Raw genomic sequence first — 57,671 nt, 5'->3', positions numbered from 1 at the left:
GTGGGAGCGGTGTACTTCGGCTCGCGGGCGGGCATGGGCGTCGGCCGCGACCTGCGCGCGGCGATGTTCAACCACGTGACCGGGTTCTCCGCCGAGGACGCTGCACGCTTCGGGGCGCCGTCGCTGCTCACCCGCACCACCAACGACGTCCAGCAGATCCAACTGCTGGTGCAGCTGACCTGCACCATGCTGGTCACCGCGCCGATCATGTCGATCGGCGGAATCTTCATGGCGCTGCATCAGGACGCCGGGCTGTCCTGGTTGCTGTTGGTGAGCGTGCCGATCCTGGCCCTGGCCAACTACTGGATCGTGCGTCACCTGCTTCCGATCTTCCGCCGCATGCAGCGACTGGTCGACGGCATCAACCGGGTGATGCGCGACCAACTCACCGGCCTGCGGGTGATCCGCGCGTTCGCCCGAGAACCGTTCGAACGCAACCGGTTCGCCGAAGCCAACCACGCGCTGGCCGACACAGCGCTCGAAGCCGGACGGTGGCAGGCGCTGATGCTGCCCACCACGACATTGGTGATCAACGTCTCGAGCGTCGCGCTGATCTGGTTCGGTGGGCTGCGGATCGACGCCGGGCAGATGCAGGTGGGTTCACTGATCGCGTTCCTGGCCTACTTCATGCAGATACTGATGGCGGTCCTGCTGGCCACGTTCATTCTCGTCATCATCCCGCGGGCGTCGGTGTGTGCTGAGCGGATCTCCGAGGTGCTGTCGGTCGCACCGCACATCGTCAGCCCCGAAGATCCGGTGCGGCCGACCAGCATTCGGGGCGAAATCCGGTTGGAGGCCGCGACGTTCAGCTATCCCGGTGCTGAACGTCCTGTCCTGCAGGATATTTCGCTGACGGCACGACCGGGTACGACGACGGCAGTGGTCGGCTCCACCGGGTCGGGTAAGTCGACGCTGGTGTCGCTGATCTGCCGGATGTACGACGCGACGAGCGGTTCGGTGTATCTCGACGGCGTCGACGTGCGCGAGTACGACCCCGAGCAGCTGTGGTCGGTGCTCGGCCTGGTGCCGCAGCGCGGATACCTGTTCACGGGCACCGTCGCCGACAATCTTCGGTACGGCAAGTCGGATGCCACCGACGAGGAGATGTGGGCCGCGCTGCGAGTGGCCGCGGCCGACGACTTCGTGCGCGCGCACCCCGACGGCCTGGACATGAAGGTCGCGCAGGGAGGGGCGAATTTCTCGGGCGGACAGCGGCAGCGGCTGGCCATCGCCCGAGCGGTGATCCGCCGGCCCGCCGTCTATCTGTTCGACGACGCGTTCTCCGCACTCGACGTGCATACCGACGCCCGCGTGCGCTCGGCGCTGCGCGAAGCGTCGGCAGAAGCGACGGTCATCGTTGTTGCCCAGCGCATCTCGACCGTCATCCAGGCGGATCAGATCGTGGTGATCGACGACGGCCGGATCGTCGGCATCGGCACTCACGAAACCCTGCTGAGCGACTGCCCGCAGTACGCCGAGTTCGCCGACTCCCAGTCCCTCGCCATCGTCGGGGACACCCAGTGACCGGCCCGATGGGTCGGCCGATCCGTGGCGTGATGCAGGCCCCGACCCAACGCTCGCGCGATTTCAAGGGTTCGGCGATCCGCTTGGTCAAGCGGCTGACACCGCAGCGCGGCCTGACCGCGTGCGTGATACTCCTGGGCGTCGCGGGCATCGCGATCAGCGTCATCGGCCCGCGAATCCTGGGGCACGCCACCGATCTTCTGTTCATCGGCGTGGTCGGCCGGCAGCTGCCCGCGGGGATGACCAAGGAGCAGGCCATCGACGCCGCCCGCGCCCGCGGCGACAGCACGTTCGCCGATCTGCTGTCTGGGATGAACGTCGTCCCTGGGCAAGGTGTCGACTTCGAGGCCGTTGGGCGCACCCTGCTGCTCGCGTTGGGCCTGTATCTCGTCGCCGCGCTGATGGTGTGGTTGCAGGCCCTGCTCCTCAACGTCGCGGTGCAGCGCACCATGGCCACGCTGCGCTCCGACGTCGAGGACAAGCTGCACCGAATGCCGCTGTCGTATTTCGACTCTCGTCAACGCGGCGAGGTGCTCAGCAGGGTGACCAACGACGTCGACAACATCCAGGGCTCGTTGTCGATGACGATCAGCCAGCTGTTGACATCCGTGTTGACGGTGTTCTCGGTGCTGGTGATGATGCTGACCATCTCACCGCTTCTGACGCTGCTGACGGTGGTGACGGTGCCGCTGTCGCTGTGGGCGACCCGGGCCATCGCGCGCCGGTCGCAGCGCCTGTTCGTCGCGCAGTGGGCGAACACCGGCAGGCTCAATGCCCACATCGAGGAGACCTACAGCGGCTTCACGATCGTCAAGACCTTCGGTCACCGTGCCGCAGCACAGGAGCGGTTCGGCGAGTGCAACGACGACGTGTATCACGCCGCCTTCGGCGCCCAGTTCTTCTCCGGTCTGGTCGGGCCGGCCACCACGTTCATCGGCAACCTGAGCTATGTCGCGGTCGCAGTGGTGGGTGGGTTGCAGGTGGCCACGGGCCAGATCACGCTGGGCAGCATCCAGGCGTTTATCCAGTACGTCCGCCAGTTCAACCAGCCGCTGACGCAGGTCGCGGGCATGTACAACACGCTGCAGTCCGGTGTGGCCAGTGCGGAGCGGGTTTTCGACCTGCTCGACGCGGAAGAGGAGGCGCCCGAGCCCGCGGACCGGTTGCCGGTCGTACAGCCGGGGTCGGGCGGGCAGGCCGGTCGGGTGGAGTTCGAGGACGTCACGTTCGGTTACCACCCCGACACACCGGTGATCCGGAACCTGTCGCTGATCGCCGAACCCGGCAGCACGGTGGCGATCGTCGGGCCGACGGGGGCGGGTAAGACCACGCTGGTGAACCTGCTCATGCGGTTCTACGACGTCGACTCCGGCCGGATCCTGGTTGACGGCGTGGACATCTCGACGGTCGCCAGGGATTCGTTGCGGTCCCGCATCGGGATGGTGCTCCAGGACACCTGGCTGTTCGCGGGCACCATCTTCGAGAACATCGCCTATGGCAGACCTGATGCCTCCGAGGACGAGGTGATCGCGGCGGCCAAGGCGGCATACGTCGACCGGTTCGTGCACATGCTCCCCAACGGCTATCAGACCCACGTCAGCGACGACGGCGCCTCGATCAGCGCCGGCGAAAAACAGCTCATCACGATCGCGCGTGCGGTGCTGGCCCAGCCCAGCCTGCTGATCCTCGATGAGGCGACCAGCTCGGTGGACACCCGCACCGAGCTGCTGATACAGCAGGCGATGGCCGAGTTGCGCCGCGACCGAACGAGTTTCATCATCGCCCACCGGTTGTCGACCATCCGGGACGCCGACCGCATCGTGGTGATGGACGCGGGCGAGATCGTCGAACGCGGCACCCATGCCGAGTTGGTCGCTAAGCATGGCGCTTATTGGTCCATGACCCAGGCCTAAGCGTCGTACGCTCAAGGCGATGAGCGAAACGGTCTACACGTTCTGCCGAATCTGCCTGGCCTCCTGCGGGCTCGAGGTGACGGTCGAGGACAACCGCGTCACCAAGATCGCCGCCGACAAGCAGAATCCGCACAGCTGGCAGGACTTCTGCGCCAAGGGCCGCACCGCACACAGGCTCATCGAGCATCCGCGCCGCATCCTCAACCCGATGCGCCGCGTCGGCGATTCCTACGTCGAGGCCACCTGGGACGAGGCCATCGCCGACATCGCCGCCAGGATGAACGCCGCGATCGAGGCGGGCGGGCCCGACGCCGTCGGCGTCTACTACGGCAATCCGGCGGGTTTCTCCTCGTCCAACGTCATCTTCATGAACGGGTGGCTGGACGCGCTCGGGACGCAGAACCGCTACGCCGTGGGCTCGGTCGACCAGAACGCGATGCACGTCGTCGCGGAGGCGATGTACGGCTCGATCCTGATGGTGCCGGTGTCCGACGTCGACAACTGCGACTACTTCCTGCTGGTCGGCACGAACCCCGCTGTGAGCGCGTGGAATTGGCTCGAGAGTGTGCCCGGCGGGTGGCGACGCGCGTTGGCCCGCCAACAACAGGGCGCGACGATCGTGGTGGTCGACCCGCTGCGCACCGAATCCGCCGAGAAGGCCGACCTGCACCTCGCGGTGCGTCCTGGTCAGGACTGGGCGCTGCTGCTGGCGATGGTGAAGGTCATCCTCGACGAGCGTCTCGAACATCGGCAGGACTGCGCGGAACTGGCCACGGGAGTCGGCGATCTGCGTGCGCTGGTCGCCGACGTCGACCTCGACGAGCTCGCCGCGCGCTGCGACATTCCCCGCGACCAGATCGAGCGGGTTGCCCGCGACTTCGCCGCGGCGCGCGGAGCCATGGTGGTGACCCGCACCGGGGTGTCGTTGCATATGGCGGGCACCGTCGCCGAGTGGCTCGGGCATGTGCTCAACGTGATCACCGGCCGGATGGACCGCCCAGGTGGACGCCGCTTCGAACCCGGCTACGTCGACGCAATCCGGATGTCGGCGATGGTCAAGGCCAAGCCGCACTACAGCCGGCTGCTGGGCCGCGAAATGGTCGCCGGCGCACACGCACTCAGCGAGTTGCCCGACGAGATCACCACGCCGGGCCACGGTCAGATTCGAGCGCTGTTGATCAACTGCGGCAACCCCGTGATTTCCGGCCCGGACGGCGACAAGCTGGACCGCGCGCTGGCCGATCTGGACCTGTTGGTCGTGATCGACTTCGTCCAGCGGGAGAGCCACCGCCATGCACACTGGCTGCTGCCCGCCGCCCATTGGCTCGAGCGCAACGACCTGCTCGCGTTCACCAGCAACATGCACGACGAGCCGTATCTGCAGTACGGCGCCAAGGTCGTCGAGCCGCCGCCGGGTGTCCGGCAGGAGTGGCGCATCTTCGCCGACCTCGCGATCGCGATGGGCAGACCGCTGTTCGGCGCCAAGGGCCTCAACGGATTCATCAAGGCGACGCGCATCGCGGCGCGTGTGACGCGCAAGCCGGCCCTGGAGTTCGGACCGCACTGGATCGACCGCCTGGTCGTGGCGACCTCGCGGAAGGTCAACGGGCGCAAGATCAGATGGCGAGACGTCATATCCCACCCGCACGGCTGGGTGTTGGGTCCCCGCGAGTTCGGGCATTTCCGGGACGCGCTGAGAACCGACGACAAGAAGGTGCACGCGGCACCACCCGAGTTCGTCGCGCGGGCCCGTGAACTGCTCGCCGATCCGCTTCCGGCGGCCCCCGTCGGCTATCCGTTCCAGTTGGCCAATCGCAGGCACCGGCACTCGATGAACTCGTGGCTCAACGACTTACCCGGACTTCATCCCGCTGGTAAGGGCAACGACGTGATCATTCATCCGAAGGACGCGGCCGATCTCGGGGTGGGCGACGGCGACCTGGTCAGGGTCTTCTCACCGGTCGGCGAGGTCGAGTTGACGGCGGTGGTGAACGACCGTCCGCGTCAAGGGGTGATCATCATCGACCACGGTTGGGGCTCACGGGTTTTCGACCCGCGCGGGCAAGACGCGCCGGTCTCCTACGGTGCGAACCGCAACCTGTTGGTCGAAGGCGCTCCGGTGGACCCGCTGTCCCAGACGGCGGCGTTGAGTTCGCAATACGTTGGCGTGGAGCTGATTTCGTCGGGCGACGATCAAGCGGCGAGGCACGAGCCGCGTTGAGGAGGCCGACGCGACGAACTAGAGGTTCGGACCCTCGGCACGCAGATCGTCGACGTTGCGCATCGCCTCGCGCAACTTGCCCAGCCACTCCTCGGCGTGCTCACCGACCAGCCGCACCGACCACACCAGCGCATCCGAGCGGGACCGCGCCACACCCGCGTCGACCAGCGTGTCGAGCACCTGACGTTCGGGTTGGCGCAGTCGCGTCATCACCGGAACGGCCATGTTGGTGAACATGATTCGCTCATAGTTGTCGGCGTCAGGCGCCCCGATCTCGATGCCCCATGCGACCTTGCGCCCGTAGCGCGCCTCGGCCTCATCGGCGATGCGCATGCGTTCGGAGCGGGTCTCCTCACGGAACCGCGCGGCCCGTCCGGATGCGCGGGCCTCGCTCTCGTCGACTTCGGTTTCCGCGAGCCTTCCGATGACGGTGATCTCCTCGCGATCGACGACCACCGTCGGATCTCCGGCGAACCAACTCTCGGGAAGCCGACCGGCGAACCAGTCGGCGGCGTCGCCCGCACCGGGCTGCTGAGCCTGTTGCCAGCCGCCCTGGCGGCGCCGGCCGTGGATGTTGTGTCGCATGATTACATGCTTACACCGTTACAGCCATACCATCCCGTGGTTCGCTGAGAGCGAACGCTCCAGGTCAGAGGGGGGTCATCGACACCGACAAGACCCGATGACGTCGGTAACTAGCCGCGCTTGCGCAGCAGCAGCGCGCCGCCGCCCACGATCGCACCGATCAACAGCAGCACCGCCAGGGTCGGGCTCACCAACCACCACACCAGCCCGACCGCGAGGAGTGCAGGTGAGGCGACGAAGAGCGCCATGCCCGGATGCTGCTTGAGGACCGCGAACGCGCTCTGCGCCCGGACCCGGTCGATTTCCTTTGCCATGGCACAAGAATGCCAGTCGTCGAGTGGTTTCGGGCGGGATGGATCAGCGCGCAAAGTACCTCACCGCAGGAGGGCCGTCCGGTTAGTTTGTAGACCATGACAGCACCGAGCAACGGAAGCTGGCGACCCGATCCCGAAGGTCGCTATGAGTACCGCTGGTGGGACGGGCACAACTGGACCGACCAGGTGTCGCACCAAGGGCAGGTCGGCAGGGCACCGCTGACCTCGCTCGGGGGACCTCCCCCAGCACGCCAGGCTCCACCACAGCAGGCCGCCCCTGCGCAGGCGATGGCGGTCGGGCAGCTTGCAGGCGACGGCTTCGGAGGGATCAGCGGCGATCTGGTGGACGGCCGGTTCAGCGAAAAAGAAGCCAAGGCCATCGCCAATCAAAACACCAAAATGTTGCGGGTGCGCCTTGGGGAGCCGTTCATGGCGCGGCAGGGCTCGATGGTGGCGTACCAGGGCAACGTCGACTTCGCGTTCGAGGGCGGCGGCGCCTCGAAGTTCATCAAGAAGGCACTGACCGGTGAAGGGCTGCCGCTGATGCGCTGCCAGGGACAGGGCGACGTCTTCCTCGCCGAGCGGGGCTACGACGTGCATCTGCTGCAGCTGACCAACTCCGGCTTGTCGATCAGCGGCAAGAACCTGCTGGCGTTCTCCTCGAACCTGAACTGGAACATCGAACGCGTGCGGGGCGGCAGCATCGCGACCGGCGGCCTGTTCAACACCACGCTGCGCGGAACCGGGTGGGTGGCGCTGACGACCGACGGGCCCCCGGTGGTGCTCAATGCCGCCGAGGCGCCGACGTTCGCCGACACCAATGCGGTGGTGGCGTGGTCGGCGAATCTCCAGACTCAGCTCAAGACCAGCTTCAAGGCCGGCGCGCTCATCGGCCGCGGCTCCGGTGAGGCGATCCAGGTCGCGTTCCACGGGCAGGGCTTCGTGATCGTGCAGCCCTCGGAAGGCGCACCGCCGGTCGCCACCACATAGTCACAGCTCGAGCAGCACGGTCACCGGGCCATCGTTGACCAGCTGAACCTGCATGTGAGCGCCGAATATGCCGGTCGACACCGACGCACCAAGGTCACGCAGCGCATCGGCGAACGCGGTGACCAGCGGCTCTGCGGTCGCGCGCGGCGCGGCGGCGTTCCATGCCGGGCGCCGGCCCTTGACGGTGTTCGCGTACAGGGTGAACTGGCTGACCACCAAGATCGGGGCGCCGACATCCGAGGCTGACTTCTCGTCGTCGAGAATCCGGAGCTGCCAGACCTTTTCGGCCATCCGCCGAGCCTTGGCAGCGTCGTCGTCGTGCGTCACGCCGACCAAGGCGAGCAGACCCTGCCCCTTGGGCTCGATCGCCCCAACGACCTCGCCGTCCACCGTGACGGCTGCTGAAGTGACCCGTTGGGTGAGAACACGCATGGATGCCGATGCTGCCACGGTGGCCGCGCCGGGGCCGGGAAGCACACCTGAATGAATACCCCTAGGGGGTATCAGATACGCTGGTTCCATGGCTACCACCACTGTCACAGTCACCGGAATGACCTGCCAACACTGCGCCGCATCGGTGCGCGAGGAACTGGGGGAGATCCCGGGCGTCAAGGCGGTCGACGTGGATGTCACCAGCGGAGCGGTGACCATCGACAGCGACGCACCCGTCGAGGCCGACGCCATCAAGGCCGCCGTGGAAGAGGCCGGCTACCAGTTGGCGAGCTGATGAAGACCACCCCTCGGATCGCCGCGTTCATCGCCGCGCTCGCGGTGGTGTTCGCAGCCTCGGTGTGGGTCGGCCGTTCGTTCGGCCCCGAGGGTGATGCCGCTACCGCGCAGCACTCCACCGCACACGCAGATGCACAGCCCGCCGAGGCTCCCGGCGGCTTACAGATGACCGAGAGCGGCTACACGCTGGACGTGCCTCGACCGCTCCCGCCGGCGAGCCGAGACTCTCGTCTGGAGTTCAGGATCCTCGACCAGCAGGGTGCTCCCGTGACGCAGTTCGACGAATCACACGAGAAGCTGTTGCACCTGATCGTGGTCCGTAACGACCTGTCCGCTTTCCAGCACCTTCACCCTGTGCTCGACGACCGCGGCACGTGGCGGACTCCCGTGGATTTCAGCCGCGCGGGCGACTACCGCGTCTTCGCCGACTTCGTGCCTACTGGCGGTCCCGCGCTCACCCTCGGCGCCAACGTGCATGTCGCAGGCCCATACTCCCCCGTTCCACTGCCCGCGGCCGACACGTCAGCGACCGTCGACGACTACACCGTCACGCTCAGCGGAACCCCGAAAGCCGTTAAGGCATCGACTCTTACGCTGACGGTCCACCGCCACGGGATTCCGGTCGACAACCTGCAGCCGTACTTAGGGGCCTACGGCCACCTCGTCGCCCTGCGGGCCGCCGACCTCGCATACCTGCACGTGCATCCGATGGGCGGACCCGGCGACGCGGGTACACGCCCGGGACCGGCCATCGAGTTCCACACCACGTTCCCCAGCGCCGGGCAGTACCGCCTTTTCCTCGACTTCCAACACCGCGACGTCGTGCGCACAGCCGAATTCACCGTGTCGGTCGATACCTCCTCCGCGCAGCACGACGTCCCCACCCACGACCACGGCGAGGCCGGCCATGGCCACTGACACGATCGAACTGTCCATCGACGGTATGACCTGTGCGTCATGCGCGAACCGAATCGAGCGCAAGCTCAACAAGATCGACGGCGTGACGGCCACCGTCAACTTCGCCACCGAGAAGGCGCGTGTCCAGTACAGCGCAGACGTGACCCCGGAGGCGTTGGTGGCCACCGTCGAAGACGCCGGGTATCAAGCGCATCTGCCCACCGAACAGGCGACCGTCGTCGAAGAGGATCCGACCGCCATCCTGCGGCACCGGCTGCTGGTGTCACTCGCCTTGACGGTTCCGGTGATCGCGATGGCGATGATCCCCACTCTGCAGTTCACGAATTGGCAGTGGCTCTCGCTGACGCTGACAGCCCCGGTGGTGGTGTGGGGCGCATGGCCGTTCCACCGTGCGGCATGGGCGAACCTGCGCCACGGCAGCGCCACCATGGACACGCTGATCTCGATGGGCACGCTCGCCGCGCTGGGATGGTCGGTCTATGCGTTGTTCTGGGGCACCGCAGGCACCCCGGGAATGACGCATGGCTTCGAGCTGACGCTGTCACGCACCGACGGTTTGGGCAGCGTGTACTTCGAGGTCGCCGCCGGCGTCACCACGTTCATTCTGGCCGGGCGATATTTCGAAGCGCGTTCCAAGCGGAGCGCGGGCGCGGCGCTGCGTGCATTGCTGGAGCTGGGCGCCAAGGACGTCGTGATCCGCAGAGATGGCCGCGAACAACGCATTCCGATCGACCAGCTCGGTGTCGGTGACGAATTCGTGGTGCGGCCCGGTGAGAAGATCGCCGCTGATGGCATCGTGGTCGAGGGCGCCTCGGCGGTGGACGCGTCGATGCTGACCGGCGAAGCCGTTCCGGTGGACGTCGGACCCGGTGACGAGGTCGTGGGTGCGACGGTCAACGTCGATGGCCGACTCGTGGTGCGGGCCAGGCGGATCGGCGCCGACACCCAGCTTGCCCAGATGGCGCGGCTGGTCGAGGACGCCCAGAGCGGGAAGGCCGACGCACAGCGCCTGGCCGACCGGATCTCGGGCGTGTTCGTGCCGATCGTGATCGCGTTATCGGTTGCGACTCTGGGCTTCTGGTTAGGTACCGGGGCGTCGGCCGCGATGGCCTTCACCGCAGCGGTGGCAGTGCTGATCATCGCGTGCCCGTGCGCGCTGGGGTTGGCCACACCGACCGCGCTCATGGTCGGTACGGGTCGCGGCGCGCAGCTGGGCATCTTGATCAAGGGGCCCGAGGTTCTGGAGTCGACCAGGCGGATCGACACCATCGTGTTGGACAAGACGGGGACCATCACCACCGGCAGGATGACGTTGATCGATGTCGTCGCCGCCGATGCCGAACGGCCCGACGACGTGTTGCGGATGGCCGGTGCGGTCGAGGACGGTTCCGAGCATCCGATCGCCAGGGCCATCGTGACAGGCGCGCGGGAGAAGCTGGGTGAGCTGCCGACGGTCGAAGATTTCACCAACCTGCGCGGACTCGGGGTGCGCGGACGTATCGACGGGCGCGATGTGACGGTCGGACGGCAACGGCTGCTGTCGCACGAGCTTCCCGCGTCGTTGGAAGCCACGGTGCGACAGGAGGAGTCACAGGGTCGCACCGCCGTCGTCGTCGGATGGGACGGTGAGGCCCGGGGGGTGTTGGTGGTCGCGGATGCGATCAAACCGACCTCACCCGAAGCGATCTCGCGGCTTCGTGCGCTGGGGCTGAAGCCGATCATGGTGACCGGCGACAACGAGGCCGCGGCCCGCACGATCGCCGCGGAAGTAGACATCGAGGATGTCGTCGCCGAAGTCCTGCCGCAAGACAAGGTGGATGCCGTCCAGCGCCTGCAGGCCGACGGCAAGGTGGTCGCAATGGTCGGCGATGGCGTCAACGACGCGGCGGCCCTCGCCCAGGCTGATCTCGGACTCGCGATGGGAAGCGGCACCGACGTCGCGATCGAGGCGAGCGATCTGACCTTGGTGCGCGACGACCTGAACGCGGTACCCGACGCGATCCGCCTGTCTCGTCGGACGCTCGCGACGATCAAGGGAAACCTGTTCTGGGCGTTCGCTTATAACGTCGCGGCGTTGCCGTTGGCGGCGGCCGGGTTGCTGAACCCGATGATCGCCGGTGCAGCGATGGCATTCAGCTCGGTGTTCGTCGTGAGCAACAGTCTTCGGCTGCGCCGGTTCAACGCGACACCGTCACGTCGAGCTACACCGCCACGTTGAGCTACAGCGTCACGTTGATCGGGCCGAGCATGTCGCAGTTCGGCTCGAGCGCGTCCTGAAAGACCTTGCCGCAGCCGCGCCCGCTCGCGATGTAGCTCCCGCCCGGCTGATACGGCTCGAAGAACACCTGCGCGGCGGCCGGCCCCCGCGCCTGCGTGCACTGCCCCTGAGAGTCATGGCCGGCCTGGTGGACGCACGCGACGCTGTACGCCGGCTGGAACGGCGCACCACAAGCGAAAAACGAGACCGTCGCCGTCACCTTGCTCACGCCGCCGGTGTTCACAACCTGCGGCGGCGACAGCGTGTAGCCGCACGCCGGCTGCGGCGGTTGCGCGTTCGCCGCACCCACACCCAGCAGACCGGATGATGCGACGAACAGCGTGACCAGCACGGCTTTTGCGACGCGGCTCATGCCTGAATCGTAGATCACCTACGCCAGCAGCCGTTTCGAAATGCGAGCGGTCGTCTCACGGCCATTCGCTGCCTCGAACAATGGTTCGAACCGCGGCCAAGTTCAGTCGCCTGCGCGCCGCACGCGGAACAGCTTCACATCCGACTTGATGCCCTTGAGATGTCGCGCCCCCGCGAACGAGAACGAGAACCCCTCATCGTCACCGACGGCGTCGCGCGTCGACTCCGAGACCAGAACGGTGCCGGGCCGCGCGGCGCTGGTGATGCGGCTCGCGAGGTTCACCGCCCCACCGAACCAGTCACCGGTGCGGCTCACGGCCATCCCCGTCGCCAGGCCGACGCGCAGCCGCGGGAAGTCCTCGTCGTCGTTGGTCTGCTCGACGAGCGTCAACGCCGCGTCGAGCAGGGGTACGGGTTCCTGGCTCACGAGCATCACCTCGTCGCCGATCGTCTTGACGAACCGCACGGGCGGGACGGACGCCTCATGCGCGAGGTCGAACAGCCGGTGGGCGAGCTGTTCCAGATCTTCTGGAGGCACCGCCTCGCCGAGTCTGGTGAAACCGACGAGATCGGCGAACGCGATCGTCACCAGCCGTGCGCCCGGCAGCCGTTGACCCTTCGCGCGCTCTGATGCGGTGATCGCCTCGGTTTCCATCAGGTGGCGCAGCTGCAACCGCAACATGTCCTGGATCATCGGACCGAGCAGCGGATCGGCCGTACGCACCAGGGCCTCGGCGTTCTTGGCGATGACGACTTCGGATGCGCCAGGGTCGAGCACCGAAGCCAGCCCGGCGTACCGCATCACCTCCGCGGCCTTCGACAGACCCTCTGCGAGCACGCGCGTGATCTGGATGATCTGGTCGGGCAGGATTCCGATCTCGATGAAACGTTGACCGTACGCCGCGGCTTCGGCATCGGCACGCAGATGGACCTTGGCGTCGGGGTCATCGACGGTGGGCAGACCCATCGCGCGTTGAATACGCTGCAGCAGCCCGAGATCGATGCCGGTCTTATCGCTGGTTTCGCGCGCGGAGACGTAAACTCCGTCGTCGCCGAGCGCCTGACGCGCGCCGAGCAGCATCGGCAGGAACGCCTCTCGGATCACCTCGACGGCGATGCCTTTGCTCACCAACCACTCGACCAGCTCGGCGCGCTCGGCGCGCTCGTCACCTTCGAGCCCGTCGAGCAGACCGGACCCTTCGACGTCGAAGTCCTCGGCCACCGGCCCAACGTATACCGCATGCGATAGTCGAAGAATGGGTTCAGCGGTGCTGTACGGCCTGCCGCCGATTGTCGGCGATGATGCACACACCTTGATCCTGGGCAATATGCCCAGCGTCATCTCGCTCGCCGCCCAGCGGTATTACGACAACCCACGCAATGCCTTCTGGCGCATCATGGGCAACGTCTTCGGGTTCGCCCCCGACGCTCCGTACGAGCAGCGTTGCGCCGCCCTGACGGCTCACGGGATCGCCGCTTGGGACGTCTTGCGCTCCTGTCAGCGCGAGGGCAGCCTCGACTCCGCGGTGAGGCCGGAAAGCATGATCCCGAACGATATTCAGCGGTTCTTCGATGAACACCGCGGCATCGAAGCGGTGCTGTTCAACGGTGCGGCGGCCGAGAAGAACTTCACGCGACTCGTCCGCGTCGCAAACGATCTGCGGTACCGCCGACTGCCCTCGACAAGCCCAGCGCAGACCATGCCGTTCGCCGACAAGCTCACGATCTGGCGCCAAGCCCTTTCCGAGGCGGCGACTTAGGACACGGGCGGACGCCGGTGCGCCCACGGGCGTACGCGCTCGATCTGCCCGGCGAGCGACAGCAGCGTCGCCTCATCGAAAGGCCTTCCCACCAACTGCACGGACGTCGGTACGCCGGCTCCGTCGAAACCCCACGGCACCACTACCGCCGGCTGACCCGTCACGTTGAACAATGCCTGGAACGGCACTCGCGAGGCCACCGACAACAGCGTCGACAGCATCCCCCGGCGCTGATACACCCCGATGCGCGAGGGTCCCCTGGCCGTCCCCGGGGTGACCACTACGTCCACGTCGTCGAAAATGGACTGAATCCGGTCGGCGGTCCGGGCTTCCGCATCGCGGATGGCCGCCATCCGCCGATCGGAGATCATTCCGCCGACCCGCGCGAAGCTGCGTGTCCTGGCGTCCAGCCGCTCCGGATGGGGCAGCGTCTGGACGTCGTCGTAGCAGCCCCTGAAATACCGCGGCAGTGCCTGGTCGAACATCACCGATGTCGGGTAATCCGGGTCGCGCTCGACCACCTCGTGACCGACTTGCCGCAGCAGCTCACCCGACTCCTTCAGCGCCGCGCGCTGCGCACGTCCCACCCGGCTCATCAGCAGCGGAGGAGGCCTGTCGCTCAACGCAATTCGGAGGCGTCGCGGTTCCGCGGACGCGGCCGCGACGAATCCGGGCTCCCCCGTCGTCGCCTCTAAGAACAGCGCCGCGTCCTCTACCGTTCTGGTGATCGGACCGTTGACGCTGAGGCCGTTCCACGCGTCGTCGTGCGGCGCGATCGGCACCCGGTCTCGTTGCGGTTTGAGGCCGAACAGTCCGCACCATGTCGCCGGAATGCGGATGGAACCCATTCCGTCGGAACCGAGCGCGATCGGCGCCAGACCCGCGGCGACCGCCGCGCCACTTCCGCCGCTGCTTCCGCCGGGCGCGAAGTCGACATTCCACGGGTTGCGGGTCGCGCCGAACGTCACCGTCTCGGTGAACGGCCACAGCATCATCTCCGGCACCGTCGTCTTGCCGATGATCACCGCGCCCGCGTCGGTAGCCGCTGCACCACGTCCGCGTCGCGGGTCCTGGCGGGCCCGTGTGCGGCGCTGCCGTACGTCGTCGTCTCACCCTCGATGTCGACGTCGTCCTTGATCGCTATCGGCACGCCCAACAGCGGTGCCCGCTCCCCCGCGTCAAGCCGCCGTTGCGCAGCTTGGGCTTCGCGTCGTGCGCCGGCTTCGAGTACCACGCGGTACGAGCGAAGCGTGGTGTCGAGTCGAGCGATCCGATCGAGATAGTGGCCGAGCAATTCCGGAGCGGTGATGACCCCGGACACGAGCAACCGCGCCTGCTCAGCGGCGCCTGCGAAGACAAGCTCGCTGGTGTCCACGGCCGCAGCGTAGCCGCGAGGCGCGCGATCAGATCGACGAACAGCGGGATCCGGGCGGGCGACGAGAACCGCTACCGTGGCGAATATGTCTTGTGTGTTCTGCGCCATCGTCGCCGGCGAGGCCCCGGCCATCCGCGTCTACGAAGACGACGACGTCCTCGCCATCCTCGACATCCGCCCGTTCAGCCGCGGCCACACGCTGGTGATCCCGAAGCGGCACACGGTGGACCTGACCGACACACCGCCGGAGACGGTCGCCACCTTGGCGCGGGTGGGTCAACGGGTCGCGCGTGCCGCACGCCGGTCCGGACTTCACGCCGACGGCAACAATGTGGTGATCAACGACGGCAAGGCCGCGTTTCAGACGGTGTTCCACATCCACCTGCACGTGCTGCCGCGGCAGCGGGGCGACAAGCTCTCGTTCGCCAAGAACATGCTCCTTCGCCGCGACCCGGACCGGGAGGAATCGGGACGGCTGTTGCGCGAGGCGCTGGCGGAACTCGACTCGGCTGCGCAAGACTGAGCCCATGAGCATGCCCTGGTACGAGAAGTACATCGGTTACCCGATGCTGTTGCTGCACGACAAGATCTACAAGGGCACCAACGGCCGCATCGGCCACACCATCCCGGGCGCACCGTCGATGCTGATCCTGCACACGGTCGGCGCGAAAACCGGTTTGCAGCGGTCCAATTCGCTCTCCTACGCGCGCGACGGAGACGACTATCTGGTGGTCGCGTCCAAGGGAGGCGAGCCGAAAGCGCCCGGTTGGTATCACAACCTCAAGGCCGATCCAAACGTCGAGATCAACGTCGGGCCAAAGCGGATCAAGGTCACCGCGACCCCCGTCACTCACGATGATCCTGACTTCCCGCGACTGTGGAAGATCGTCAACAACATGCGCGGCAACAAGGACCGCTACATCGGCTATCAGAAGCGGACGTCACGTCCGATCCCGGTGGTCAGGCTGAAGCCTTAACCGGCCCGCCGGTTGATGCCTGATAACCGGCCCGCCGGTTGACGCCGGCCTAGAACAACTCTTTGGCCAGCAGTTCCAGCGTCGTGTCGCGGGCCGGCGCGGTCGCCGGGTCGGCGCCGCGGCGGGCCGAAGCCACCGGGTTGACCATGACCTCGTCGACACCGAACCGGTCGGCCAGCGCACGCACCTGCTCGGCCGCCTCGGTCGGATCCCCGACGACAGCGCGCCCGAAGGAGGCTTCGGCGATGCGCTGCGCCTGCGGTGCGAGCTCCTGCTGTTGGGCGTCCTCGACGAGATCCAACGGACCCAACGGTTGACCGGTGCGCAGCCGCGCCATCATCTGAAGGTTGGGCAGCGCCAAAGCCTCTGCCTCCTCACGTGTTTCGGCGACGACCGCGTTGACCGTGAGGAAGGTGACGGGTTCGGGCGCCAGCTCACTGGGCCGGAACTCCGAGCGGTACACCTCCAGCGCCTCCGCGGTGCCCTGGCCCGAGAAGTGGTGGGCGAACACGTACGGCAGTCCCTTTGCGGCGGCCAGGTGCGCCGAGTACATCGACGACCCCAGAAGCCACAGCTTCGGTTCGCTCACCGCAGCGGGCGTGGCCTTGAGGACGTAACGCTGATTCGGAATCGGCACGCGTACGCCGCGCGCGCTCATCAAAGCGACCACGTCGTCGAGATAGTCGGGGAAGGCCTCGATGTCACGATCGTCGCGACCGGCGGCACCGCGCAGCGCCATCGACGTCACCGGGTCCGAGCCCGGCGCGCGGCCGATGCCGAGGTCGATGCGTCCCGGGTGGGCCGCCTCCAGCAGTGCGAACTGCTCGGCAACGGCCAGCGGCGCGTGGTTCGGCAGCATCACGCCGCCGGATCCGACCCGGATGTGTTCGGTGTGCGCAGCGAGGTGCGCAATGAGCACCGGCGGGCTGGTGGCCGCCACCGAGGGCATGTTGTGGTGCTCGGCGACCCACAAGCGGGTGTAGCCGAGGCGGTCGGCGGTCTGTGCGAGCCGCGTCGACGCTGCCAGTGCATCGGAGGTCGACTGGTCGGTACGCACCGGTACGAGATCAAGGACTGAGAGACGCATAGCAATCACAACGCATTTGAGCGCAGGGACGTTCCCCGTACCGCGTCTACCAGCGCTTCCGGGTCGGGCTGGTGTTGCAGGAGGCGCTGGATCGGCCGCAGTGCGCGTTCGACGCTCATCACGCGCATTGCGAGCTCACGGGCGACGGCGAGCGTCCGGCTGCGACGGAACATCACCTTGGCGAGTTGGCGCGAGTTGTCCTGGGCCGCCTCGACGCGGGGACGTTGTCCGCGTTCGTAGGCGCGCAGCAGCTCACCGAGTGCGATGCGGGGCGCATGCCGCAGCACGCGGCTGAGCACCCACGCTGACTCCATCGCCATGCCCGCACCCACGCCGGCGGTCGGCAGGAACCCGGCCGCCGCGTCACCGAGCAGGACGGTGTGCCCAGTGGTCCAGCGCGGGGCTCGGCAGTCGGTCAACGACCAGTAGTAGGGATCGGGGTCGGTGGCGACGGCGGCCATCGCGCGGTTGAGTCTGGGGTTGACGGTCTTGAGGCCACGGCGCATCGACGTGACGAAGGGCGCGGGACCTGCCGCGGTGTCCTCGCGCGGCCCGCCGAGGAACACCCCGAGCGCATCGGCCACCGGATACATCGCGACCATGCCGCCTGCTCCCCACAACTCCTCACCGAGATCGGAGTCGCCTTCGTCGGGCGCCCACACCACCCAGCCGCCCCAGCCGGTGTCCACCCACTGCACCCATTGCCCGTCGAGCACGAAATCGCGTGACTTCGAGTGCATTCCGTCGGCGATCACGACGAGGTCGAAATGCATGCGGTTTTCGGCGCCTTGGCTCTTCACGCGAACGTCGACACCTGACGACGTCTCCGCCACGTCGGTGACCACCGAGTCGTATGTCACCGGGCAGCCCGCACCGGCGAGCACGTCGATCAGCCGGCCGCGGGCAATGCCGCGGTAGTCGCCGTAGCGCGACATCAGGTCGACGGTCGAGTCCGTCCGCAACATGCGCCCGGTGTGGCCGTGCACGGCGTACCGCTTCAGCGGCACGCTCGCTGCGCGGTACGCGTCGCGCACGGCGAGGTCGTCGAGTGCGGCGTCGACCATCGGCATCAACGCGAGCATGTAGCCCTGCGCGGGCGCGCTTTCGGCGCGCTCGATCAGGACCGGGTGCCTGCCGTCCCCGCGGAGCAGTTGCGCAGCGGTCACACCGGCGATCCCGGCGCCGACAACCAAAACTCGCAATTCGTCCGCGGTCGCCTGCTGGTATTGCTCTTCTAGGCTCATCGGACTCAACATGCTTTCCAGGTTATCATTCAGTGGACCGGGTGGTCCACACCTGCTAACCTGAATCGTGACCTCGGCACGAATCGCCCGCATGCCCGCAGAGAAGCGGCGACGTCTGGTGGAGACAGCGGCGCTCGAATTCGGTTCCGCGGGTTATGAACACGCATCGCTTAACCGGATCATCGAGAAGTGCGCGATGAGCAAGAGTTCGTTCTACTACATCTTGTCTTCGAAGGCCGAACTCTACGAATTCGTCGTGGGGGAATTGATCGCTGATGTGGCGGCCGAAATCGACGTCATCGGACCCGAACAATTCGAAGGAACGGAATTCTGGCCGAAAATCGAACGATACTTCACGAAGCTCGTCCGGGTCTCGCAGCACGAGCCAACGTTCCTGCTGCTGGGACGGATGTTCTACCTGCAGGCCCCTGACCCCGCGAAAACCGCCGTCGGCGGAGCGCTCGGAGCAGTCCGGGAGTGGGTGCGCCAGGTGCTGCACGTCGGTCGTCGATCCGGTGCCGTCCGCACCGACCTGCCCGAGCCGTTGCAGGCGGAGCTCGTGTTCCGAATTCTGCAGGTCTTCGACGAATGGACGATCGCGCACTACGACGACTTCGCGGATTCGGCCCTGCAGGAGTTGGCCGTCGCCCAGTTCGCGACTATCCGTCGGACGCTAGCGCCTTAGCCGTGCGGAACACATCGTCGAACATCTGCGGGGTCAGCTTGCCGGTGAATGTGTTCTGCTGACTGGGGTGGTAGCAGCCCACCAACGTGACGCCGCCCATCTCGGCGGTGGCGGCGTGGCCGAACTTCGGCGCGGGCACCGGCACCGGCACACCGCCCGTGCGCAGCATCTGCAGCGCCGCCCGCCATGCGAACCCGCCGAGCGCGACGACCACGCGCACGTGCGCAGCCGTCAGCCGCCATTCGGCGTCCAGCCACGGAGCGCAGGTCGCGCGTTCGGCGGGTGTCGGCGCATTGGCCGGCGGTGCGCAGCGCACGGCGGCGGCCACGCGGGTCTCGTTGAGCGCCAAACCATCTGCCGCGTCGACACACAGCGCCTGGTTCGCCAGGCCCACCCGATGTAGCGCCGCGAACAGAAAATCGCCCGACCGGTCGCCGGTGAAGATCCGGCCGGTGCGGTTGGCCCCGTGGGCCGCGGGCGCGAGACCGACGACGAACACCCGGGGCCGCGACGACCCCCAGCCCGGAGCCGGGCGGCCCCAGTACGGCTCGTCGGCGTAGGACCTGCGCTTGACGACGGCGGCCTCCTCCCGCCACTCGACCAGACGGGGACAGGCGCGGCACACCGATACCTCGGCGTCGAGCTCCTCGAGCGACTGCGTCGCCGCCGCCATCGACACGACGTGCGCGGCGGTCTGGGCGACGGCGGTCCGAGGCGTGGCGGGGTCACCCGGCCAGCCCGAGCCTGGAGGAACCGGCGACGTGAACCGCCCGCCGGTCCGCGGGTGAGGCAAGCGCTGCACAGCACCACTGTGCCTGGTCAGGAAATCTGATGCCGCACGGGCCGGTGCGCTGTTAGATTCTGCCGCGATAACTCATGACGGATAGTCGGCGCGGTCCCCTGATACTGATTTTCTTCGCCGCGCTCACGGCCGGTGCCGGCAACGGTATCTCGCTCGTCGCGTTCCCATGGCTGGTGTTGCAACGCAACGGCTCTGCCCTCGACGCCTCGATCGTGGCGATGGCGGGCTCGCTGCCGTTGCTCGTCGCGACGCTGATCGCGGGGGCCGCCGTCGACTATCTGGGCCGGCGGCTGGTCTCGATTATCTCCGACGCCCTTTCCGCGCTCTCGGTGGCCGCCGTGCCCGTGCTGGCGCTGGCGTTCGGCGTCGAGGCCGTCAACGTCGCGGTGCTCGCCACGTTGGCCGCGCTGGGCGCCTTCTTCGACCCGGCGGGGATGACCGCTCGCGAGACGATGCTGCCCGAAGCGGCGATTCGCGCCGGGTGGACGCTGGACCGCGCCAACAGCGTCTATGAAGCGGTGTTCAACCTCGCCTATATCGTCGGACCGGGCATCGGCGGCTTGCTGATCGCCACACTCGGCGGCATCAACACGATGTGGGTCACCGCGTCGGCGTTCGTCCTCTCGATCGCCGCGATCGCCGTCCTGCGGTTGGAGGGAGCCGGTACGCCCGACCGCACGTCGTTGCCCGAGGGGGTGTGGGCGGGCGTCGTGGAGGGACTGAGGTTCGTCTGGCACAACAGGGTCCTTCGCACGCTGGCGATCGTCGACCTGGTGGTGACCGGGCTCTACATGCCGATGGAGTCGGTCCTGTTCCCCAAGTACTTCACCGACCGCGACGAACCCGTGCAACTCGGTTGGGTGTTGATGGCGTTGAGCATCGGCGGCCTGGTGGGCGCGCTCGGCTATGCGGTGTCGTCGAAGTACATCAGCCGCCGGGTGACGATGTTGACCGCGGTGTTGACGCTGGGAGTCGCGATGACGGTCATCGCGTTCCTGCCGCCGCTACCGCTGATCCTGGTGCTCTCGGCGATCGTCGGGCTGGTCTACGGGCCGATCCAACCGATCTACAACTACGTCATGCAGACGCGGGCACCGCAGCATCTGCGCGGCCGGGTGGTCGGCGTGATGGGATCGCTGGCGTACGCGGCGGGTCCGCTGGGACTGATCATCGCCGGGCCGCTTGCCGACTCGGCGGGCTTGCACACGACGTTCCTCGCACTGGCGCTGCCGATGCTGCTGCTGGGCATCATCGCCGTGTTCCTGCCCGCACTGCGCGAACTCGACTACCCGCCAACGGTTTAGCGAGATGACGGTCGGCCGCCGAATTCGTCGCGCAGGGTGTGCACGCTGAGCCCACCGATGTGAAACAACGGCGCCGCCGTGACGGTCCGGCCCCCTTCGCGTAGCCCTCTCCCGGCGCAAACTCCGTTGATCGTGTTCCAGAACAGGTTGTCGTGGGTGAGCACCGCTCCCTTGGTCCGGCCCGCCGTACCCGAAGTGTATGGCAGGCAACACAAGTCGCTATCAGCGATGTCGACGTCCGCAGGGCGGTCCTCACCGCTGGCAAGGAGTTCTCGGAGTCCGTCTCCCCATCCTCGACTTCACCGCCGACCACCACCCGCGTCCGCACTCGAACGGCCTTGTTGGCGCACGCCGCCCGTGCGACCGCCGATAGCCCGTTTGACCACACGAAGTCGACCGCACCGGAATCACATAGCAGGCAGGCGACTTCGGGTGCGGCAAGCCGGAAATTGATGGGCACGGACACCGCGCCGAGCTTGCCGGTGGCGAACAGCGTCTCGAGAAAGGCGGAGCAGTTGGTCGATCAGGGCGACCCGGTCACCGCAGAGGAAGGCACGGTGGGTCGCCCAGTCGCCGAATCCGGCATTGCGGTAGTGGATCTCGTCCATGGAGCGACCTTTCCCGAAGAGCCTCCGTTAGCGGGCAGGGCCCTGCCTGGCGATCGCGGCGAGTTGCTCACGAGAACTCGCCCCCACCCGTTGGCATGCGCGATAGATGTGGCCCTCGACGCTGCGCACCGACATCACCAGCCGCTCGGCGATTTCACGGTTCGACAAACCGGCCACCACGAACTCGACGATCTCGCGCTGACGGCCGGTCAGCGGCTGACTGGCCGGAACCCTCAGGGCCGGCGTGCACAGTCCCCCGCATGCGTCGCTGAGTTCTTTGGCCACGGCAGCGGCATACAGGCCGCGCTTGCGGTGTTGGCCGCGGGTGAACGCGACCGCCGCCTGCGCGGCGACGTCGGCCGCGGCCGCCCGGTCACCGATGGTGCGATAGGCCTCGGCGGCCGCGAGCAATCCTTCGCCGTCGTCGGCGGCCAGCGCTTCTGTATGGCGCGCAACGGCATCGGCCAACGGCAACCCGAGTTCGTCGGCGAGTTCACGTGCCGGTGTGGCGCGCGATGTGTCACCCCACTGCGCCGCCGCCTGATGGCACGCCAGCTCGTGAGTGGGCTGGCGACGCGTGCGGGCTTGGGACGCCGCCGCTCGTACGGTGGCGATGGCGTCGGTGACGCATCCGTTGGCCACCAACGACCATCCGGTGGCGATGCTCAACGCCGTCTGCATGAACACGTAGTCGGGCGGCACGCTCTCACACGCCTCGGCGATTGCGTCCTCGGCCGCCTTCCCCTCACCGAGTTTCGCGTGCGCCTCGGCCAGGGCGAAACAGGTGGCCGGCCGCAAACCGCTTGTCACGCCGTACCTTTGCACACCGGCCAACGCCTCGTGCAACAGCGTCACCGCCGCGCGGACGTTGCCTCGCATGAGTTCGGCATTGCCCAGCAACGACGCCAAATTGGCATAGGCCAGGCTCGGCATCTCTTTGGCGGAGTCGGCCATTCGTCGCGCCATCGCGTCACATTCGTGGATATGTCCAGTCAACCGGCAGGCCCGGGCATACACGCTGGCGAACCAGAACCGCATGTGCGATGCCTGAAACGACGTCATCGCCCGCTCCAGCGCCGACTCCGCGATCGCCGTCAGTTCGTCGGCCCGGCCGAGCGCACCCAGCGCCATCGTCAGCGCCACCGCCGCCAACATCGCGTCGAAGTCGGTCAGCAGCCCCGACTCCAGGGCCGCCGTGGCCTTTTGGGCTGCGTCGTCACATCGCGCCGAAGCGGCGTCGACGCACGCTTCGGCGGCCTTGCGCGCGAACTGCTCGGCCGTCGACTCGTGTCCCGATGCCAGCCGGGTCAGCACCGCGCACGCGTCGTCGATGTGGCCGAGCATCCAGATCAGGTTGGCCGCCCTCACAATCGACCAGCGGTGTGCGCCTGTGGTGCCGTCGCCGACCATCCGGCTCAGCACCTGCTCGGCCTGCGCACCGCGGCCGAGCAGGAAGAGGTTCAACGCGCGCAGCCCCGGCGCCTCGGCGGCACCGGCGTCGGCCGCCGCGGTCGCGAACCGGTCGGCGAGTTCGAGGTCGAGCAGCGTCATCGCGCCCCGAGCCGCCGTCAGAAAGAGGTCGGGGTCCGGTGGCAGGTCCGATTCGAGCGCGAGCAGTGCCCGTCGCACCGTCGCCTGACCGTCGCACTCACCGTCGTGGGCGAGCCGGGTGGCCAACCTGCCGCGGATCCTCGACAGGTAGAGCTCGCCGGCGGTGGCCCGACGCAATTCGCCGAACAGCGGATGGGCCAGGCGCGCCGCCAAATTCGCCCCGCTTCGCTCGACGGTCACCAGCCGCATCCGCTCGGCAGTTTCCAGCGCGTCCCGGTCCACCACGTCGCACAGGGCGTCGACCGCCAGCGGTTCGCACTGCGACAGCGTGTCGACGACGAGGGCGACAGCCGGGGTCAGTTCACGCAGTTGGCGCCCGACCATGTCACTGATGCTCTGCGACACCGCCACGCCGCCGTCCCAGATCCATACCCCAGCCGTCTGCCGCAGCCGGCCTGCGTCGATCTGGTCCATGACCAACTGGCGCAGGAAGAGTGCGTTACCACCGGTCAGCTTCCAGAACCGGTGAGCACTACGGGCGTCCACCGCACCACCGAGGATCTGCTCGATCACGGCGCGCGCCGCGTCGACGGACAGCGGTTCGAGGTCGAGGCGGACGAGCAGTCCGTCCTTCCACAGCGCGGTGATCGCATCGGGTTCGTCGGCGCCCGCGCGAAGGGTGACGACAAGACGGGTCGCCCGCGTCTGCGCAAGCTGATGCACCAGGTGCGCGGATAGCCCGTCGAGCAGATGCGCGTCGTCGACCCCGACCAGGGTGCGGCCGTGACGATGCTGGCCAACAAGGGAATTGACCAGTCGGCGTACGTTGGGCACCGGCTCGGCGACGGCCTCGTCGATGACGGCGGTGAACGCGCCCAGCGGTAGCGCTTTTGCGGATTCGGTGCCGACGATCCAGTTCGTGCGGTCGCCCGCGCGGTCGGCGAGCCGAAGCACCTCACGTGCGAGTCGGGTCTTGCCCACCCCTGCGGCGCCGACGATCACGACGCCGGATGCATCGGTGCCCCCGCTGAGTGCGCGGCGAATGATTGCCAGTTCGCCGTCACGTCCCGCCAGCGGATCCCCGCTGATCACGGCGGAACTATATCCCGCAGTTCTCCTACCCGCGCGTGTTTTCGAGCCGCCGTCACGCGGCTCCGGACCAGTCGAACCCGCCGGCTCGTACCATGGCGCTGTGGAGTCACCCCTGGCCGATCTGGTCGACGCGCTGCCCGAGGGAGCCGTCGTCACCGATCCGGACATCCTGGGGTCATACCGGCAGGACCGGGCGTTCGACCCGAACGCGGGCACACCGCTGGCGGTAGTGCGGCCGCGCAGCACCGAAGAGGTACAAGCCGTGCTCCGCTGGGCGACCGCGAACAAAATCGCTGTGGTACCACGCGGTATGGGCACCGGCCTATCCGGCGGCGCATCGGCCCTCGACGGCGCCATCGTGCTGACGACCGAGAAGATGCGCGACATCGCCGTCGACCCGCTGACGCGCACCGCAGTCGTCCAACCCGGTCTGCTCAATGCGGAGGTCAAGAAGGCGGTCGCGGAGTTCGGGCTGTGGTACCCGCCGGACCCATCGTCGTTCGAAATCTGCAGCATCGGCGGCAACGTGGCCACCAATGCCGGTGGCCTGTGCTGCGTGAAGTACGGCGTCACAACGGATTACGTGCTCGGACTGCAGGTGGTGCTCGCCGACGGCACCGTGGTGCGGCTCGGCGGTCCGCGGCTCAAAGACGTCGCCGGGCTGCCGCTGACCAAGTTGTTCGTCGGCAGCGAGGGCACGCTCGGCGTGGTGACCGAGGTGACGCTGAAGCTGCTGCCCGCACAGTCGGCGGCGTGCACCGTGGTCGCAGCCTTCGGATCGGTGGAATCCGCGGCGGCGGCCGTCGTCGCGATCACGGCCAGGATCCGGCCCTCGATGCTGGAGTTCATGGACTCGGCGGCCATCAACGCCGTCGAGGACAAGCTGAAGATGGGCCTCGACCGCAGCGCTGCGGCGATGCTGGTGGCCGCCTCCGACGACCGTGGTCCGTCCGGCGCCGAAGACGCCCGGTTCATGGCCGACGTCTTCACCGAACACGGCGCCAAGGAAGTGTTCTCGACATCGGACCCCGAGGAGGGCGAGGCCTTCGTCGCCGCGCGGCGGTTCTGCATTCCGGCCGTGGAGTTGAAGGGCTCGCTGCTGCTCGAGGACGTCGGAGTTCCGTTGCCCGCGTTGGCCGATCTGGTCGGCGGCGTGGCCAAAATCGCGGCCAACCACGAATTGCTGATCTCGGTGATCGCGCATGCCGGCGACGGCAACACGCATCCGCTGATCGTCTACGACCCCGCCGATCCCGCGATGACCGAAAGCGCCCACCAGGCGTTCGGCGAGATCATGGATCTGGCCGTGAGCCTGGGCGGCACGATCACCGGCGAACACGGGGTCGGCAGGCTGAAGCGGCCGTGGCTGGCCGGTCAGATCGGCCCGGAGGCGATGGAGCTCAACCGGCGGATAAAGGCCGCGCTCGATCCGGACAACATCCTCAACCCGGGTGCCGCGATTTGATTTGCGCCGAGGCCGACGTACTGGTTGAAATCACCCGCCGGATTCGACCAATTCGTCGGTTTCGAGGTCGAGAGTATTGACATGGCCCCCGGTTCTGTCGTACCAATGAGACATGACGGCTACTCTGTCTCATGACACGCCGGTTCGATTCCAGCTCGCCAACGCCGACACGTGGGCCGATCCGTGGCCGATGTATCAGGCGCTGCGCGACCATGATCCCGTACACCACGTCGTACCGAGCGACCGGCCCGATCACGACTACTACGTCATGTCGCGCCATGCCGACATCTGGGCCGGCGCGCGTGATCACGAGACGTTCTCCTCGGCGCAGGGGCTCACGGTCAACTACGGGGAGCTCGAACTGATCGGCTTGGCCGACAACCCGCCGATGGTCATGCAGGACCCGCCCGTGCACACCGAGTTCCGCAAGCTGGTGTCGCGGGGATTCACGCCTCGGCAGGTCGAGGCGGTCGAGCCGAAGGTCCGCGATTACGTCGTCGAGCGCATCGAGCGCATCCGGAGCAACGGCGGCGGCGACATCGTCGCCGAACTGTTCAAGCCGCTGCCGTCCATGGTGGTCGCCCACTACCTCGGGGTACCGGAGGCCGATCGCGACAAGTTCGACGGCTGGACCGAGGCGATCGTCGCCGCCAACACCGCCGACGGCGGAATCGGCGGTGCGCTCGAGACGCTCGGCGACAAGCTGGGCGAGATGATGGCCTACTTCACCGATCTCATCGAGCGGCGACGGGTCCAGCCGGAGGACGACACCGTGTCGCATCTGGTGGCCGCAGGTGTGGGCGCCGACGGCGACATCGCCGGTGTGCTGTCGATCCTCGCGTTCACCTTCACCATGGTCACGGGCGGGAACGACACCACCACCGGCATGCTCGGCGGCTCGGTCCAGTTGCTCCATCAGCGACCCGAACAGCGTCGCCTTCTCGTCGAAAACCCGGACCTGATACCGGATTCGGTCGACGAGTTCCTGCGCATGACCTCGCCGGTGCAGGGGCTGGCCCGCACCGTCACCCGCGATGTGACGGTGGCCGACACCACCATCCCGGAGGGCAGACGGGTGCTGTTCCTCTACGCATCGGCCAACCGCGACGAACGCCAATTCGGCGATGACGCATCCGAACTCGACGTGACGCGCAGACCCCGCAACATCTTGACCTTCAGCCACGGCGCGCACCACTGCCTCGGCGCGGCGGCCGCGCGCATGCAGTCGCGCGTCGCTCTGAGCGAACTGTTGACGCGCATCCCCGACTTCGAGGTCGACGAGAGCGGAATCGTCTGGGCCGGTGGCAGTTATGTGCGACGACCACTGTCCGTTCCGTTCGAGGTGGTCGCCTGATGGCCGGTGACTGGTTGGCCGCGCGGCGGACCGAGGTGGCCGCGGACCGCATTCTCGACGCGGCAGGCGAGCTGTTCACCCAGAAAGAGGCCGCAACCGTCGGCATGAACGAGATCGCATCGGCCGCAGGATGTTCTCGCGCCACGCTGTACCGCTACTTCGAGAACCGCGAAGCGCTCTACACCGCCTACGTGCACCGCGAGAGCTACCGGCTGTACCGCGAGATGACCGAACAGATCAACGCGCTGACCGATCCGCGTGAGCGGTTGATCGAAGGGATGCTGGCCTCGCTGCGCAACGTGCGCGAAAGCCCAGCCCTGGCCTCGTGGTTCGCCACGACCCAGCGACCGATCGGTGCGGAGATGGCCGAGGAGTCCGAGGTGATCAAGGCGCTGACCGAGGCGTTCGTCATCTCGCTCGGTCCCGACGCGCCGGAGTTGGTCGCACACCGCGCGCGGTGGCTGGTGCGGGTGATGACTTCGCTGATGCTGTTCCCCGGCCACGACGAGGACGACGAGCGTTCGATGCTCGAGGAGTTCGTCGTTCCGATCGTGCTGCCCAGCCAACGAGAGCCGACGCTCTAGCGCGGGATTCGTCAGGCCACCCAGTAAGCCTGAGCCTTGATCGCCTTCTTCGAGATCTTGTACTGCTCGCGAAAGACCTTGGCCACGGCGCGGGTGGTGCGGTTGTCGCATGCGACCCATCCGAAGTGGTCGGGGGCGTCGAACGCGGCTGCGGACACCGCTTCCACCAGCGCTTCGCCGGCGTTCTTGCGGTCCACCCACATCACGTCGGTGGTGCGGGCGACCGGTAGCTGCCGGTCGTCGTCGTGTGCCGCCTCCAGGAACACCCGCGCCGGGGTATCGCCGATGGCGGTCAGCAGCGAGTTGATGGCGGGCAGCGACGCGGTGTCGCCGACGATCACGTAACCGGCGGGCGGCGGTTCGGGCAGCGTGAAATTGCTGCCGAGCACCGTGACCTCGATCGTGTCGCCGGGTTGCGCGTTTTCCGCCCAGTGCGAGGCGACGCCGTCATGCAGCGCGAACTCGATGTCGACGGTGTCGGCTGCTGGGTTCGGGTCGACCAGCGTGTAGCCGCGCTGGTGCAGTTTCTCGCCGTCGGCGAACCACATGCGGATCCACATCGTCGGGTGCAGCGGCGAGCCTTCGAGCATGCCGCCTGCGTCGAAGCTCAGCCGCAGGTAGTGCGGGCTGATCTCCCGCTTATCGGTCACGGTCAGCCGATAGTCGCCCGCGCGCAGCAGCTTGAGCACCGCGCCCTGGAAACCTCGCGTTGGCTTCTTGTCCGACATCACTAGCCTTCCGTGTCGCTGTCCCGGTTAGGCTACCCTAATCTCCGTTGTGCGGAAGCGGCAGATAGCCCGCTTGGGGGCCTTAGCGGGCCGTCAGGACCGCACGCGGGTGAACCGGTGCAGGAGCCACGCCAGCGGGACTGTCATCACGAAGGTGACGAGGAACAGCATGACGATCGAACCGGTGTAGATCGGATAGTGCAGCACCTCCACCATCGCCAGCTCCATCAAGATCAGGTGGATCAGGAAGATCTCGTAGGAGATCTCCCCGAGGAACACCATGGGCCGACTGGACAGCAGCCGGGCGTAGACGCCGCGATCACCGAGCGCCAGCGGCGCCACCGCCAGCGTGGCGATCACCGTGTAGAAGAACACCTTCACCAAGGCCTCGCGCAGCTCGGTGGGCGACGTGGTCGGCTCCCCGGCGATGGGCGTGGACGCAATGAAATAACACGCCACCGCCAGCGGTATGCACGCCAGGCCGTAGGCCCGCACCCCCAGCGGTTGCAACGCCGAAAGCAACATCCCGCCGATGAACCAGACGAGGTACGACGGCAGCCACAGCCGTGCGCCGTCGGGCAGAAAGTCGGTGGTGTGCACCAGGATCAGCCATGCCGGCGTGATCAGTGCCAGGGCGGCCAGTCCGCCGATCAGCACGCCCGGACGCCACCGTCGTCGGCACAGCACCACCAGCAACAACCACGCCAGCAGCGGCAGCACTGCATAGAATGCAACCTCCACCGCCAGGCTCCACATCTGCGTAAGCCCTTGATGCAGAAACGAATACAGGTAGTTATCGGTGTATATCTGGGTCAGCGTGAGGTTGCGCAGCAACCCCTCCCATGTGTGTCCGGGGTTCGGGCCCGCCGTGCGGAAGTGGTAGACGAGGTATGCCGCAAGGACCGTGACGACGTACGCGGGCATGATGCGAAGCACCCGGCGCCAGGCGTAGCGGCGCACCGAAGGTCCGGGCCTACCCTCCGCGGAAGCCTTCACCCATGGTGAGAACAACAGAAACCCGCTGAGCACGAAGAAGATAGGCACCCCGATCTCGGCGCGCGAGTACACCAAACCGACATAGCCCTGCGGGTACTTGCCGGTCGTATACGCGGCGTGGGTGAGCATCACCAACAACGCGGCGACGGCGCGGATACCGGTGAGCGAGGAGACACGTTCGATCCTGCTGACGGATTCGAGTCCGCCCTGCGCGTCCAAGCCGCGCGACAGCGTCATCTCTGCTTGTGCCGGCCCTTGTCCGGCCGTCGGTCGGGCTGCAGGTTGATCTTCACCCCCGAGATACGGGTGTTCTCAAGGGCTTTGAGAGTCTTCCTCGGCAGATCGGCGGGCAGCTCCACCAACGAGAAATCCGGGCGGATGGTGATGTGGCCGAAGTCGCTGCGGTGCAGACCGCCTTCGTTGGCGATGGCGCCGACGATGTGGCCGGGTCCGACCTTGTGCCGTTTGCCCACCGAGATGCGGTAGGTGGCCAGGCCTTCCCGCGGTTTGCGGTCGGGCTTGTCGCGGCGGGGACGCTCTTCGCGTTCGCGTCGTTTCTCCGGCGGCGGTTCGACCATGAAGAACTCGTCACCGCCGTGCGCCTGCGTGGCCAACGCCGCCGCGATGTCGGCGATCGGCACGTCGTGCTCGCGTTCGTAGTCCTCGATGATGCTGCGGAAGACGTCGACGCCCGGGGCGCTAAGCGCTTCGGTGATCGAGTCGCGGAACTTCGCCACCCGCTGGGCGTTGACGTCCTCGACCGTGGGCAGTTCCGCCTCGACCAGCTTGGACCGGGTGGCCTTCTCGATGGCCTTGAGCAGATGGCGCTCGCGCGGCGTGACGAACAGCAACGCCGACCCGGACCGGCCCGCCCGCCCCGTGCGACCGATGCGGTGCACATAGGACTCGGTGTCGTTGGGGATGTCGTAGTTCAACACGTGCGAGATGCGTTCGACGTCCAGTCCGCGTGCGGCGACATCCGTCGCGATCAGGATGTCGATCCGGCCGTCCTTCAATGCGGCGATGGTGCGCTCGCGCTGCGCCTGCGGGATGTCTCCGTTGATCGCCGCCGCGGCGAAGCCTCTGGCCTTGAGCCGTTCGGCGACCTCTTCGGTGGCTTGTTTGGTGCGGACGAACACGATCATCGCGTCGCCCTCCTCCACCTCGAGCACGCGCGTCAGCGCATCCATCTTGCGGTGGCCCGAGACCTGGATGTAGCGCTGCGAAATGTTCTCTGCGGTAGCGGTTTTCGCCTTGACCGTGACCTCGACCGGGTCGTGCAGGTACTTCTTGGTGATCTTGCGGATCGCCGGCGGCATGGTCGCCGAGAACAACGCGACCTGCTTGAACTCGGGGGTGTCGGACAGGATGCGCTCGACGTCCTCGGCGAAGCCCATCTGCAGCATCTCGTCGGCCTCGTCAAGCACGAGATAGTCGAGCCGCGACAGGTCCAGGCGGCCCTTCTCGAGGTGGTCGATCACCCGGCCCGGCGTGCCGACGACGACCTGCGCGCCGCGTTTGAGCCCCGCCAGCTGCGGACCGTACGACGACCCGCCGTAGATCGGCAGCACGTTGACCTCCGGCAGGTGCGCGCCGTAGCGGCCGAACGCCTCGGCCACCTGCAGCGCCAGCTCGCGCGTCGGCGCCAGGACCAGCGCCTGGGTCGCCCGGCTGTCGGTGTCGATCTTCGACAGGATCGGAATCGCGAACGCGGCGGTCTTGCCGGTGCCGGTCTGGGCCAGACCCACCACGTCGGAACCGGCCATCATGGCCGGAATGGTGGCCGCCTGGATCGCTGACGGCGTCTCGTAGCCGACGTCGACGACGGCCCGCAGCACCGAAGGGTGAATCTGCAGGTCGTCGAAGGTCAGGTCGCCGGTCGAGCCGTCGTGGCTCGCATCCGACTCGGCGGAGGTCATCGGCGTCGAGTCTAGTGCCCGCGAGCAGCCCGATTCGCCACGCGGTGTGTCGGCGCGACCTGGTCGACGCGATTTGCAAGGGTGGCTCAAGTGATGTGCACGGTTCGGCTCAACGGCCTCATGCGATCGGCGGCGGCGCTTGCGGCGGTGGTGGTGGTCGCCGTCGGCTGCGGAGCCAGCGACTCGACGGTCTCGAAGACGCCCGACGCGATGCCCCCCGCCGCACCTCCCCCGGCCGGGCCGCCGCCGTCGGGCCCGAACGCGGCGGCGCCCAGCGCACCCGCGGCGGCCGACCCGTGCGCGGTCAACCTCGCCGCGCCGGAGATCACCAGGGCGGTGGCCGAGTTGCCCCGCGATCCACGCAGCGACCAGGGCTGGAACCCGGAGCCGATCGCAGGTAACTACAACGAGTGCGCGCAGCTGTCGGTCGTCATCGTCAAGGCCAACACCAACACCACCAACCCGAACACTCGGGCGGTGATGTTCCACCTCGGCAAGTTCATCCCGAGCGGCGCGCCCGACACCTACGGGTTCAACGGCGTCGACACCTCGGAGAGCACCGGCGACACGGTCGCGCTGCGCTACTCCAACGGCGTCCCCGGCCTCGACAGCGTGGTCAGGTTCCGCTGGAACGGAAACGGCGTCGAGCTGATCGGGAACACCGGCGGCTGAGTGCCGCCCGCCGGCCGCCTCGGCCGCCTCCGCCGAACGTGGGTTACCCGCACACCTTTCGTGGCGAGGACGTGTGTCGATCCCACACTCAGCGAATTAGAGCCAAGCAATTCGCGCATCGAGTCGAACCTCATCCGAATGCGGCCAGCCCCTCGCCTGCATCGCGTCCCGTACGCGCGCGAGAAAGACATGGGGGCGAGTGCGCAAAATATCGCGACTCGCCCGGATGATCAGCCAGCGCTGGGCCCCCAGTTCCGCCAGCCGGTCGATGTCGCGCGCGTGCTGTGCGGGATCGTCCCAATGCTGCGGACCGTCATATTCGACGCCGACCTTGAGCTCCTCCCAGCCCATGTCGACGCGGCCGATGAAGCAGCCGTACTCGTCAGCGACGAGGATCTGCGTTTGCGGCCTCGGGAATCCGGCGGCGAGCATCAGCAGGCGTGTCCTGGTTTCCTGCGGCGACTCAGCGCCGCCGTCCATCAATTCGAGCACCCGTCGCAGCTGCACGATGCCGCGGGCGCCACGACGCGTTTCGGCGAGACGCCCGACGTCGACCGGCTTGAGACCGGTAGCGTTCGCCAGCGCATCGACCCTGATGATCGCCGTCTCGAGGCTGCCCCCGCGGCCGAGGTCGAATGCCGTTCGCACCGGCGTGGTCACCGGCATTCCATGGACCATGCCCATCTCCTCATCGCGCAGTTTCGCCCGATGGATGGTGATTCCGTCGACATCACAGGCTTCGCCACGGATCAATTCGGCGGGCAGGTTCTCGTCGATCCATCGGGATCCGTGCAACGCCGCGGCGGATATTCCGGCGATCGTGGCGTTTCGCCGGGACCACAGCCACGCCGCGACCGCCCGTCTCTCCGGCGTCAGCTTCACCCCTTTCGGCAGGTAGACATTGCGGTAGATCATGTTGTGACGGCTGACCAGTGTTCGCCTGGTCACCCCGCCTGCCGCCAACCCTTCGGTGCCGATGAACGGCGATGACTTCGTATCCATGCGGTCACGGTCAGTGCCGAGTCCCACAGAATCGGTCGGTGCGGACCACTGAACGCTCGGGCTGTGGATACGCGCGTCGTTGTGAATCGGCGAGTGTGGCCTCGTGTCACGCCCGAGCCGCAATAGGTGTGCGGGTAACCCACGTTCGCGGGGACCGAGGGAGCCGGAATGTGTCGTCCGGGTCACATACAGTGGCAGCGTGTTCGTGGCCTCCGAGGGCGCCGAAACCCGCGTCGTATACAGCGCATCCGATCTCGCAGCGGCAGCCCGCTGCGAGTACGCGCTGCTGCGCGCGTTCGACGCCAAGCTCGGACGAGGTCCTGCCGTCGCGAGCGAGGACGAGCTGTTGGCCAGGACGGCTCAGCTCGGCGACGAGCATGAACAGCGGCACCTCGACCTGCTGCGCGACGGGGCCGACGTCGCCATCATCGGCAGGCCGCCGTACACGGTCGACGGGCTGACCGCAGCCGCCGAGCAGACGCGTCGTGCTGTGGAGCGCCGCGCCGAGGTGATCTACCAGGCCGCGATGTTCGACGGCCGATTCGTCGGCTTCGCCGACTTCCTGATCCTGGAGCGGGACGCCGACGGTGAGCGGTATCGATTGCGCGACACCAAGCTCGCGCGCTCGGTGAAGGTCGAGGCGCTGCTGCAGTTGGCCGCCTACGCCGAAACGCTCACGGCCGCGGGTGTGCCGGTGGCCGAGGAGGTCGAGCTGATCCTGGGCGACGGCGCCACCGCGAGCTACCGCATCGATGAGTTGCTCCCGGTCTACCGCCCGCGGCGCGAAGCCCTGCAGCGGCTGCTCGACGACCACTTCGCGTCGGGCGAGCCGGTCGACTGGGCCGACGACACCGTGCGCGCGTGCTTCCGCTGCCCGGAATGCGAGGCCCAGGTCCGCGCCGGCGACGACCTGCTGCTGGTGGCGAACATGCGGGTCAGCCAACGGGCGCGCCTGCTCGACGCCGGCATCAGCACGGTCGCCGAACTCGCGCGACACGAAGGACCGGTCGCCGAGCTTCCGGCCCGGACCCTCACCGCGCTGCGCGAGCAGGCCAGGCTGCAGCTGGCGCCGCGGGTGGACGGCAAGCCGCCGTATCAGATCGTCGACGCCCAACCGTTGACCCTGCTACCCGACCCCGACAAGGGCGACCTGTTCTTCGACTTCGAAGGTGACCCGCTGTGGAGCGCCGACGGTCGCGAGTGGGGCCTGGAGTACATGTGGGGCGTGCTCGAGGTCGGCGGCGGTTTCCGGCCGCTGTGGGCGCACGACCGTCCGAGTGAGCGCAAGGCCCTTGTCGACTTCCTCAAGCTGGTGCGCCAGCGCCGCAAGCGGTATCCGAAGATGCACATCTACCACTACGCGGCGTACGAGAAGACGGCGCTTCTCCGGTTGGCCGGCCGCTACGGGGTCGGCGAGGACGAGGTCGACGACCTGCTGCGCAGCGGTGTTCTGGTCGACCTGTATCCGTTGGTGCGCAAGAGTATTCGCGTCGGCACGGAGAACTACAGCCTGAAGTCCCTGGAGCCGCTGTACATGGGCTCCGAACTGCGCACCGGCGACGTCACCACCGCCACGGAGTCGATCACGATGTACGCGCGGTTCTGTGAGCTGCGCGCCGAAGGTCGTCACGACGAAGCCGACAACATGCTCAAGAAGATCGAGGATTACAACCGCTACGACTGCCGATCGACACATCGGCTGCGCGACTGGCTGATCAAGATCGCAATCGAGTCGAGCGTCCCGCCGCTCGGGCCGCAGCCGGTCACCCAGAGCGTCGCCGTCGAGGACACCGATCACCTGGCGCGCACGCTGATGGACTTTGCCGGGGACGGTGTGGCCCAACGCAGTCCAGAGCAGACGGCCGTGGCATTGTTGGCCGCCGCGCGCGGATATCACCGCCGCGAGGACAAGCCGTTCTGGTGGGCGCATTTCGACCGCTTGAACAGTCCTGTCGACGAGTGGGGCGACACCAACGACGTGTTCCTGGTCGACGCCGACGGCGTGGCCGTGGTCAAGGACTGGCATCTGCCGTCGACGCGGGCCCGTAAACAGCAGCGCTGGCTGGAACTGACCGGGGCACTGGAGGGCGGTGACGTCAGCAGAGAGGTGTTCGCACTGTATGAGCCGCCGTCGCCCGCGGGCATGGCGGACAACGCGGACCGGCGCGCGGCCGGCAACGCCGACGTCATCGAAGTCGATGACCCGCCCACCCGGGTGGTGATCTGCGAACGTGAGACCCCTGCCGGGACGTTCACGCAGACCCCGTTCGCGCTGACGCCGCGAAACATCGTGCCCAACAAGAAGTTACGTGAGGCCATCGACAGCGCGGCCGCCGAGGTCGCCGCTGCGCTACCGGATCTGCCGCGCACGGCGGTGGTCGATATCCTGCTGCGCCGGCCGCCGCGCACCTGCAGCGGCGCCCTTCTGCCCCGCACCGGCGATGTCACCGCCGACATCGCCGCCGCGGTGCTCGACCTGGACTCGTCATATTTGGCGGTGCACGGCCCACCCGGGACCGGCAAGACGTACACGGCCGCCCGGATCATCGCCCGCCTGGTCAACGACCACCAGTGGCGCGTCGGTGTCGTGGCGCAGTCACATGCGGTGGTGGAGAACCTCTTTCGCGACCTGATCAAGGCAGGCGTGGACCCCGAGCGCATCGCCAAGAAGGACTGCCCCGACGACGTCGGCTGTCGGGCGATCGACAAGGACGAGTATGCGGCGTTCATCGCCGACCACGCCGGCTGCGTCATCGGCGGCACCGCATGGGATTTCGCGAACGACACTCGCGTCCAGGCCCGCAGCCTGAACCTGCTGGTGATCGAGGAGGCGGGTCAGTACTGCCTGGCCAACACCATCGCGGTGGCCAGGGCGGCCGACAACCTGATGCTGCTGGGCGACCCGCAACAGCTGCCTCAGGTCAGCCAGGGCCACCATCCCGAGCCGGTCGACGCATCGGTGCTGGGCTGGCTGGTGCAGGAAAACCGCACTCTGCCCGAACAATTCGGCTACTTCCTCGACCGCTCCCACCGGATGCATCCCGCGGTGTGCGCCCCGGTATCCCGGCTCGCCTACGAGGGCAGGCTGCAGTCCGCGAACGGCCACCCGGCAGCGCGCCGCCTTCACGGACAAGCTCCCGGTGTACGTGTGGTGTCCATCCCCCACGACGGCAACTCCACGAGCAGCCCCGAAGAGGCCGAAGCCATCGTCGCGGCGACACTGACGCTGCTCGGCAGCGACTGGACCGACGAGCACGGCGCCCGCGCGCTGACCCAGAAGGACGTCCTGGTCGTCGCCCCCTACAACGCCCAGGTGCTGCTGCTGCGTCACTATTTCGAGAACGCCGGGCTGCCCGACGTCGCGGTCGGCACCGTGGACAAGTTCCAGGGCAGGCAGGCGCCGGTGGTGTTCGTATCGATGACGGCGTCCTCCATCGACGATGTGCCGCGCGGAATATCGTTTCTGCTCAACAGGAATCGACTCAACGTCGCGGTCAGCCGCGCGAAGTACCTCAGCGTGATCGTCCGTTCGGAGGTGCTCACCGAGTATCTGCCGAGCACACCGGACCGCTTGATCGAGTTGGGAGCGTTCCTGTCGCTGGGCGCGAGCGACACACCGACGTGATGAGCCTGACCGAGCGGCTGGCCGAGATCGTCGGGAAGGCCTACGTCAGCAGCGATCCCGATGTGCTCGCCGCACGCGTCGTCGACCACACCGGGCGGTACCGCGGCCGGGCCAGCGCCCTGGTGCGGCCGGGGTCGGCCGACGAGGTCGCCGCCGTACTGCGGGCCTGCCGCGACGCTGGTGCCTACGTCACCGTGCAGGGCGGACGGACATCGCTGGTGGCGGGCACCGTTCCCGAACACGACGACGTGCTGCTGTCGACCGAGCGACTGCGTGACATCGGTGACGTCGACATCACCGAACGCCGAATCTCGGTGGGCGCCGGAGTGACTCTGGCCGAGGTGCAGCGGACGGCCGGCGAGGCAGGGCTGGTGTTCGGCGTCGACCTGGCCGCGCGCGACACCGCCACCGTCGGGGGGATGGCGTCGACGAACGCCGGCGGGTTGCGCACCGTCCGCTACGGCAACATGGGCGAGCAGGTGATCGGCTTGGATGTGGCTCTGCCCAACGGTTCGGTCGTGCACCGGCACAGCCGGGTGCGGATGGACAACACCGGCTACGACCTGGCGTCGCTGTTCGTCGGCGCGGAAGGCACTTTGGGCGTCATCACCGCGCTCGATCTGCGACTGCACCCCACACCGCCACACCGGGTGACCGCGATCTGCGGGTTCGCCGACCTCGACGCGCTCGTCACCGCCGGACGGATCTTCCGCGACCTGGACGGCATCGCCGCACTGGAATTGATCGACGCGCGCGCCAGCGCGTTGACCGCCGAGCACGCCGGGGTGCCCGCGCCCGTCGACGGCGCCTGGCAGCTTCTGATCGAACTGGCGGGCGACACCGACCAGACCGATCGACTCGCCGACGCGATCGAGGGCGCAGACCTGTGCGGGGAACCCGCCGTCGGCGTCGACACAGCCGCACAGCAACGACTCTGGCAGGTGCGCGAGGCCATCGCCGAAGTGCTCGGCGTGTACGGCCCGCCGCTGAAGTTCGACGTCTCGCTTCCGCTTTCGGCCATCGCGCAGTTCGCCGCCGATGCGGTTCGACTCGTCGGCCGCCATGCGCCCGAAGCGATTCCGGTGCTGTTCGGTCATGTCGGCGAGGGCAGCCTGCACCTGAACCTCGTGCGGTGCACGCTCGACAGCCAAGCCGAACAAGCCCTGTACTCGGCGATGATGGATCTCATCGCCCACCTCGGCGGCAACGTCAGCAGCGAGCACGGCGTCGGCACCCGCAAGCGCCCGTACCTCGCAATGTCGCGCGCCGACGCCGATATCGCGGCCATGCGGACGGTGAAGGCGGCCTTCGACCCGTCCGGCTACCTCAACCCCGCGGTGCTGTTCGACTAGTCGCGGTCGTCGCGCGCATGCCTGCCGCTGGAACGGGACTCCCCGCGGTGGCGATAGGCCTCGCCGTCCGGCCGGGCCGATTCCAGCGATGTGAGCCGCCGCTCGTTCTCGACGTGTAAGCCGTTGTGCGAGAGCCCGATCGGATCGGCTGCGGGTTTGGCGGGCGGCGCTGGCGGAATGTCGGCGAGCAGTTGGTCGAGAATCGCGCGCCACGAGTCGTCGGACTGCTCGGGCGGGCGCTCATCGCGCGCGGGCATTGGCTCGGTCGCCGGTTCCCGCTCGGCGGGAACCCATGACGCAGAGCCGTCGTCCCAGTCGATGGTGTACTCGACGTAGTCGTCATCGTCGTCGACGAACGCCTCGTCGTCGTCGGGCTCGTCGACTGGTTCGACGGCGGCGGGTCCCTCTGGTGGGCGGCGCGCATAGCCGACTAGGAACACCGCGGCGAGCACACCGAACAGCGCGACGAACGCGGGCAACAACAGCGACTGCGACATGGCGGCCGCGAACGGCGTGTGCAGGAACGACGGCAACTGCGTCGCACCCGCATCACCCTGAGCCGGATCGGCCCACGGCGGCATCTCGGAGTTGACCTGCCACGTCATGAACGCCGCCATGCTGGCGCTGCCCAGCACGGCCCCGACCTGGCGGGTGGTGTTGTAGACACCCGAACCCGCACCGGCCAACCGGGTCGGCAGATTGCGGGTAGCCGTCGCGGCCAGCGGAGACCAGATGAACGCCATCCCGATCCCCGTCGCGGTGAGCGGCAACACCAGCCGCCAGATCGCAGTGGCGGGCGCCATTTCCAGGGAGAGCCAGGTCAACGCGATCGCCAGCACCGAGAACCCGAATCCGACCACCGGGCGTGGGTGCCACCGATCGACGATCCGTCCGACGACGGGCGCGAGCACACCTGTGGCGATCGCCATCGGCGCGGTCAGAAGCGCCGACTGCGTCGGCGACAACCCGCACACCGCCTGCGCGTAGAACATGACCGGCACGATCATCCCGGTCACGACGAACCCGATCGTCGCGACGCCGAATGTCGACAGCCAGAAGTCGCGGTCGCGGAAGATCTCGAGCGGCAGCAGCGGATCGTTGCGGTTGGCTGCCTGCCAGAACAGGAACGCGGCGACCACCCCGGTGCCCAACGCCATCAGGCCCCAGACCCAGTGGGTCCACCTGTTCGCCTGCCCCTCCTGCAGGGCGAACACGATGAGGAACAACCCGACCGCCGAGAGGATCACCCCCGCAACGTCGAGTCGCTGCCTCTGTCTCGGCAGCTCGGGCACCAGCCGCAGCGCCAACGCCACGCCCACCACCCCGATCGGCACGTTGACGAAGAAGATCCACTGCCACCCGAGGGCGTCCACCAGGATCCCGCCGGCCAACGGACCGACCAGCGTCGCGACCCCGGCCGTCGCCCCCCACACGCTCATCGCCATGCCCCGCCGTTCGGCGGGGAAGATGCGGGTGACCGTCGACAGGGTCTGCGGCGTCAGGAGCGCCGCGCCGAAGCCCTGCACGACCCGCGCGGCGATCAACATCCCGATCGTGTCGGACAGTCCGCACCACAGCGAGGCGACGGTGAACACCGTGAGGCCGAGAAGGTACAGGTTCTTGGGGCCGAACCGGTCACCGAGGCGGCCCGCCACCAGCAACGGCACCGCGTATGCGAGCAGATAGGCGCTCGTGACCCACAGGACGGCGTCGTAGCTGGCGCCGAACGTGGCCATGATCGACGGGTTGGCGACCGCGACGATCGTCGCGTCCACCAGGATCATGAAGAAGCCGACCATCATCGCCCACAGCGCATGCCACGGGTTCGTTGACGTGTTCTGCCTGGTGAAAAGCGTTGACAACATTCTGGGTCGACTAGCACTCGGCGATGCCGCCGACGCTACGGAGCGTGGTCGATCCCGACAAGGCGGGACCACGCGCTGCGAAGCGTCAGGCCGGCTCGGGCACGACGTCGGCGGTGACATCGCGTTCGGAGTCGCCCGCGCGTCCGGCCGCCGACACACCGACGGCCATGAGCGCGAGCAACGCGATCACCATACCCACCGTCATCACCGCGGCCAGAGCGAACTCGTCGTTGCCGAGGGCACCGACGAGCGGGGCGATCGCAGCACCCAGACCGAACTGTCCCGCGCCGAGCAGAGCGGCCGCGGTGCCCGCGGCGTCTGGATGCCGGGTCAACGCCAGCGCCGGCGCGTTCGGGATGACGAAGCCCACGGCGGCCAGGAGCACCCACACCGGGACGACGAATCCGGCCACCCCGCCCACGTCGGCAACCGTGATCCCGACGAAGACCGCACCGGCCAGCGAGGCCACGGTCAGGGCCCACAGCACGATGGTCTGCGGCCGGAACCGGCGCAGTAAGACGACGTTGAACTGCGTGGCGCCGATCAGCGCGATCGCGCCGGCGGCAAAGACCAGCGCGAACCCCTGCTGATCCAGGCCGTAGCGACCCTGCAGGACGAACGGCGCCGCCGCGATGTAGGCGAACAGCCCCGACATGCCCAGCGCCGCGACTAGCACCAACACTACGAACCTGGTATCGCGCAGCAACTCCAGGTACGTCATTGCGATACCGCGCACCTTCAGCGGGCGACGATGCGCGACCGGCAGCGTCTCTGGCAGGGCCGTCGCCGCCACGACCAGTAACAATCCCGCCAACAGCACCAGAGCGGCGAACACCCAGTGCCAGGAGGCCTTCAGCAGGACCGCCGCGCCCAACGACGGAGCCAGGACGGGCGCCACGCCGAGCACCAGCATCAGTCGTGACATCACCGTGGCCGCGACCGAGCCCGTGAACAGATCGCCGACGACGGCGACCGCGACCACCGAGGCCGCTGCGGCGCCCATTCCCTGCAGCGCCCGAGCCAACCCGAGCACCTCGATGTTGGGCGCAAACATGCACATCAGCGAGGCCATCATGTGCAGCACGATCCCGGCCATCAACGGGCGGCGGCGGCCCAGCGAATCGGAGAGCGGACCGACGACCAGCTGGCCGAGCGCCAGCCCGGCGAGCGTCCCGGTGAGCGTCAGCTGCGCGATCGAGGAAGACACCCCGAGTTCCTCGGCGATCCTCGGCAGCGCGGGCAGGTACATGTCGATGGTCAGCGGGCCCAGCGCCACCATGACGCCCAATACGACGATCATCCGGATGCGGCTGACAGACGTGCCCTCCTGAATCGGAGTCGGGGCAGTCGTCAGATCCACAGCCGATGATGGTGCCATGGGAATGAAGAGCGCCGCTTCTCATTATTTTCTTCCCTGCCCGGCATAAGGTGAGCGCGATCACGGCCGGGGCACTCACCGACGCCGTCGTTCGTTAGCCGAAGCGATAGCCTGAAACGAGTCGTTCGGACAGGAGGCCCCATGAGTGCCCGGTCGAAGGCCAAGAGCCAGTTACCGGCGGGCAGCCCGGGAGACAAGGCGGGCTCCGGCGAAGATCCGAGCGTCGCCGCCAAGGCGCTGTCCCGCATCATCGAGCGCGGCTCGCGCGTGCAAGCTCCCGCGGTCAAGGCGTACGTCGACCGGTTGCGCGAACAGGACCCGCACGCGGCGCCGGCCGAGGTCATCAAGAAACTCGAGAAGCGCTATCTGAGCGCGGTGATGGCCAGCGGCGCCGCCGTCGGGTCGGCTGCCGCGTTCCCCGGCATCGGGACGTTGACCGCGATGGCGTCGGTGGCCGGCGAGACGGTCGTCTTCCTGGAAGCGACGGCGTTGTACGTGCTCGCCGTAGCCGAGGTGCACGGAATTCCGGCCGAGCACCAGGAGCGGCGTCGCGCGCTCGTGCTGGCGGTCTTGGTCGGCGAGGACAGCAAGCGTGCAATCGCCGACCTGGTCGGCCGCGGCCGCACCAGAGGCGCCTGGGTCGCCGACGGGGCGGCCACCCTCCCGCTGCCTGCGCTGTCGCAGCTGAACTCGCGCCTGCTGAGATATTTCGTCAAGCGCTACACCCTCAAGCGAGGCGCGCTCGCGTTCGGCAAGACGCTGCCCGTCGGCGTCGGCGCGGTCGTCGGCGGTGTGGGCAACCGCCTGATGGGCAAACGAATCATCGACAATGCGCACAGCGCGTTCGGCACCCCGCCACCGCGATGGCCGACGGTGGTGCACATGCTGCCCGCGTCCAAGGACTAGCGGCACATGGCCGGGAAGGTCGTTGTCGTGGTCTGGCCGATGCTTCGGCGCTAGCCTTTAGTCGGCGGAATGCGGGTAATCCGTACAGAACCTGGCGAGCGTTTCAGATGCGCTCGCGTGAAGCGAAGAATTGAGGCGAGTAGCTACCGTGAGCTCACCTTCACCATTCGGACAGAACGAGTGGTTGGTCGAGGAGATGTATCGCAAGTTCCGCGAGGATCCCTCGTCGGTAGATCCCAGTTGGCACGAATTCCTTGTCGACTACTCCCCTGAGCCGACCTCCTCGGAGAGTCAGGCTCGCAGCGGCAACGGTCAGCGCAGCGCAGGACCGGTGAGCCCGCCGGAGCCTGCCCCCGCGCCCGCGCCCAAGCAGTCCGGCGGCAACGGCGCCGCCCCGCCCGCCAAGGAGACCCCCGCCAAGGAGACCTCAGCCAACGAGACCAAGGCGAAGGAATCCGACGCCGGCGCCTCCAAGAGCAAGGGATCAAAGTCGTCGGCACCGGCCAAGGCGCCCGCCAAGGACAAGGAGCCCGCGAAGGAGTCGGCCAAGAAATCGGAGCCCAAGAACAAGGGCGCTGAGGCCAAGGCCAAGACCAAGGACAAGGACGCCGAGGCCGAAGATTCGGGCGGCGACGACGAGACTCAGGTGCTGCGCGGCGCGGCCGCGGCCGTCGTGAAGAACATGGCGGCGTCGCTGGAGGTGCCGACCGCGACCAGTGTTCGCGCGGTCCCAGCCAAGTTGATGATCGACAACCGCATCGTCATCAACAACCACCTCAAGCGGACCCGCGGCGGAAAGATCTCGTTCACCCACCTCATCGGGTATGCGCTCGTGCAGGCGGTCAAGAAGTTCCCGGGCATGAACCGGTACTTCGAAGAGATCGACGGCAAGCCCAACGTGGTCACCCCGCCACATACCAACCTGGGCCTGGCCATTGACCTGCAACGCAAGGACGGCGACCGGCAACTGGTGGTGGCCGCGATCAAGAAGGCCGACACGATGGGCTTCGGCCAGTTCGTGGCCGCCTACGAGGACATCGTGCGGCGGGCCCGCGACGGCAAGCTGACCATGGACGACTTCTCCGGCGTGACGATCTCGCTGACCAACCCGGGCACCATCGGCACCGTGCACTCGGTGCCGCGGCTGATGCGCGGCCAGGGCACGATCCTCGGCGTCGGCGCGATGGAGTACCCCGCCGAGTTCCAGGGCGCCAGCGAGGAACGCATCGCCCAACTGGGTATCGGGAAGCTGGTCACGCTGACGTCGACCTACGACCATCGCATCATCCAGGGCGCCGAATCCGGTGACTTCCTGCGCACCATTCACGAACTGCTGCTCGACGACGACTTCTTCGACGAGATCTTCCGCGAGCTGCACATCCCGTACGAGCCGGTGCGCTGGCGGACCGACAACCCGGACTCGGTCGAGGACAAGAACGCCCGAGTCATCGAGCTGATCTCGGACTACCGCAACCGCGGCCACCTGATGGCCGACATCGATCCGCTGCGGCTGGACAAGAACCGCTTCCGCAGCCACCCCGACCTGGACATCCTCACCCACGGGCTGACGCTGTGGGACCTCGACCGCGAGTTCAAGGTCAACGGGTTCGCCGGCGCCGACGAGAAGAAGCTGCGCGACGTGTTGGGGCTGCTCCGCGACTCCTACTGTCGCCACATCGGCGTCGAGTACACGCACATCCTCGAACCCGAGCAGCAGCAGTGGCTGCAGGAGCGCATCGAGAAGAAGCACGAGAAGCCGACCGTCGCCGAGCAGAAGTACATCCTGAGCAAGCTCAACGCGGCCGAGGCGTTCGAGACATTCCTGCAGACGAAGTACGTTGGCCAGAAACGTTTCTCGCTGGAGGGCGCGGAGACGGTCATCCCGACCATGGATGCGGTGATCGACCAGTGCGCCGAGTACGCGCTCGACGAGGTCGTCGTCGCCATGCCGCACCGCGGCAGGCTCAACGTGCTGGCCAACATCGTCGGCAAGCCGTACTCGCAGATCTTCTCCGAGTTCGAAGGGAATCTGAACCCGTCGCAGGCGCACGGCTCCGGTGACGTGAAGTACCACCTGGGCGCGTCGGGCAGGTTCATCCAGATGTTCGGCGACAACGACATCGACGTGTCGCTGGTGGCCAACCCGTCGCACCTCGAGGCCGTCGACCCGGTCCTGGAGGGCCTGGTGCGCGCCAAGCAGGACGTGATCGACGGGGGCGACGGCGACGGTGAGGGCGCCGGGGCGTTCAGCGTCGTGCCGCTGATGCTGCACGGCGACGCCGCGTTCGCCGGTCAGGGTGTGGTGGCCGAGACGCTGAACCTGGCGCTGCTGCGGGGATATCGCGTCGGCGGGACGATCCACATCATCGTCAACAATCAGATCGGTTTCACCACATCGCCGTCCGATGCCAAGTCCTCGGAGTACTGCACCGACGTGGCCAAGATGGTCGGTGCGCCGATCTTCCACGTCAACGGCGACGACCCCGAAGCGGCCGCGTGGGTGGCCCGGCTCGCGGTCGACTTCCGGCAGAAGTTCCACAAGGACGTCGTCATCGACATGCTGTGCTACCGCCGCCGCGGGCACAACGAGGGCGACGACCCGTCGATGACGCAGCCGCGGATGTACGACGCGATCGACGTCAAGCGCGGTGTGCGCAAGAGCTATACCGAAGCGCTGATCGGCCGCGGCGACATCTCGATGAAAGAGGCCGAGGACGCGCTGCGCGACTACCAGGGCCAGCTGGAACGCGTCTTCAACGAGGTGCGCGAACTCGAGAAACACGAGATCGAACCGAGCGCTTCGGTGGAAGCCGACCAGATGGTGCCCGCCGGTACGAACACCGCGGTCGACAAGTCGCTGCTGGCGCGGATCGGCGACGCCCATCTGTCGGTGCCCGAGGGCTTCAACGTGCACCCGCGCGTCAAGCCCGTGCTGGAGAAGCGCCGCGAGATGGCCTACGAGGGCAAGGTGGACTGGGCGTTCGCCGAGCTGCTCGCGCTCGGCTCGCTGATCGCCGAGGGCAAGACCGTGCGGCTGTCGGGGCAGGACACCCGCCGAGGCACGTTCACCCAGCGCCATTCGGTGATCATCGACCGCAAGACGGGTCAGGAGTTCACCCCGCTGGATCTGTTGACCGTCGACAAGGACGGCAACCCGACCGGCGGCAGGTTCATGGTGTACGACTCCCCGTTGTCGGAGTTCGCGGCCGTCGGCTTCGAGTACGGCTACTCGGTCGGCAACCCCGACGCAATGGTGTTGTGGGAGGCGCAGTTCGGTGACTTCATCAACGGTGCGCAGTCGATCATCGACGAGTTCATCAGCTCCGGCGAGGCCAAGTGGGGCCAGCGTTCGGACGTCGTGCTGCTGCTGCCGCACGGTCACGAAGGCCAAGGCCCCGACCACACGTCGGGCCGCATCGAGCGGTTCCTGCTGTTGTGGGCCGAAGGGTCGATGACGATCGCGATGCCGTCCACGCCGGCCAACTATTTCCACCTGCTGCGGCGTCACGCCCTGGACGGCATCCACCGGCCGCTCATCGTGTTCACGCCGAAGTCGATGCTGCGCAACAAGGCCGCCGTCAGCGACATCCGCGACTTCACCGAGCAGAAGTTCCGCTCGGTCCTCGAGGAGCCGACCTACACCGACGGCGACGGGGATCGCAACAAGGCCAAGCGGATGCTGTTGTGCAGCGGCAAGCTCTACTACGAGCTGGCCGCGCGCAAGAAGAAGGATGAGCGCGACGACGTGGCGATCGTGCGCGTCGAGCAGCTCGCCCCCCTGCCGCGGCGCCGGCTGGCCGAGACGCTGGACCGCTACCCCAACGTCGAGCAGTACCTGTGGGTGCAGGAGGAACCGGCGAACCAGGGTCCGTGGCCGACGTTCGGGCTGACGTTGCCGGAGGTGCTTCCGGAGAAGCTGACCGGCATCACGCGCGTCTCGCGGCGGGCCATGTCGGCGCCGTCGTCGGGCTCGTCGAAGGTGCACGCCGTCGAGCAGCAGGAGATCATCGACGAGGCGTTCGCCTGAGGAACGAAGGCGGGCGCCGAGGAGACGACAACCTGCACGAGGCGTTCGCCTGAGCCTTCGCCTTCGCATTCGGCGGGCCTTAACCGGTTGATTGCCCGCACCTCACGTCAGGGCGATCAACCCGTTAGTGGGCGGACCCGCGGTACCGGCTAGCCTCTTGACGGCAGCAACACGAGGGAGTGGTTATGCAGGGCTTCGCCGGAAAAGTCGCCGTGGTGACCGGTGCCGGGTCGGGTATCGGACAGGCGCTGGCGATCGAGCTGGGCAAGTCGGGTGCGAGTGTGGCGATCAGCGACGTCGACGCCGAAGGTCTGGCGGCGACCGAGGAGCGGCTCAAGGCGATCGGCGCACCGGTGAGGACCGACCGCCTCGACGTCACCGAGCGTGAGGCCTTCGAGCTGTACGCCGACGCGGTCGTCGAGCACTTCGGCAAGGTCAACCAGATCTACAACAACGCAGGCATCGCGTATGTCGGCGATGTCGAGGTGACGCCGTACAAGGACATCGAACGGGTGATGGACGTCGACTTCTGGGGCGTCGTCAACGGCACGAAAGCGTTCCTGCCGCATCTGATCGCGTCGGGCGACGGGCACGTCGTCAACGTGTCGAGCCTGTTCGGCATCTTCTCGGTTCCGGGTCAGGCGGCATACAACTCGGCGAAGTTCGCGGTCCGCGGGTTCACCGAGGCGCTGCGCCAGGAGATGCAGGCCGCGGGCCATCCGGTCAAGGTCACCACCATCCACCCGGGCGGGATCAAGACCGCGATCATGCGCAACTCGACGGCCGCTGAGGGCGTCGACCGCGAGGGCCTGACCAAAACGTTCGACACCAGGCTGACACGGACCACGCCCGAGGAGGCCGCGAAAATCATCCTCGACGGTGTCCGCAAGGACCGGGCGCGGGTGTTGGTCGGGGCCGACGCGAAGATACTCGACGCGATCGTGCGGCTCACCGGTTCGGGCTATCAGCGCCTGTTCCTGTCGGTGATGAAGCGTCTCGTGCCCAACAGCCACTGAGGCTGCGGCGCTCTCGAACGTCTACGAGTCGCCGAGGGGGTGTTCGGCCAGGAACGCGTCGGCCACGTGGCCTGGATCCGCGCCGTCGGCGACCTCGGCGCGCATCTCGGCCAACGCCGCGGTGTCCAGCACGCCTGCGACCTCGTTGAGCGCGAGCACCTGTGACTCGTTGAGCCCGTTGCGGCGAGACAGCGGCACCAGGTTCTCCGCGCGGATCAGCGACGTACGGTCCGACAGCATCACCAGTTCGGGCGGGATGCCGGGAGCCGCGGTCGTCGTCCACGCGGCGGGGAACCGGCCGGAGCGAACAGCATCGAAAGCCGCGTCGCTGTCGGGGAATTCAGTCACGTTGGGTTCGCACGTGCCGATCGTCTCCGGACGGGGTGCGTCGGCGACCGCGGCGATGGTCAGCCCGTCGCAGTTGCGCACCGCGGCGGTGACGTCGCGCCCGTCCCACTTTCCGGCGGTCGCCTCGGTGACCGCTAGGGCGGGCTTGTCCTCCGCCGACGTGGTGTAGTCCCCCGCCGCGACGCCTTCGGGCAGCGCGGAGACCATCTCGCGGTACACCTGCGTCGGCGCCCGTGCCGCCGACTCGGGATTGAACCGGTCCAGCAACCGTCCGGTGAGCCCGGGCACGACGCGGACGGCCCCGGTGTCCAGCCCGGTCAGCGGGTCGTCCTCGATCTTGACGTGAGCGGGGTTGCCGTACGAGCGCAGCGCGGCGGCATAGAGGTGGGCGCTCAACGTCGACTCCGGATCGGGTGTGGCGCCGACGGCTATCGACGGCCGCTCGGTGTCCTCGCCGCACGCTGCGGTGCTCGCCACGATCACCGCGACGAGCGCCAGCGCCAGCCGCCGGCCCACCTGCGTCTAGCCTCCCGACGCGTCGCGGGACGCACTGGCGACCGCCTGTGCGACCGCGGGGGCGACCCGGGGGTCGAGCACGCTCGGCACAATGCGATCGGGTTCGAGGTCGGTCCCGACGACCGAGAAGATCGCTTCGGCGGCGGCCACCTTCATCCGCTCGGTGATACGGCGCGCACCGGCGTCGAGCGCACCGCGGAACACGCCCGGGAAGGCGAGCACGTTGTTGATCTGGTTCGGAAAGTCGCTGCGCCCGGTGGCGACGACGGCCGCGTACCGGCTCGCGTCGTCGGGGTGGATTTCCGGATCCGGATTCGACAGCGCGAACACGATCGAGTTCGGCGCCATCGAGGCGACCAGGTCGACGGGCACCACGCCGGCGGACAGCCCCAGGAACACGTCAGCGCCCTCGAGCGCTTCGGCGAGCCCGCCGGTCAGCCCGCGCGGGTTGGTCGACTCGGCCAGGTCGGCCTTGTAGGAGTTGAGGTTCTGGCGACCCTTGTGCACGATGCCCTGCGAATCGAGCAGCGTGATGTCGCTGACGCCCGCCGCCATCAGGATCTTCGCGCACGCGATGCCTGCCGCGCCGCAGCCGGAGACCACGACCCGAAGCGAGGCGATCTCGCGATCGACGACCTTGGCCGCACCCAGCAGGGCGGCCAGCACGACGATCGCGGTGCCGTGCTGATCGTCATGCATGACCGGGCAGTCCAGCGCCTCGACCAGGCGCCGCTCGATCTCGAAACATCGCGGGGCCGAGATGTCTTCGAGGTTGACGGCCCCGAACGTCGGACGCAGCCGGACCAGGGTCTCGACGATCTCGTCGGTGTCCTTGGTGTCGAGCACGATCGGGATCGAGTCCAGGTCGGCGAACGCCTTGAACAACGCGCTCTTGCCCTCCATCACCGGCAGCGACGCCGCCGGGCCGATGTCACCGAGCCCCAGCACCGCGCTGCCGTCGCTGACCACCGCCACCATTCGGCTCGCCCACGTGTAGCGGGCGGCCAGCGTGTGGTCGGCGGCGATGGCACGGCTGACCTGGGCCACGCCCGGCGTGTAGGCGACGGACAACGCCCGTTCGGTGTCGAGGGCCGCGTTCAGCGCTACCGAGAGCTTGCCGCCTACGTGGGCCGCGAAGATCTCCTCATCGCTGAGGACGATGTTGGATCCGGTCAATGGAAGGTCTCTCACCGCTTGCGACACGGCGCCCAGGTTAACGACGAACTGGTAGGTAACCTAATCGCCCGCTGCCTCAAATCAGGCCGAGATCGGTGACCGCTTTGCGCTCGTCGGCGAGCTCGGCCGTCGTCTTGTCGATGCGGCTGCGGGAGAAATCGTCGATGTCCAGGCCCTGCACGATCGACCAGTCGCCGTCCTTCGTCGTTACCGGGAACGACGAGATCAGGCCCTCCGGCACTCCGTAGGAACCGTCGGAGTACACCGCCATCGACACCCAGTCGTCGGCGGGCGTGCCCAGCAGCCAGTCCCGGGCCGCGTCGACGGTCGCCGAGGCGGCCGACGCCGCCGAGGAGGCACCGCGGGCGTCGATGATCGCCGCACCGCGCTTGGCGACGGTCGGAATGAAGTCGTTCTCGATCCAGTTCTGGTCGTTGACCACCTCGGCGGCGTTGCGGCCGCCGACCTCGGCGTGGAAGACGTCGGGGTACTGGGTGGCCGAGTGGTTGCCCCAGATCGTCATCTTCTTGATATCGGTGACCTTGGCGCCGGTCTTGCGGGCCAGCTGGCTGATCGCCCGGTTGTGGTCGAGGCGGGTCAGCGCCGAGAACCGCTCACGCGGGATGTCGGGGGCGTTGGACATCGCGATGAGCGCGTTGGTGTTGGCGGGGTTGCCGGTCACCCCGATGCGCACGTCGTCGGCGGCGACCTCGTTGAGCGCCTTGCCCTGGGCGGTGAAGATCGCGCCGTTGGCCTCGAGCAGGTCACTGCGCTCCATGCCCGGGCCGCGGGGGCGGGCGCCGACGAGCAGCGCCAGGTTCGCACCGTCGAAGATCTTGTTCGCGTCGGCGCCGATCTGAACGCCGGCAAGAAGCGGGAACGCGCAGTCGTCGAGCTCCATCACCACACCCTCGAGCGCCTTGAGGGCCGGCTCGATCTCGAGGAGCCGCAGTTCGATCGGCCGGTCGGGGCCAAGCAGTGACCCGCTCGCGAGGCGGAACAGCAAGCTGTAGCCGATCTGGCCGGCGGCACCGGTGACTGCGACCTTGAGGGGAGTTGTGCTCACGTCAGATGCTCCTTGGACAGATGTACGTTGCCCGCACCGCGGGCGGATTGCGTCGGGAACGAAACTAGCAGGCAGCCGACGCGCCCAGCCGCGTAGCATCTACCACGGCCCAATACCTGGGCCCCGTCCGCCCGGGGGGAGCGACCCAGTGCCCTCATTTCGCCCGACCCGTCAAGCGTCCACGCCAGCTATCGGCGCCGACGGCCACGCACCGGTGACCAACGTCACCGTCGACTGCGGCATCTATTGTCAGGGCACCCGGCTGGCGGGCACATATTCCACCGCGGCGGCACTGGACGAGGTGCGCGAAGTGGAGCGCGACGGCAAGAAGGCGTTCGTCTGGATCGGGTTGCACGAACCCGACGAGGCCCAGATGCAGTCGGTGGCCGAGGTGTTCGGCCTGCACGAGCTGGCGGTTGAGGACGCCGTTCATGCTCATCAGCGGCCCAAACTGGAGCGCTACGACGACACCCTGTTCCTGGTGCTCAAGACCGTCAACTACGTGGAGCACGAATCGGTAGCCAACGCGCGCGACATCGTGGAGACCGGCGAGATCATGATTTTCGCCGGCGCGAATTTCGTGGTGACCGTGCGCCACGGAGACCACAGCGGACTGGCGAGCGTACGTCACCGCCTCGACGCCTCCCCCGGTCTGGCCGAATTGGGGCCCTACGCCGTCATGCATGCGATCGCCGACCATGTCGTCGACGGCTATCTCGAGGTCACCGAACTCGTCGAAGCCGACGTCGACGCGATGCAGGAAGAGATCTTCTCGCCGAATCGCCAGACCAACGTCGAATACATCTATCTGCTCAAGCGGGAGGTCGTCGAGCTACGCCGGTCGGTCAGCCCGCTCACGCTGGCGTTGCAACGACTGCTGTCCGATCACGACGACCTCGTCTCAGTCGAGGTGCGTCGTTATATGGGCGACGTGTTCGACCACAACACCAAGGCCTCGGACCGCATCGCCAGCTTCGACGAGATGCTGACGTCGTTGGTGCAGGCCGCACTCGGCAAGGTTGCGATGCAACAGAACACCGACATGCGCAAGATCTCGGCGTGGGTGGCCATCGCCGCGGTACCGACGGCCATCGCGGGTGTTTACGGCATGAACTTCGACCACATGCCTGAACTGGACTGGTCGTGGGGCTACCCCGCGGTTCTGTTGTTGATGGCAACGGTATGCACGCTGCTGTATCGCACGTTCCGTAGTAACAACTGGCTCTGATTTTGCGCGAAATGGCGTTCCAGCAGGCCCGTACTCGACCTTCTTCTGCTGGAACGCAATTTCGCGACCGCTTGCGCTGGCTTCAACTCAGCTCGGCTTGGCCGCCCGACGTGCCGGGTCGAGCACGTCGACGCCGTCCTGCTGCCACGCCTCGCGCATCGCGTCGGCACCCTTGAGGCGCACCCACGCGGCTTCGGTCGCGGTGATCGGCGTGGCGCCCAACACCTTCACCGGTTCAAGCGGGTCGGCCAACGGTACATCGTCGATTTCGCTGTTGCTCAACAGGAACGCGGTGAACGGTGTGTTCTCCCACAGCGGTGTCTCGAGGTCGATCAACGCATCGGGCGCCAGGACGAGCCCTTCCACCGCGGGCGCGGCGGCCACGATCGCGATCGACCGGTGCAGTCCCCGCGGCGAGGGTCCGCGAAGGGCGACAATCACCTCCGCGCGAGGACCGTGCACGACGTCGGTGACCATCTCGGTCGGGTCGAACATCGGATGACGCGAACAGCCCAGCGACACATAGTGGATGACTCCGTCGGGGCCCGGCCCGAATCGGAGCACGCCGATGGTCTCGGTGCCAAGGAACGTGACGCTGGCCTCGTCGGGCTCGGAATCGATGCCCTGCCCGGCGAAATGCTCGCGCAGGTGGGTGCGGACCTTCGCGGGGACGTCGATCACTCGGCCGGCGGCGCGGCTGAACCCGCGGGTGAATCGGCAGGCGCATCGGCCTCGGGCAGGCTGAGGTTGTTGCCCGTCTCGGGGTCGAAGACCACCAGCTTCGACGTGTCGAACGCCAACTGGATCGTGTCGCCTTGTCTGGCGGTCGAATCGACCGAAACCCGTGCCACGAACTCGTTCTCGCCGACGCCTGACTCGGCGGCCAGCTCGGCGAGCTGCGCCGAATGCGCCCCGGCGCCTTCGGTTTTGAAGTGGAGATACTTGTCGGCGCCCAGCGACTCGACCATGTCAACCGTCACGTCGAAGGTCAGTGCGCGGATGCGCGCATATCCGTCGAGCACCGCGGCGTCCTCGAAATGCTCGGGCCGGACGCCGACGATCACGTTTCTCGGCGCGTTGCGCCGGGCCAGCAGGTCGTAATTCTCCTGGGTGAGGGTGACCTCGCCGAAGGGCAGCCGGACGCCGACGTCGGTGATCGTCGCGCTGAAGAAGTTCATCGCAGGCGAACCGATGAAACCGGCGACGAACAGGTTCGTCGGGCGGTTGTAGAGGTCCTCGGGCGTTCCGATCTGCTGGGCCACCCCGGCAAGCAGCACCACCACGCGATCGCCCAGTGTCATCGCCTCGGTCTGGTCGTGGGTGACGTAGACGGTGGTCGTGCCCAGCCGGTCCTGCAGGCGGGCGATCTCCGCGCGCATCTGCACACGGAGCTTGGCGTCGAGGTTCGACAGCGGCTCGTCCATCAGGAAGGCCTTGGGATCACGCACGATCGCGCGGCCCATCGCGACGCGTTGCCGCTGACCGCCGGACAGCTGCCCCGGTTTGCGGTCCAGAAGCTCGCTCAGGTCAAGGATTTTCGCGGCTTCGTCGACCTTGCGGGCGATCTCGTCCTTCTTCAGCTTGGCCAGCGTGAGAGGAAACGCGATGTTCTGCCGAACGCTCATGTGGGGGTACAAAGCGTAGGACTGGAAGACCATCGCGATGTCACGGTCCTTGGGTGCCTTCTCGTTGACGCGCTCGCCACCGATGCGCAATTCACCGGAGGTGATGTCCTCCAGGCCCGCAATCATGTTGAGCGTGGTCGACTTTCCGCATCCCGACGGGCCGACGAGGATGATGAACTCGCCGTCGGCGATCGTCATCGACAATTCGTGGACGGCCGTCGCGCCGTTGGGGTAACTCTTCGTCACCCGGTCCAACACAATTTCGGCCATGGAACTACCCCTTCACCGCGCCGGATGTCAGTCCGGCGACGATCCGTCGTTGGAAGATGAGCACAAAGATGATGATCGGGATGGTGATGACCATCGCGCCCGCCGCGATCGATCCGGTCGGCTCCTCGAACTGCGAACTGCCGGTGAAGTTCGCGATCGCCACCGGCGCGGTGATCGCGCGTTCGGTGGCGGTCAGCGACAGCGCGAGAAGTAGGTCGTTCCAGGCGAAGATGAACACCAAGATCGCGGCGGTGACGATGCCCGGCGCGGCGAGCGGGGCGATGACCTTGCGAAACGCCTGCGCGGGTGTCGCACCGTCCATCTTGGCCGCCTTCTCCAGATCCCATGGGATCTCCCGGAAGAACGCCGATAGCGTGTAGATCGCCAGCGGCAGCGCGAAGGTGATGTACGGGATGATCAGGCCGGGCCAGGTGTCGAAGAGGCCGACCGCGCGTTCGATGTTGAAAAGCGGTGTGACGAGCGAGATATGGGGGAACATCGCGATCAGCAGGGAGACGCCGATCAGCAGCTTCTTGCCGGGGAAGTCGAGGCGCGCCACCGCGTACGCAGCCATCCCGCCGATCACCACTGCGATGGCCGTGGTGATCAGGCCGATACCGATCGAGTTGATCAGCGCCGAGGTGAAGATGTTGCCCTGGAATATCGCCTTGTAGTTGTCGAAGGTGATCTCGGCGGGAATCAGCTTGCCGTCCTTGACACTTGAGGTTGGCTTGAGCGACAGCGACAGGATCCACAGCACCGGGAAGAGCGCGTAGACGATAACCAGCGCGTTGACGATCGTCCAACCCGTCACCCGCGACGCACCGACCCGCTCAGCCATCAGCGATTCTCCTCGGCGGACCCCGGCGCCGCGGCACCGAAGATCTTGATGTAGATGAACGCGATGATCGCCACGCACAGGAAGATCAGCACGCTGATCGCCGAGCCGAGGCCCACATTGAACGCCTTGAACAGGTTGTCGTATCCCAAAATCGACACCGAGCCCGTGTTGTTGGCCCCGCCGGTGAGGATGTAGATGTTGTCGAAGATCCGGAAGGCGTCGAGGGTGCGGAACAGCAGCGCCACCAGGATCGCCGGCTTGATCAGCGGCAGGATCACCTTGGTCAGCCGCTTCCAGGCGCCTGCACCGTCGACCTGGGCGGCGTTGAGCAGATCCTGTGGCACCAGCGCCAATCCGGCCAACAGCAGCAGCGCCATGAACGGCGTCGTCTTCCACACCTCGGCGAGCACCACGATCGCCAGCGACGGAAGCTGTTCGGTCAGTGGGGCACTGCCCTCGGGCAGCAGGTTCGCCAGGTATCCCGTGCCCGGTGTCCACGCGTAGTACCAGCTGTAGGACGCGGCGACCGTGACGATGCCATACGGGATGAGGATGGCCGTTCGCACGACGCCCTTGCCGAAGATGGTTCGGTGCATCACCAGTGCCAGCGCCATGCCGAGGACGAATTCGATGGCCACCGAGACGACGGTGATACCGAGCGTGACGAAAAAGGCTGTCCACCAGTACTGGTCGGTGAGAATGGTGACGTAGTTCTCCAACCCGATGAACTCGGTGTCGTCGGGTGCGGCCATGTTGTTGCGCTGCAGGCTCAGCCACACCGCGTAAGCGATCGGGTAGCCGGTCACCGCGAGCATCAACACGACGGCCGGCGCGATGAGCAGGAATGCCAGCTTCCGTTCCGAGCGAGTGTCGTCGCTGCCGGTCGCGCTCGGCACCGGTGCGGTCGCGGTCGCCGGTGGGGCGGTCACGGGATCAGCCCCTTACCGTCGATGGCCTTCTGCACCTGCTCGGTGAGCTCGTCGGCGGTGCGCTCCGGGTCGATGTCGGTGATCGGAGCCAGCGTGGTGGAGATGCGGGTGGAAACCGCTTGGTACTGGGGTGTGGCGGGACGCACCGCGGCGTTGGTGAGCTGTTCGCGGATGATCTCGTGCTGCGGATATTTCACCTGGAACGCCGGATCGCTGTACAGCGACGTGCGCACCGCGGGCAGCCCGCCTTCGACGGAGGTGTACCGCTGATTTTCCACGTCGCGCAGGCATCGGATGGCTTCGAACGCCTCGGCCTTGTGCTGCGTCGTCTTCGCCACGGCGAGGTTGAGGCCGCCGATGGTGACCCTTGCCGCCTCGCCCGGTCGCACGCCCGGATACAGGGCGAACCCAAGGACCTTTCTGCTCGCCTCGAAGGCGGTCTCGAACTGTTCGTCGCTGGGCGAGAACGTGCCGACGTCGTTGATGCTGCCGGCCAGCGAGGGGTCTTCGTCCAGCGGCAGGAACGACACCCCGCCCTTGATCGCGTTCTCGAGGAGCGACGGCAGCACGTAGGGCCAGTTCACCTCGAGCGCCGCCTTGCCCTGTTCGAGTGCCAGCCGTGCGGTGGTCTCGTCGGTCTGAGTCACCGACGGGTCCGCGCCTGGTGCGGTGGCGACGTTGCGGATGATCTGCAGCGCCTTGACGGTGGCGGCCCGGTGTTCGGGTGTGTCGGTCAACGTGACGGTTTTGCCGTCGTCGGAAAGCACTTGACCGCCCGCGCTTTCGAGCAGGGTGTTGAACCACACGACCAGGCCTTCGTACTGCTTTCCTTGTACCGCAATCCAGCTCGGCTCACCCGCGGCGTGCAACCGCGTCGCCTCGGCCACCATGTCGTCCCATGTTGTTGGTGGCTGCGCCATCAGATCGGCTCGGTACCAAAGCAATTGGGTGTTGGTGGTGATCGGCGCGGCGTACAGCTTGTCCTGCCACATGGCCGTTTCCAGCGGGCCCGGCAACGTATTGGCCCTCGCATCGGCTTCGGCTTGGCCGGCTGGATCGTCAGAGAGCGGCAACGCCCAACCGGCTTCGGCGAATTCGGCGGTCCACACCACGTCGAGGGCCATGACGTCGAGGCTTCTGTCGTTTCCGGTCAGCCGCCGCGCGAGTTGGAGCCGTTGATCGTCGGCGCTCTTGGGCAGGCTGATCTGTTGGATTCGGAAGCGGCCGCCGAGCTGTTCGTTACACCGCTCGGCGACGGCGGTGAAGGTCTGCGCTTCGTTGGCGGGCGTGTAGTAGTTGATGACGATGCCGCCGCTGTCGGAACCACACGCCGTCAGCGTTGACGCCGTCGTCAGCGCAGCAATCGCCGCAGCACCCATCCGTCGTGGGCCGCCGCGCATGCTGGGGAAGCGCACCACCCGCCTCCGTCCGCGTGATGTCACCGACGGGAATCTCCCGCGCGCAAACCGTATTGCCACAAGCATGTGGTTTGCAACACCTCGACGGCGCGCGTCGCACACCGTTACGCAATCGCGAACTGCGCATACGCCGTACCGGTGATGGTGCCTCTGCTACCGATCGCGCGCGGACCTCAGATGGTCAAGCGCGCCAGCAGATCCCGTCCGCGCTCGGCGTTCTGCGGATCGCACAGGACGTCGTAGCGGCCCGCGACGAGTTGCAGCGTGGAACTGAAATCTCTTGTGCCGCGTGCCATCGCATACGGGATCGCCGATGTGATGAGGCCGAAGAACACACCGGCGATCAGGCCGGTGGCCAGTGCTGCCCACGGGTTGGGGCTGAAGAACCCGAGAATCAGGCCGATGAACAAGCCCAGCCACGCACCGGTCAGGACACCACCGCCGAGCACCTTGGGCCACGAAAGTCGACCGGTGACCCTCTCGACCTGCATCAGGTCGACGCCGACGATCGTCACCTGCTGGACGGGGAACTCCTGGTCCGACAAGTAGTCCACGGCGCGCTGCGCCTCGGCGTACGTCGGATACGAACCGATGGGCCACCCCTTCGGCGGTGTGGGCAGACCCGCCGGGCCGCGGCCCATATTTGGGCTACCCGGCGTTGCGCCGGGATTTGCTCCAGGTTGAAACGGGCTGGTCATCGGTCCTCTTTCTCCTCTTTGCCGCAAATCGTTAAGTTGCTGTCTCGTAAGGGACAACGCCGCGATGGCCGCAATCGTGCCCGAGAATTACGCTAGGTTGACAAGCATGACAAATCCCGGGGAGGACGCAGCACGAAACGGACCATCCGAATCCGACGGGGGTGCGTCCGAGCAGACGTCCGGCGGCTACGAGGCGCCGCCGATCGAGCAGTCGACGTCCGAGGGCGATCAGCCATCCGTGTACGGCTCGCCCTACCAGGCTCCGCCGGCATACGACCCGTCGTCGGGGTATCCGCCGCCTCCGGCCTACCCCCCGCCGCCCCAAGGCGCCTATCCGCCACCGCCGCCCGGGGCCTATC

46 protein-coding genes and 3 pseudogenes (1 of these 49 running past the window's edge) are annotated in these 57,671 nt (G+C 67.3%); 23 read left to right on the top strand and 26 right to left on the bottom strand.

Features of this window, described 5'->3' with window-relative positions; genetic code table 11:
- The 3 genes in view from AU192_RS11920 to AU192_RS11910 are tightly spaced (at most 19 nt apart) and all read left to right on the top strand, a layout consistent with a single transcriptional unit that may run on beyond the window.
- On the top strand, positions 1–1,524 hold the 3' portion of the coding sequence (locus AU192_RS11920) for an ABC transporter ATP-binding protein (RefSeq protein WP_064396320.1). 216 nt of this gene lie to the left of the window's left edge; the window shows 1,524 of its 1,740 coding nt (coding positions 217–1,740); the start codon falls outside the window, past its left edge; the stop codon is at positions 1,522–1,524.
- Positions 1,525–1,532: 8 nt separating this feature from the next.
- Positions 1,533–3,437 (top strand): ABC transporter ATP-binding protein, encoded by a 1,905-nt coding sequence (locus AU192_RS11915; protein WP_064396350.1) that lies wholly within the window; start codon positions 1,533–1,535, stop codon positions 3,435–3,437.
- Positions 3,438–3,456: 19 nt separating this feature from the next.
- Positions 3,457–5,658 (top strand): molybdopterin-containing oxidoreductase family protein, encoded by a 2,202-nt coding sequence (locus AU192_RS11910; protein ID WP_064396319.1) that lies wholly within the window; start codon positions 3,457–3,459, stop codon positions 5,656–5,658.
- 18 nt (positions 5,659–5,676) lie between these two features.
- Here AU192_RS11910 and AU192_RS11905 read toward each other — a convergent pair whose 3' ends face one another.
- Positions 5,677–6,243 carry a hypothetical protein gene (locus tag AU192_RS11905; RefSeq protein WP_064396316.1) on the bottom strand — a complete coding sequence of 189 codons (567 nt, stop codon included), beginning with the start codon at positions 6,241–6,243 and terminating at the stop codon, positions 5,677–5,679.
- 110 nt (positions 6,244–6,353) lie between these two features.
- Positions 6,354–6,557 carry a hypothetical protein gene (locus AU192_RS11900; protein ID WP_064396315.1) on the bottom strand — a complete coding sequence of 68 codons (204 nt, stop codon included), beginning with the start codon at positions 6,555–6,557 and terminating at the stop codon, positions 6,354–6,356.
- A gap of 96 nt (positions 6,558–6,653) precedes the next feature.
- On the opposite strand from AU192_RS11900, the gene AU192_RS11895 reads away from it, so the two are divergent.
- Positions 6,654–7,547 (top strand): AIM24 family protein, encoded by an 894-nt coding sequence (locus tag AU192_RS11895; RefSeq protein WP_064396314.1) that lies wholly within the window; start codon positions 6,654–6,656, stop codon positions 7,545–7,547.
- On the opposite strand, the gene dtd is transcribed toward AU192_RS11895, so the two are convergent.
- Entirely contained in the window at positions 7,548–7,979 is a 432-nt protein-coding gene (gene dtd, locus AU192_RS11890; RefSeq protein WP_064396348.1) for a D-aminoacyl-tRNA deacylase, read from the bottom strand.
- Positions 7,980–8,067: 88 nt separating this feature from the next.
- Here dtd and AU192_RS11885 point away from each other — a divergent pair, with 88 nt between their 5' ends.
- The 3 genes from AU192_RS11885 to AU192_RS11875 are packed head-to-tail and all read left to right on the top strand — an operon-like array spanning position 8,068 to position 11,412.
- Positions 8,068–8,274: a heavy-metal-associated domain-containing protein gene (locus tag AU192_RS11885; protein WP_064396311.1), complete on the top strand. Its 207-nt coding sequence runs from the start codon at positions 8,068–8,070 to the stop codon at positions 8,272–8,274.
- Positions 8,274–9,194, top strand: a complete 921-nt coding sequence (locus tag AU192_RS11880) for a hypothetical protein (RefSeq protein WP_064396309.1) — start codon at positions 8,274–8,276, stop codon at positions 9,192–9,194. Before AU192_RS11885 ends, AU192_RS11880 begins: the two co-directional genes overlap by 1 nt.
- Positions 9,184–11,412 (top strand): heavy metal translocating P-type ATPase, encoded by a 2,229-nt coding sequence (locus AU192_RS11875; RefSeq protein WP_064396306.1) that lies wholly within the window; start codon positions 9,184–9,186, stop codon positions 11,410–11,412. The genes AU192_RS11880 and AU192_RS11875 overlap by 11 nt, the downstream gene beginning before the upstream one ends.
- Before the next feature lies 1 nt (position 11,413).
- Here AU192_RS11875 and AU192_RS11870 read toward each other — a convergent pair whose 3' ends face one another.
- A complete protein-coding gene (locus tag AU192_RS11870; protein ID WP_064396346.1) occupies positions 11,414–11,824 on the bottom strand; it encodes a hypothetical protein in 411 nt (136 codons plus the stop codon).
- A gap of 102 nt (positions 11,825–11,926) precedes the next feature.
- Positions 11,927–13,045 (bottom strand): adenylate/guanylate cyclase domain-containing protein, encoded by a 1,119-nt coding sequence (locus tag AU192_RS11865; protein ID WP_064396304.1) that lies wholly within the window; start codon positions 13,043–13,045, stop codon positions 11,927–11,929.
- A gap of 34 nt (positions 13,046–13,079) precedes the next feature.
- Between AU192_RS11865 and AU192_RS11860 the strand changes: the two genes are divergently transcribed.
- On the top strand, positions 13,080–13,583 hold the full coding sequence (locus AU192_RS11860) for a DNA-deoxyinosine glycosylase (RefSeq protein ID WP_064396303.1): 504 nt from the start codon (positions 13,080–13,082) through the stop codon (positions 13,581–13,583).
- Here the strand turns inward: AU192_RS11860 and AU192_RS11855 are convergent.
- Positions 13,580–14,958: pseudogene (locus tag AU192_RS11855) on the bottom strand (amidase). The gene AU192_RS11860 and the pseudogene AU192_RS11855 overlap by 4 nt on opposite strands.
- An 85-nt stretch (positions 14,959–15,043) precedes the next feature.
- Here AU192_RS11855 and AU192_RS11850 point away from each other — a divergent pair.
- A complete protein-coding gene (locus AU192_RS11850; protein ID WP_064396300.1) occupies positions 15,044–15,481 on the top strand; it encodes an HIT family protein in 438 nt (145 codons plus the stop codon).
- Between the two features lie 10 nt (positions 15,482–15,491).
- Positions 15,492–15,935 carry a nitroreductase family deazaflavin-dependent oxidoreductase gene (locus AU192_RS11845; RefSeq protein ID WP_082694992.1) on the top strand — a complete coding sequence of 148 codons (444 nt, stop codon included), beginning with the start codon at positions 15,492–15,494 and terminating at the stop codon, positions 15,933–15,935.
- A 49-nt stretch (positions 15,936–15,984) separates the two neighbouring features.
- On the opposite strand, the gene AU192_RS11840 is transcribed toward AU192_RS11845, so the two are convergent.
- A complete protein-coding gene (locus tag AU192_RS11840; protein WP_064396295.1) occupies positions 15,985–17,022 on the bottom strand; it encodes an LLM class flavin-dependent oxidoreductase in 1,038 nt (345 codons plus the stop codon).
- A 5-nt stretch (positions 17,023–17,027) separates the two neighbouring features.
- Positions 17,028–18,266, bottom strand: coding sequence for an FAD-dependent oxidoreductase (locus AU192_RS11835; RefSeq protein WP_207544934.1), 1,239 nt, complete (start codon positions 18,264–18,266; stop codon positions 17,028–17,030).
- 67 nt (positions 18,267–18,333) lie between these two features.
- On the opposite strand from AU192_RS11835, the gene AU192_RS11830 reads away from it, so the two are divergent.
- Positions 18,334–18,951: a TetR/AcrR family transcriptional regulator gene (locus tag AU192_RS11830; RefSeq protein ID WP_133148026.1), complete on the top strand. Its 618-nt coding sequence runs from the start codon at positions 18,334–18,336 to the stop codon at positions 18,949–18,951.
- Here the strand turns inward: AU192_RS11830 and AU192_RS11825 are convergent.
- Positions 18,926–19,753 carry a uracil-DNA glycosylase gene (locus AU192_RS11825; protein ID WP_120275604.1) on the bottom strand — a complete coding sequence of 276 codons (828 nt, stop codon included), beginning with the start codon at positions 19,751–19,753 and terminating at the stop codon, positions 18,926–18,928. The genes AU192_RS11830 and AU192_RS11825 overlap by 26 nt on opposite strands.
- A 74-nt stretch (positions 19,754–19,827) precedes the next feature.
- Here AU192_RS11825 and tap point away from each other — a divergent pair, with 74 nt between their 5' ends.
- The gene (gene tap / locus AU192_RS11820) at positions 19,828–21,057 is read left to right on the top strand and encodes a multidrug efflux MFS transporter Tap (RefSeq protein WP_064396289.1); all 1,230 of its coding nucleotides are present in this window, start codon (positions 19,828–19,830) and stop codon (positions 21,055–21,057) included.
- On the opposite strand, the pseudogene AU192_RS26275 reads toward tap, so the two are convergent.
- Both AU192_RS26275 and AU192_RS11815 read right to left on the bottom strand, forming a co-directional pair.
- Positions 21,054–21,290 (bottom strand): annotated as a pseudogene (locus AU192_RS26275) (AMP-binding protein); the annotation flags it as partial. The gene tap and the pseudogene AU192_RS26275 sit on opposite strands and share 4 nt — an antisense overlap.
- A gap of 402 nt (positions 21,291–21,692) precedes the next feature.
- Positions 21,693–24,308, bottom strand: a complete 2,616-nt coding sequence (locus AU192_RS11815; RefSeq protein WP_064396288.1) for a LuxR family transcriptional regulator — start codon at positions 24,306–24,308, stop codon at positions 21,693–21,695.
- A 100-nt stretch (positions 24,309–24,408) separates the two neighbouring features.
- Between AU192_RS11815 and AU192_RS11810 the strand changes: the two genes are divergently transcribed.
- From AU192_RS11810 to AU192_RS11800, 3 genes are all read left to right on the top strand, one after another.
- Complete coding sequence (locus AU192_RS11810) at positions 24,409–25,773, top strand: FAD-binding oxidoreductase (protein ID WP_064396287.1); 1,365 nt, start codon at positions 24,409–24,411, stop codon at positions 25,771–25,773.
- A 112-nt stretch (positions 25,774–25,885) separates the two neighbouring features.
- Entirely contained in the window at positions 25,886–27,127 is a 1,242-nt protein-coding gene (locus tag AU192_RS11805) for a cytochrome P450 (protein ID WP_064396285.1), read from the top strand.
- A complete protein-coding gene (locus AU192_RS11800) occupies positions 27,127–27,711 on the top strand; it encodes a TetR/AcrR family transcriptional regulator (protein WP_064396283.1) in 585 nt (194 codons plus the stop codon). Before AU192_RS11805 ends, AU192_RS11800 begins: the two co-directional genes overlap by 1 nt.
- An 11-nt stretch (positions 27,712–27,722) precedes the next feature.
- Here AU192_RS11800 and AU192_RS11795 read toward each other — a convergent pair whose 3' ends face one another.
- From AU192_RS11795 to AU192_RS11785, 3 genes are all read right to left on the bottom strand, one after another.
- A complete protein-coding gene (locus AU192_RS11795; protein ID WP_064396281.1) occupies positions 27,723–28,439 on the bottom strand; it encodes a siderophore-interacting protein in 717 nt (238 codons plus the stop codon).
- A 93-nt stretch (positions 28,440–28,532) separates the two neighbouring features.
- Complete coding sequence (locus AU192_RS11790) at positions 28,533–29,672, bottom strand: acyltransferase family protein (protein ID WP_064396279.1); 1,140 nt, start codon at positions 29,670–29,672, stop codon at positions 28,533–28,535.
- Positions 29,669–31,354, bottom strand: a complete 1,686-nt coding sequence (locus AU192_RS11785; protein WP_064396277.1) for a DEAD/DEAH box helicase — start codon at positions 31,352–31,354, stop codon at positions 29,669–29,671. The genes AU192_RS11790 and AU192_RS11785 overlap by 4 nt, the downstream gene beginning before the upstream one ends.
- A 93-nt stretch (positions 31,355–31,447) precedes the next feature.
- On the opposite strand from AU192_RS11785, the gene AU192_RS11780 reads away from it, so the two are divergent.
- Positions 31,448–32,026: an LppP/LprE family lipoprotein gene (locus tag AU192_RS11780; protein ID WP_082694987.1), complete on the top strand. Its 579-nt coding sequence runs from the start codon at positions 31,448–31,450 to the stop codon at positions 32,024–32,026.
- A gap of 96 nt (positions 32,027–32,122) precedes the next feature.
- Here the strand turns inward: AU192_RS11780 and AU192_RS11775 are convergent, their stop codons facing one another.
- Positions 32,123–33,028 carry a hypothetical protein gene (locus AU192_RS11775; RefSeq protein ID WP_064396275.1) on the bottom strand — a complete coding sequence of 302 codons (906 nt, stop codon included), beginning with the start codon at positions 33,026–33,028 and terminating at the stop codon, positions 32,123–32,125.
- Between the two features lie 199 nt (positions 33,029–33,227).
- Between AU192_RS11775 and AU192_RS11770 the strand changes: the two genes are divergently transcribed.
- Positions 33,228–36,653: a TM0106 family RecB-like putative nuclease gene (locus tag AU192_RS11770; RefSeq protein WP_064396273.1), complete on the top strand. Its 3,426-nt coding sequence runs from the start codon at positions 33,228–33,230 to the stop codon at positions 36,651–36,653.
- Positions 36,653–38,005 (top strand): FAD-binding oxidoreductase, encoded by a 1,353-nt coding sequence (locus AU192_RS11765; RefSeq protein ID WP_064396272.1) that lies wholly within the window; start codon positions 36,653–36,655, stop codon positions 38,003–38,005. Before AU192_RS11770 ends, AU192_RS11765 begins: the two co-directional genes overlap by 1 nt.
- On the opposite strand, the gene AU192_RS11760 is transcribed toward AU192_RS11765, so the two are convergent.
- A complete protein-coding gene (locus AU192_RS11760) occupies positions 38,002–39,870 on the bottom strand; it encodes an MFS transporter (protein WP_064396271.1) in 1,869 nt (622 codons plus the stop codon). The two genes, AU192_RS11765 and AU192_RS11760, sit on opposite strands and share 4 nt — an antisense overlap.
- Positions 39,871–39,955: 85 nt before the next feature.
- Positions 39,956–41,248, bottom strand: coding sequence for a multidrug effflux MFS transporter (locus AU192_RS11755; protein WP_064396269.1), 1,293 nt, complete (start codon positions 41,246–41,248; stop codon positions 39,956–39,958).
- Positions 41,249–41,389: 141 nt separating this feature from the next.
- On the opposite strand from AU192_RS11755, the gene AU192_RS11750 reads away from it, so the two are divergent.
- The 3 genes from AU192_RS11750 to AU192_RS11740 all read left to right on the top strand — a co-directional run bounded on the left by AU192_RS11750 (position 41,390) and on the right by AU192_RS11740 (position 47,197).
- Complete coding sequence (locus AU192_RS11750) at positions 41,390–42,154, top strand: hypothetical protein (protein WP_064396267.1); 765 nt, start codon at positions 41,390–41,392, stop codon at positions 42,152–42,154.
- Between the two features lie 196 nt (positions 42,155–42,350).
- Positions 42,351–46,181 (top strand): multifunctional oxoglutarate decarboxylase/oxoglutarate dehydrogenase thiamine pyrophosphate-binding subunit/dihydrolipoyllysine-residue succinyltransferase subunit, encoded by a 3,831-nt coding sequence (locus AU192_RS11745; protein ID WP_231984665.1) that lies wholly within the window; start codon positions 42,351–42,353, stop codon positions 46,179–46,181.
- A gap of 185 nt (positions 46,182–46,366) precedes the next feature.
- Positions 46,367–47,197, top strand: a complete 831-nt coding sequence (locus AU192_RS11740) for an SDR family NAD(P)-dependent oxidoreductase (protein ID WP_064396264.1) — start codon at positions 46,367–46,369, stop codon at positions 47,195–47,197.
- A gap of 21 nt (positions 47,198–47,218) precedes the next feature.
- Here AU192_RS11740 and AU192_RS11735 read toward each other — a convergent pair whose 3' ends face one another.
- The 3 genes from AU192_RS11735 to AU192_RS11725 are packed head-to-tail and all read right to left on the bottom strand — an operon-like array spanning position 47,219 to position 50,303.
- The gene (locus tag AU192_RS11735) at positions 47,219–48,061 is read right to left on the bottom strand and encodes a glycine betaine ABC transporter substrate-binding protein (protein ID WP_064396262.1); all 843 of its coding nucleotides are present in this window, start codon (positions 48,059–48,061) and stop codon (positions 47,219–47,221) included.
- Between the two features lie 6 nt (positions 48,062–48,067).
- Positions 48,068–49,264, bottom strand: a complete 1,197-nt coding sequence (locus AU192_RS11730; protein ID WP_197696780.1) for an NAD(P)-dependent malic enzyme — start codon at positions 49,262–49,264, stop codon at positions 48,068–48,070.
- Positions 49,265–49,313: 49 nt separating this feature from the next.
- Positions 49,314–50,303, bottom strand: coding sequence for a malate dehydrogenase (locus tag AU192_RS11725; protein ID WP_064396260.1), 990 nt, complete (start codon positions 50,301–50,303; stop codon positions 49,314–49,316).
- Positions 50,304–50,451: 148 nt separating this feature from the next.
- Here AU192_RS11725 and corA point away from each other — a divergent pair, with 148 nt between their 5' ends.
- Positions 50,452–51,531 (top strand): magnesium/cobalt transporter CorA, encoded by a 1,080-nt coding sequence (corA, locus tag AU192_RS11720; RefSeq protein WP_064396259.1) that lies wholly within the window; start codon positions 50,452–50,454, stop codon positions 51,529–51,531.
- Between the two features lie 87 nt (positions 51,532–51,618).
- Here the strand turns inward: corA and AU192_RS11715 are convergent, their stop codons facing one another.
- From AU192_RS11715 to AU192_RS11690, 6 genes are all read right to left on the bottom strand, one after another.
- A complete protein-coding gene (locus tag AU192_RS11715) occupies positions 51,619–52,212 on the bottom strand; it encodes a suppressor of fused domain protein (protein ID WP_064396257.1) in 594 nt (197 codons plus the stop codon).
- Positions 52,209–53,426 (bottom strand): ABC transporter ATP-binding protein, encoded by a 1,218-nt coding sequence (locus tag AU192_RS11710; protein WP_064396255.1) that lies wholly within the window; start codon positions 53,424–53,426, stop codon positions 52,209–52,211. The genes AU192_RS11715 and AU192_RS11710 overlap by 4 nt, the downstream gene beginning before the upstream one ends.
- Before the next feature lie 4 nt (positions 53,427–53,430).
- On the bottom strand, positions 53,431–54,267 hold the full coding sequence (locus AU192_RS11705; RefSeq protein WP_064396253.1) for a carbohydrate ABC transporter permease: 837 nt from the start codon (positions 54,265–54,267) through the stop codon (positions 53,431–53,433).
- On the bottom strand, positions 54,267–55,196 hold the full coding sequence (locus AU192_RS11700; RefSeq protein ID WP_165593293.1) for a carbohydrate ABC transporter permease: 930 nt from the start codon (positions 55,194–55,196) through the stop codon (positions 54,267–54,269). Before AU192_RS11700 ends, AU192_RS11705 begins: the two co-directional genes overlap by 1 nt.
- A complete protein-coding gene (locus tag AU192_RS11695; RefSeq protein ID WP_064396337.1) occupies positions 55,193–56,596 on the bottom strand; it encodes an ABC transporter substrate-binding protein in 1,404 nt (467 codons plus the stop codon). The genes AU192_RS11700 and AU192_RS11695 overlap by 4 nt, the downstream gene beginning before the upstream one ends.
- Before the next feature lie 191 nt (positions 56,597–56,787).
- Positions 56,788–57,312: a general stress protein gene (locus AU192_RS11690; RefSeq protein ID WP_064396250.1), complete on the bottom strand. Its 525-nt coding sequence runs from the start codon at positions 57,310–57,312 to the stop codon at positions 56,788–56,790.
- Between the two features lie 106 nt (positions 57,313–57,418).
- Here AU192_RS11690 and AU192_RS25800 point away from each other — a divergent pair.
- Positions 57,419–57,671: pseudogene (locus AU192_RS25800) on the top strand (DUF4190 domain-containing protein); the annotation flags it as partial.

Origin of the sequence: Mycobacterium lehmannii, assembly GCF_001499925.1 — a bacterium.
Lineage (GTDB): Bacteria > Actinomycetota > Actinomycetes > Mycobacteriales > Mycobacteriaceae > Mycobacterium > Mycobacterium lehmannii.
This window is presented reverse-complemented; position numbering and strand designations above follow the sequence as displayed.

Coding starts and splice junctions, on each gene's coding strand:
- AU192_RS11900 (WP_064396315.1), bottom strand. CDS start 6,557: ATGGCAAAGGAAATCGACCGGGTCCGGGCGCAGAGCGCGTTCGCGGTC.
- AU192_RS11860 (WP_064396303.1), top strand. CDS start 13,080: ATGGGTTCAGCGGTGCTGTACGGCCTGCCGCCGATTGTCGGCGATGAT.
- AU192_RS11790 (WP_064396279.1), bottom strand. CDS start 29,672: ATGACGCTGTCGCGCGGCTTGGACGCGCAGGGCGGACTCGAATCCGTC.
- AU192_RS11915 (WP_064396350.1), top strand. CDS start 1,533: ATGGGTCGGCCGATCCGTGGCGTGATGCAGGCCCCGACCCAACGCTCG.
- AU192_RS11695 (WP_064396337.1), bottom strand. CDS start 56,596: ATGCGCGGCGGCCCACGACGGATGGGTGCTGCGGCGATTGCTGCGCTG.
- tap (WP_064396289.1), top strand. CDS start 19,828: ATGACGGATAGTCGGCGCGGTCCCCTGATACTGATTTTCTTCGCCGCG.
- AU192_RS11785 (WP_064396277.1), bottom strand. CDS start 31,354: ATGACCTCCGCCGAGTCGGATGCGAGCCACGACGGCTCGACCGGCGAC.
- AU192_RS11845 (WP_082694992.1), top strand. CDS start 15,492: ATGCCCTGGTACGAGAAGTACATCGGTTACCCGATGCTGTTGCTGCAC.
- AU192_RS11800 (WP_064396283.1), top strand. CDS start 27,127: ATGGCCGGTGACTGGTTGGCCGCGCGGCGGACCGAGGTGGCCGCGGAC.
- AU192_RS11905 (WP_064396316.1), bottom strand. CDS start 6,243: ATGCGACACAACATCCACGGCCGGCGCCGCCAGGGCGGCTGGCAACAG.
- AU192_RS11835 (WP_207544934.1), bottom strand. CDS start 18,266: ATGAGCCTAGAAGAGCAATACCAGCAGGCGACCGCGGACGAATTGCGA.
- AU192_RS11840 (WP_064396295.1), bottom strand. CDS start 17,022: ATGCGTCTCTCAGTCCTTGATCTCGTACCGGTGCGTACCGACCAGTCG.
- AU192_RS11740 (WP_064396264.1), top strand. CDS start 46,367: ATGCAGGGCTTCGCCGGAAAAGTCGCCGTGGTGACCGGTGCCGGGTCG.
- AU192_RS11705 (WP_064396253.1), bottom strand. CDS start 54,267: ATGGCTGAGCGGGTCGGTGCGTCGCGGGTGACGGGTTGGACGATCGTC.
- AU192_RS11875 (WP_064396306.1), top strand. CDS start 9,184: ATGGCCACTGACACGATCGAACTGTCCATCGACGGTATGACCTGTGCG.
- AU192_RS11910 (WP_064396319.1), top strand. CDS start 3,457: ATGAGCGAAACGGTCTACACGTTCTGCCGAATCTGCCTGGCCTCCTGC.
- AU192_RS11750 (WP_064396267.1), top strand. CDS start 41,390: ATGAGTGCCCGGTCGAAGGCCAAGAGCCAGTTACCGGCGGGCAGCCCG.
- AU192_RS11765 (WP_064396272.1), top strand. CDS start 36,653: ATGAGCCTGACCGAGCGGCTGGCCGAGATCGTCGGGAAGGCCTACGTC.
- dtd (WP_064396348.1), bottom strand. CDS start 7,979: ATGCGTGTTCTCACCCAACGGGTCACTTCAGCAGCCGTCACGGTGGAC.
- AU192_RS11760 (WP_064396271.1), bottom strand. CDS start 39,870: ATGTTGTCAACGCTTTTCACCAGGCAGAACACGTCAACGAACCCGTGG.
- AU192_RS11880 (WP_064396309.1), top strand. CDS start 8,274: ATGAAGACCACCCCTCGGATCGCCGCGTTCATCGCCGCGCTCGCGGTG.
- AU192_RS11745 (WP_231984665.1), top strand. CDS start 42,351: ATGTATCGCAAGTTCCGCGAGGATCCCTCGTCGGTAGATCCCAGTTGG.
- AU192_RS11795 (WP_064396281.1), bottom strand. CDS start 28,439: ATGTCGGACAAGAAGCCAACGCGAGGTTTCCAGGGCGCGGTGCTCAAG.
- AU192_RS11755 (WP_064396269.1), bottom strand. CDS start 41,248: ATGGCACCATCATCGGCTGTGGATCTGACGACTGCCCCGACTCCGATT.
- AU192_RS11805 (WP_064396285.1), top strand. CDS start 25,886: ATGACGGCTACTCTGTCTCATGACACGCCGGTTCGATTCCAGCTCGCC.
- AU192_RS11885 (WP_064396311.1), top strand. CDS start 8,068: ATGGCTACCACCACTGTCACAGTCACCGGAATGACCTGCCAACACTGC.
- AU192_RS11775 (WP_064396275.1), bottom strand. CDS start 33,028: ATGGATACGAAGTCATCGCCGTTCATCGGCACCGAAGGGTTGGCGGCA.
- AU192_RS11870 (WP_064396346.1), bottom strand. CDS start 11,824: ATGAGCCGCGTCGCAAAAGCCGTGCTGGTCACGCTGTTCGTCGCATCA.
- AU192_RS11850 (WP_064396300.1), top strand. CDS start 15,044: ATGTCTTGTGTGTTCTGCGCCATCGTCGCCGGCGAGGCCCCGGCCATC.
- AU192_RS11780 (WP_082694987.1), top strand. CDS start 31,448: ATGTGCACGGTTCGGCTCAACGGCCTCATGCGATCGGCGGCGGCGCTT.
- AU192_RS11895 (WP_064396314.1), top strand. CDS start 6,654: ATGACAGCACCGAGCAACGGAAGCTGGCGACCCGATCCCGAAGGTCGC.
- AU192_RS11710 (WP_064396255.1), bottom strand. CDS start 53,426: ATGGCCGAAATTGTGTTGGACCGGGTGACGAAGAGTTACCCCAACGGC.
- AU192_RS11690 (WP_064396250.1), bottom strand. CDS start 57,312: ATGACCAGCCCGTTTCAACCTGGAGCAAATCCCGGCGCAACGCCGGGT.